We start from the raw sequence: 54,025 nt of genomic DNA on the forward strand, positions 1-54,025 counted from the left end.
TGCTTAAATAGGCGTAAAACAACACTTTAACCAACATTCGTGGGTGGTAACTACTGGTGCCTCCGCCTTTGTATTGCTCAATTAAAGCATCCATATTTAATTGGTTGACTACTTCGTTAACCAATCGAACGGGATGGTTTTGAGGAATTTTATTAAAAATATCTTCAGAAAAAAGACTTGGACTATTGGCTGGTAGCGACTTAAAGCGTATTTTTGACTTGTTTATCATACGAGCTCAAGATACATATTTTGAGTGTATAAACACAAAAAAAATCCCGAAAATTTTCGGGATTTTTGCGTTTTGTGACTTTTTAGACAGCCTCTTTTTCTATACCGATTCTATCACATAATCCTTGTAAAAATCTTCTATTTCATCGAAAATTTTTAATAACTGGTTTGGGTCATCTTCTGTTACCAACCGTTGACGGTGTGCTTTAAAACCGTGAATGCCTTTGAAATAATTGGTATAATGACGACGCATTTCTACAATTCCCAATCGTTCGCCTTTCCATTCCATAGACCAGATCAGGTGGTTTTTAGCTGCTTCTAACCGGTCTTTCATCATAGGTGGAGCTAAGATCTCGCCTGTATTCAGGTAATGCTTAATCTCGTTAAAAATCCAAGGGTAACCAATTGCCGCCCGCCCGATCATCATTCCGTCCAACCCAAAACGTTCTTTGTATTCTTTTGCTTTTTGTGGAGAATCAATATCTCCGTTTCCAAAAATCGGAATCTGAATGCGAGGATTATTCTTAATCCGTTCAATATGTGTCCAATCACTGTGCCCTTTGTACATCTGGGCACGTGTTCTTGCGTGAATTGTTAAAGCCTGTACGCCAACATCCTGTAAACGTTCTGCCACTTCATCAATATTAATCGATTCATCATCCCAACCCAAACGCGTTTTAACAGTAACCGGCAAATTGGTACCGCTGATTACTGCTTTGGTTAAACGAACCATTAAATCAACATCTTTTAAAACTCCCGCTCCGGCTCCTTTACAAACTACTTTTTTTACGGGACAGCCAAAATTAATATCCACCAGATCGGGCTGTACGGTTTCTACAATTTTTGCCGAGAGTTGCATTGCTTCTTCATCACCGCCAAAAATCTGAATACCCACCGGACGTTCGTAATCAAAAATATCCAATTTCATTTTGCTTTTCATGGCATCGCGAATCAACCCTTCTGATGAAATAAATTCAGAATACATCATATCTGCACCGTGCATTTTACACAAACGGCGAAAAGGCGGATCGCTCACGTCTTCCATTGGTGCCAGCAACAGCGGGTGTTTGGGTAATTCTATTTTTCCTATCTTAATCATTCAATGAAATTTTCTGCAAAATTAATCTATTATTTTTAAAGTGAGAAATCTGGTTTTTAAGATTTCAATTTGGGCAAATAGCGTTCTTTAATAATATTTAAATGATGGATGTTATGCCCCACTATAAGTTTCCCGATGGTTTCTACCGATACTTCATTGCCGTTTGCCTTGCCTTTTTGGGTTAATTGTTCAGGGGTAAGTTTACTAAAAAAAACAAGCGACAGTAACCGGTTTAAATGAAACTCCTCAATAAGATCATTTAGCCTTTGTTGATTTGCCGTGCCGTTTTCCGCATACTGATTTTCATCAAATCCTGCAAGTCCCGTCGTGTCTTTCCGGGCAAATCGCAACGCTCTGTAATGAAATATTTTTTCGGTATCGGTTAAATGTTCCAGCAAGGTTTTTAACGACCATTTTCCATCGGCATACGCAAAATTACCTTGTTCTTCGGTCAACGATTGATAGATTTCTAATGTTTGATTAGAAACTATTTTTAGTTCTTCCAGCCAGTTTTCAAAAGGAATCAAATTCAGGTATTCTTGTATGTATTTTTCAAATTCAGTCATAATTGATGATTTTAAACTTAATATAGATTAACCGCTACTATTTTTGTTTTTTATACCTGTTGTGCATTTGGACAAAAATTCGTCAGTTCGAGTAAAAATCTGAAAGATTTTGTATCGGGAACTAAATAAAAAGACTTCTCGATACAAAATTTCTTCCACTTCATTACAGAAATCTCACTCGAAGTGACGTTAGTTGATATTTTTCGTTTCTTAAATGCACAACGAGTTTTTTTATATCTTTAGAAAAACAAATTAATAAACGATATGTCGAATATAGATTTTATTTTTGAAGAAAAAGCAGCCGATATAGGTAATTTTTTAGTAGGCCGGTTATTGCCTTTCAGACAAAAGCGCAACATTGGTCCATTTGTGTTTATCGACCACATGGGACCTGTAGAATTAGGAAGTGGCGAAAACCTTGATGTGGCACCGCATCCGCACATTGGCCTATCCACATTAACCTTTTTATTTGACGGAGCCATAAAGCATAAAGATAGTTTAGGGAACGATATTGTTATTGAACCCGGAGCGGTAAACTGGATGACTGCCGGAAAAGGCGTGGTACATTCTGAACGTACACCTGATTATTTGAGAACTGTTGATAAAAGTCTGCATGGTTTACAAATCTGGATCGCCTTGCCAAAAAATCTGGAAGTTATGGATCCTAATTTTGTTCATATCGATGCAAACGATTTACCTGTCTGGAAAGAAGATAACCTGGGTATGAAGCTCATAGCCGGTGAGTTTGAAGACAAAAAATCGGACGTGCCTGTTTACAGTAAATTGTATATGATTGAAATTAAGGCAAACAAAACACAAACCGTAAACTTAAAAAACCGGTTGTACGGCGAAAGCGGTTTGTATATTTTGGAAGGAAGCATTAAACACCAAAATAATGAATTTGGTGCGAAACAAATTTTAATTACTAAAGATGCCCATTTATGCGAATTTGAAATTACCGAGGGAACAACGGTATATTTGTTTGGTGGAGAACCTTTTCCCGAAGAACGGTTTATTTACTGGAATTTTGTATCGTCGTCAAGAGAAACAATAGAAGAAGCCAAACAAAAATGGGCGGCTCAAGAATTTCCCAAAGTTCCCGGAGAAACCGAGTTTGTTCCTTTGCCGGGAAGTAAGTATTAAAAAGCTGTTTCAAATGAAACAGCTTTTTGTCTTTAAAGTAATGAATTTAAAAAGCTTTGAATCAAAATAATTTCATCAGACTTAAAGTCAATGTTTTTCTGACTAATAAATTTTTTAAGTTCTTTAGAATGATTTGGAAACACCTTTTCTAAATCCTTACTTTTTTCTATTGGTGTAATAGTGTCTTCGAATTCAATAAAATATAAAGGCTTTTTCAATTTATATTCTGGCAATTTTTCCTGCTGATAACTGTTATAAGCTTCCTTATAAGGAATAAATTCAATTCTTTCTAATTTATAAATTGTAGTTTTCGCATCTTTCGTACCAACAACAAGTAAATATTCTTCTTTTTCAGTTTTATGTAGGTTATATTTTTTCAGTAGATATGTTCTTCCATCTTTAAAACTAAATGCTGTATTACTTTCTTTTGATAAACTAACAGTTTCTGTTACAGATTTTTTATATTCAAAAAAGCCTGTATAATTGTTGTACCTTAAATCGAAATATTGAGAACCACCATTTACAGTTGCTTCTCTAAAAGATTCATCTACATATTCAGAACCCTTTGTTTTTATTTTTTCGCGAGTAGTTATATTTACTAATGTTGCAGACATACCTGAAGCTTCTTGAAATGAATTATTGTTCTCTGCAAAACCATAACCACTAACTGGCGACTGAGCGTTTCCGTTTTCAACCATTGATAACAGGAATAATAGAAAGAGAGGTGTTTTTAAATTCATAATATTGTTATTTGTTTGATTGTTAATATAATAAATATACGACTTTTTTTTAAATTAATTGTGTTATTAAATAAAAGGACAATAAAAAATCTACCGAAAAAATAAACTATATTTGCACATTATGGCTTTTGGATTTATTGGAAAGATTTATAAAAGATTTTTTATAAAAAATGAGTAGACAACTTTAAGAGAAAAAGCCCGAATCAATTATTTTTTTAGACATTTTAGAAGGATGAAGAATATTAGAAATTTTTGTATTATCGCCCATATCGACCATGGCAAAAGTACCCTGGCAGATCGCTTGTTAGATGCCACACAAACCGTTACGGCACGCGAGGCACAGGCACAGTTGTTAGATAATATGGATCTGGAGCGCGAACGTGGCATCACGATTAAATCGCACGCCATACAAATGGAATACAACTATAAAGGCGAAACCTATATTTTAAACCTTATTGATACACCCGGGCACGTAGATTTCTCATACGAAGTTTCTCGTTCTATCGCTGCCTGTGAAGGTGCGTTGTTAATTGTTGATGCGGCACAAAGCATTCAGGCACAAACCATTTCTAACCTTTATCTTGCATTGGAAAACGATTTGGAAATTATTCCGGTGTTGAATAAAGTAGATTTACCATCGGCAAATCCTGAAGAAGTAAGCGACGATATTGTAGATTTGTTAGGTTGTAAGTTAGAAGACATTATCCACGCATCAGGAAAAACCGGTTTTGGTGTTGAAAATATCTTATCGGCAATTATCGAACGGGTTCCTGCTCCGAAAGGAAATCCGGAAGAACCCTTACAAGCATTGATTTTTGATTCTGTTTACAATCCGTTTCGTGGCATCGAAGTTATTTTCCGTGTGTTGAACGGAGAAATCAAAAAGAATCAGAAGATTAAATTCATGGCAACCGGCAATGAATATTATGCCGATGAAATTGGGACATTGAAATTAAACCAGGTTCCTAAACAAAAGATTTCAGCCGGTGATGTAGGTTATCTGATTTCAGGAATTAAAGAAGCAAAAGAAGTAAAAGTAGGCGACACCATTACCGATGCTTCAACTCCGACAAAAAATATGATTTCGGGATTTGAAGACGTAAAACCAATGGTCTTTGCTGGTATTTATCCTGTAGATACTGAAGATTACGAAGATTTACGTGCTTCGATGGAAAAATTGCAATTAAACGATGCCTCATTGGTTTTTCAGGCAGAAAGTTCAGCAGCATTAGGATTTGGTTTCCGTTGTGGATTTTTAGGAATGTTGCACATGGAAATTATTCAGGAACGTCTGGAACGTGAGTTTAACATGACCGTTATTACAACAGTTCCAAACGTATCGTACTTGGCATATACCAAAAAAGATCCTGATACACCGTTAATTGTAAACAATCCTTCCGATTTACCGGAGCCATCAAAATTAGACCGTGTAGAAGAACCTTTTATCAAAGCAACAATTATTACCAAGTCTGATTTTGTGGGACAAGTAATGAGTTTGTGTATCGAAAAACGTGGGCAAATCACAAACCAAACGTATTTGACTGAAAGCCGGGTGGAATTAAATTTCGATATGCCGTTAGCTGAAATTGTATTTGATTTTTACGACCGATTAAAAACGGTTTCTAAAGGATATGCTTCGTTTGACTACCACCCTATTGGATTGCGTCAGTCAAAATTAGTGCGCTTAGATGTGTTGTTAAACGGACAAAATGTTGATGCATTATCAGCCTTGATTCACGAAGACAATGCCTACCATATAGGTAAAAAAATGTGCGAAAAGCTAAGAGAATTAATACCACGTCAACAGTTTGACATTCCTATTCAGGCGGCAATCGGAGCTAAAATTATTGCACGTGAAACCATTAAAGCATTGCGTAAAGACGTTACCGCCAAATGTTACGGTGGTGATATTTCGCGTAAACGTAAATTGTTAGAGAAACAAAAAGCCGGTAAAAAACGTATGCGCCAAGTGGGGAATGTTGAAATTCCGCAATCGGCATTTATGGCTGTTTTAAAATTAAATGATTAATTTAGTTATTAGCCAATAGCTTTTAGAATAATAAAAAACGCATCAATTTATTGATGCGTTTTTTGGTTGTTTGTTGTTTATTTATATGAAAAAATTATTTAGCTTTCGTGAATTCTAAATTAACAATGAATTTTACATCTTTAGCAACCCCCATTCCTGTTGGGTCATAATTGATATTAAAAGCCGTTCTGTCAATGGTTGTGGTTGCCTGAAAACCTACTTTTTGGTTTCCTTGCCCGTCGTCTTTTAGTAAGCCACCATAAACCAAATCAAAAGTTACAGGTTTTGTAACGTCTTTAATGGTTAAGTTTCCACTTAATTTATAGTTTTTGCCGTCTTTTTTTATGGAAGTAGAAACAAATTTAATATCGTTATATTTTGCTGTGTCAAAAAAATCTGCCGAGCGTAAATGATCATCTCGCATTTGGACACCTGTATTTACCGAATTTGCATCAATTGTAAAATTAAATTTCGCAGACGTAATATCTTCATTAGTTAGTTCTAATGAACCGGTGTACTTATCCATCCTACCATCTACAAACGAAATCCCTAAATGACCAACTGAAAAGTTTAGAAACGAGTGGTATGAATCTACATTGTATTTTGTTTGAGCGAACGAAGCAACAGAAAACATAGTTGCAATAAATAATAAGGCTATTTTTTTCATGATGTTTTCATTTAATATTTAACTGAAACAAAATTAAAGAAAGCATTTTTCTTGCATATTAACCTACATTAAGAAAATAAAAAAAACAGTGTAAAAACTGTTTTTATTCATGATTATCTAAAATTGCATCGATTACATAATTATAATTCAGCAAATCGCGATCGTCTTCATTATATATTTTCTGCCATTTAAAGTCGGGAATAAAAATACGAGATGTGGCTTTGCCGTTCCATTCAACTTTTAATCCGTGTTTTTCTAAAACCGCAATAATCTTTTTAGCGACTTCTTTACTAACAACATCACTCTCGTTATTGATTTTCTGGAAACTGATATACAGCCCTTCACCCCGAACGGCACGCTCTAAATCCTGTCCGTGATAAAAACAATACCCTTCTGATTTTTCGTCATTGTCAATCAAGGCACGTTCCACTTCAGTAGCCTCGTATTCACCCTCGTCTGTGGTATATCCCGGATAGTGAAGCGCAATAATCTTAGATTCAGCTAATTCGTCAAAGGCTTCAATTAAACGCTGCGTGTGTGTTACAGATTCCCAAGATTTGCTTTCTTCTAAAAGACGATTATTTACATAATTAATCTGCTCCTGTGCCCATTCTTCAGAAATTTCGTCTTCAAAACCATTATCTTCGATTTCTTCGATGATATTGTTCTGAATCTCTTCTAAACTATAAAATCCTGAATGAACTTGTGTGTAAATAGAATCAAAAATAAACTGTTGATCTTCAGACATACCTTGTTTCATACAAATTTGCTTTTAAGCCTTTAACTGTTTTAAATTTTACAATACGAATATATTAATTCCATTTAAATATCAAATACTCGCAATAAAATTTTTACATTTTTTTTCATCTGTAAAACACCACTCGCTTAAAGATCATTCTACAAAGAAGTATTACCTTTGCAAATTCTAATCATTCAACAATGAACAAAGGATTAATTGCCCTGGCTTTTGGTGGCTTGGCTATTGGCATGACCGAATTTACCATGATGGGAATTTTGCAGGATATTGCCAAAGATCAACATATCGAGATTACCCAAGCTGCAAATTTTATCGCCTTATATGCCTTAGGCGTGGTAGTTGGCGCTCCTGTCTTAACCGTTTTTACAGGCAGAAAAGCTCCAAAAAGCGTATTGCTTTTCTTAATGTTATTGTTTGTTGTTTTTAACGGATTATTTGCTTTGGCACCTGAATACAACACCTTAGCAATAAGCCGGTTCATGTCAGGACTACCCCATGGTGCATTTTTTGGTGTGGGATCTGTTGTAGCGGCCCAATTAGCACAAAAGGGAAAAGAGGCACAGGCAATTGCCTTTATGTTTACAGGAATGACGATTGCTAACTTGGCAGGCGTTCCTTTGGGAACTTATATTGGACATCATTATTCCTGGCGAATCACTTATGGCATCATTGCCTTATTGGGTTTGGTTACCATTGCCGCGGTTTACTTCTGGCTTCCAAATTTAAATTCTAAAGCAACCGGCGACTTAAAACAACAATTGTCTTATTTTAAACAAGCAAAAGCGTGGCTTATTGTTTCTATCATTTCCATAGGTACCGGAGGATTGTTTTCATGGATCACTTATATCTCACCAATGGTCACAAAAGTAGGAAGTTTAGCCGAAGACCGTGTACCAATTATCATGGTTTTAGTTGGTTTAGGAATGTTTTTTGGAAATATTTTAGGAGGTAAACTTGCAGACACCTTCTCTCCTACTAAAGCGGTCATTTTTTGTTTCATGACCATGGCACTTACCCTTACTCTTGTTTTCTTTACTGCACACATCAGCTCATTGGCTTACTTAATGGCTTTTATAACAGGAATGGTTGCTTTTACGATTGGTTCTCCTTTACAAATGATTTTGATTAATTCGGCAAAAGGCTCAGAAAATATCGCAGCAGCAGCAGGGCAAGCCAGCTTTAACATTGGAAATACATTAGGAGCTTATTTTGGTGGAATCCCTATTACGCTGGGCTATGCTTATAATTCTCCTGTTTTAATTGGTGTGGGCATGACAACTACGGGTGCGTTACTGGCTTTTATCTACTTAAAACGATACCTTAAAAAGTAATTTTCTACATTTTATGTAGAAAAAATAACCATAATTTATTTTTTTAACATCTTAAACACCACTTTTCACAACATTATGCAATTGGCACAATGCTTGTCTTATAAAACATATAATTTTAAATATTAAAAGCTATGAAAAGTATTTTAAAAATTTTTGGGATTTTATGTTTATCAATTTTTGTTTTCACCTCGTGTAGTGATGATAACGATCCCGCTGACAGTGATTTCTTCATTGGAAGATATAACGGAAAAGTCACTTACACCTCTACCGATGAAAGCAAATCAAACGATAACGGACACGTACAGGTTATAAAAGTTGGAGATAAATACAATTTTTTATTTTCAGACAGTATTCCGGATATCACCGGAATTGAAATTGAAAAACATGAAAACACCGCAGTAATGATTGGATCTACTGAAACTCATTACATTAGAATCAATGCTGACAAGCTTGAAATTCTTTATCTAAAAGACGGTGCCACTTGGACGGCTGATGCCGACAGATAAGTAATAAGTAAAAACCAACCTAAAAAGGTTGGTTTCGTTTTAAATTCAAATTTCTTCCCAAAGCAAAACATGTTATTACAAAAGTGAGAATCGCAGGCAGAACCCATTCTAAATTAAATCGTGCCAATGGTAAAACGTTTAAAATGGCACTAAAGACCTCTTCATTAGGAAACCAGTTTACCAATACTCTGATAAACGAAATCAACATAGTTACGATTAACGTAATAAAATAAGGCTTTTGATTTTGAATTGTTTTTCCAAATAACAAAACCGATAATATGAGTACCAAAGTTACCGGATAAATAAAATTCAATAATGCCGCGGCATATTCAATAATTCCGTCAACACCAACAATTGCTAATAATGTTGATATAAGTGTAACTGTTATTACGCCTTCAATATATCCTAATTTACCATTTGTTAATCGCTCAAAGAAATTTGCCGCGCCTGCTGTTAACGCAATTGCTGTAGTTAAACACGCTAAAATCATTAAAATAGAAATAAGATAAATCCCGTTTACGCCAGAGTATTGTGTTGCAATATGTACTAATAATGACGATCGTGTAATTTCAGTTGGATCAGCCGATACGTGTGCACCCAAATAAAACAAACCGCCATAAACCAGAAGCATACAAACCGCCGAAAAAATAGCCGCTTTAACCACTACCTCTATTTTATCGTTTATATGTGTGTATCCTTTTCTATTGGCACCAGAAATTAATAAAACAGCAAAAATAAGTCCTGCCAAAACATCCATTGTTTGGTATCCTTCGTGAAAACCTACATAAAAACGGTCTTCAATTATTGTTGGAGGCAAATCAACCGTTGCACCTATAAATAATCCGGGAATAATTAATATCGCCAAAAACATCAACAATATCGGACCAAAAATTTTACCTAAAATTCCGGTAATCCAGTTTAATGAGAATGATGCCGTCATAACTGCCCCAAAGAACAATACACAAACCCAAACCGGTTGAGCATCGGGTAAAATGGGTTGTATTGCCACCTCAAAAACCGAAGCTCCCGAGCGAGGCAATGCAATTAACGGCCCAATACACAAAACGTTTACAAATGCCAGTAAATAGGCAAATTTAAGATTTGCACGTGCACCTAAATCAGTGAAATAATTACCTGAAACAGCCACAGCAAAAATAGCCAATACAGGAGCTAAAATGGCTGTTAACGAAAAACCTGTAAAGGTAGAAGTCCAATCAATTTTAGTTTGATATCCCAAATAAGCTGGCAGTAATAAATTACCGGCACCAAAGAACATAGCAAATAACGCCATTCCTAAGAAAAGAATGGTTTTACGTTTTCTCACATCCATTAATTTTTAAATTATGTTGGTTTACTTCAAACATAAACATTTTTTTTAACAAAACATTTACTTTTGTGTAATAAAATTATTTTTTTTCATAAAATGCTTATTCTTTGCTTTTCTTTCATTTTTTTATTCTTGATCATAAACTACCGGTTTTTGAAATAAATAATCATTCATTTTCACTTTTTCCAAACAAATTAGCATAATAAGGTAAGAATATTAGCTCTTTTATTACCATAAACATTTAACTTTGCACAAATTATTTTTTGGAAAAATGTACAGAAGTCATAATTGCGGCGAATTACGCATTGCCGATGTAAATAAAGAAGTTACTCTTGCGGGTTGGGTTCAAAAATCGCGCGATAAAGGTTTTATGATTTGGGTTGATTTACGTGACCGTTACGGAATTACCCAATTAATATTTGACGAATCCCGTACCGAAACATCGGTTATGGATGTGGCAAAATCGTTAGGTCGTGAATTTGTGGTTCAGGTTAAGGGGACGGTGATTGAACGCGAAGCTAAAAACGATAAAATTCCTACAGGTGCAATTGAAGTATTGGTAAAAGAATTAACCATTTTAAACGAATCGCAATTACCTCCGTTTACCATTGAAGACGAAACCGATGGCGGTGAAGATATCCGTATGAAATATCGTTATCTGGATATTCGTCGCAATCCGGTTAAAAACAGTTTATTATTCCGTCATAAAGTAACACAAGAAGTCCGCAATTACTTGTCAAACTTAGATTTTTGTGAAGTAGAGACACCTTATTTAATTAAATCTACTCCAGAAGGAGCACGTGATTTCGTGGTGCCGTCTCGTATGAATCCCGGGCAATTTTATGCCTTGCCGCAATCGCCACAAACATTCAAGCAATTATTGATGGTAGGAGGTATGGATAAATATTTCCAGATTGTGAAATGTTTCCGTGATGAAGATTTACGTGCCGACAGACAACCCGAATTTACACAAATCGACTGCGAAATGTCGTTCATTGAGCAAGAAGATATTTTAAACGTTTTTGAAGGATTAACCCGTCATCTATTACAAAAAATTCACAACATCGAAATTGAAAAATTTCCCCGTATGACTTTTGATGATGCGATGCGTACTTACGGAAACGACAAGCCGGATATTCGTTTTGGAATGAAATTCGGCGAATTAAACGCCGTAGCTCAACACAAAGAATTTGCCGTATTCAACAATGCGGAATTAGTAGTAGGTATAGCCGTTCCGGGTGCTGCAACATATACCCGTAAAGAAATCGATGCTTTGATTGATTGGGTGAAACGTCCACAAGTGGGAGCTTCGGGAATGGTTTATGTGAAATGTGAAGCAAACAATCAATACAAATCATCCGTCGACAAATTTTACGATCAGGAAGATTTGGCAAAATGGGCTGAAATTACCGGAGCTAATGAAGGTGATTTAATTTTAGTATTATCAGGACCGGCAAATAAAACCCGTGCACAGTTATCGGCATTGCGTATGGAATTAGGTAACCGCATGGGCTTGCGCAAACCAAATGAATTTGCACCTTTATGGGTTGTTGATTTCCCGCTATTGGAATGGGACGAAGAATCAGAACGTTTCCACGCCATGCACCACCCGTTTACCTCTCCAAAACCAGAAGATATGCACTTATTAGACACTGATCCGGGAAAAGTACGTGCCAATGCGTATGATTTGGTATTAAACGGTAACGAAATTGGTGGTGGATCAATCCGTATCCACGATAAAGAAACACAGGCATTAATGTTTAAACATTTAGGATTCACGCCAGAGCAAGCACAAGAGCAATTTGGTTTCTTAATGAACGCTTTTGAATATGGTGCACCACCACACGGAGGGTTAGCCTTTGGTTTAGACCGATTGACAGCGATTTTAGGAGGTCAGGAAACCATTCGCGATTTCATTGCTTTCCCTAAAAACAATTCAGGCCGGGATGTAATGATTGATGCTCCTGCGACCATTGACAACGCACAATTAGACGAATTGTCCATTTTATTGAATGTGAAATCATAAAACAAAAAAACTCCGGTAATAACCGGAGTTTTTTGTATCATAAACTTTTACATTTTATCAATTTCTTCCTGGGTTTGTTCCCATTCTTCCATTGTTTTTTCCAGATCGGTTTTCAATTTTTCGTACGCAGTAAACCATTTAGAATCGTTCATTAATTTTTCGTAATTTTCAGCTAATTCCGCATCGGCTTTTGTAATTTTCTTTTCCAGTTCTGTAATGGTGCTTTCTGCTTTGCTTAATTTATTATTCAGCGTTTTCAGGCGCTTTTGATCTTCATAAGAATAGTTTTTTTGTTTTTTTTCAACTTCTTTCTCTTTTGGTTTTCCGGGTTCTTTCTTCTGCTCAAAATCTCGCATATCATTTGCTTTTCGCTCTTCTAAAAAGTAATTGATATCGCCAAGATATTCTTTGATGCTTTGATCTTTAAATTCGTACACTTTATCGGTCATTCCCTGTAAAAAATCACGGTCATGCGAAACTAAAAGCAATGTTCCTTCATAATTCTTCAAAGCGGCTTTTAAAACGTTTTTTGATTTGATATCCAAGTGGTTCGTAGGCTCATCCATCAATAAAACGTTAATAGGTTTTAAAAGCAACATTGCCAGCGCCAAACGGTTGCGTTCACCACCTGAAAGAACTTTTACCTTTTTTTCTACATCGTCACCTCGGAAAAGAAACGCTCCAAGCATATCGCGTACTTTTGGTCGATTCGCATCTGTTGCTGCATCTAACATGGTATCTAACAACGTTTTTTCGCCATCTAAATATTCTGCCTGATTTTGGGCAAAATACCCCAACTGTACGTTGTGTCCAATTTTTATTGTTCCCGAAAAATCAAACTCGTTCATAATGGCTTTAATCAATGTTGATTTTCCCTGACCATTTTGCCCAACAAACGCAATTTTACTGCCACGTTCAATTAACAGATTAATATCTTTAAATATGGTTTTATCGCCGTAAGCTTTAGTAACGTGTTCCATCTCTAAGACCACTTTTCCGGGAGTGATTGAAACAGGAAATGAGATATTCATTACCGAATTATCATCTTCATCAACTTCGATACGCTCTACTTTGTCTAATTTTTTAATTAACGATTGAGCCATGGAAGCCTTGGTGGCTTTGTAACGAAATTTTTCAATCAGCTTTTCTGTTTCTTCAATCTTTTTTGCCTGATTTTTTTGGGCTGCCAATTGCATTTCCCGCATTTCTTCGCGCAGAACCAGATATTGTGAATACGGTTTATTAAAATCATAGATTTTACCTAATGAAATTTCTATGGTTCGATTGGTTACATTATCTAAAAACATTTTATCGTGAGATACCAAAACCACAGCTCCACCAAACGATTTTAAGAAATTCTCTAACCAGATAATGGATTCAATATCCAAGTGGTTGGTGGGCTCGTCTAAAAGCAGAATATCATTGTTTTGCAACAAAAGCTTTGCCAGTTCTATACGCATACGCCAACCGCCCGAAAAGGTATCTGTTTGCTTGTCAAAATCATTGCGTTTAAAACCCAATCCCATTAATATTTTTTCGGTATTTCCCTGGTATTGATAACCTCCTAAAATATCAAAAAGATGTGTCAAATCACTTACTTTATCAATTAAATCGTGATAAGATTCTGATTCGTAATCGGTCCGGGTAACTAATTCTTCATTGGTTTTCTCCAGCTGCTTTTCTACATTTAGAATTTCACCAAATGCCTGATACGCTTCTTGCAAAATGGTTCTTCCCTTCACAAAATCAATATCTTGTTTTAGGAAACCAATCTTAATTTCTTTATCAAATGCAATGGTTCCGGAGTCCGCCTCTGTTTCGCCGGACAAAATTTTAAGCATGGTAGATTTACCTGCTCCGTTTTTCCCAACCAATCCCACACGGTCACCGGCTCCCAGCCGAAACGTTACTTTTTCAAATAAATAATCTCCGTTAAACGATACGGATAAATCGTGTATATTAAGCATAATGCTATTTTATTAATTGCAGTTTTTTATAATATCTCGCCACATTGATATTAGCGTCCAAAGGTACGTTATTTTCGATATTCTGAATCAATTTATCAGCAAGATAAGGTCCTAAAAGCACGCCGCGCGTTCCCAAACCATTTAATATGTAAACATTTTGATGTTTGTAGTGAGATCCAACTAACGGACGACGGTCTTTTACTGTGGGACGTACACCTGCCACGTGATCTATTATTTCGTAATCACAATCAATCAGTGCTTCTAAACCGGCAATTAATTCTGACCTTGCCTCGGTTGTACGATCATCGGTTTTATCCTGCCAATTATACGTTGCTCCTACTTTATAAATATCGTTGCCCACAGGAATGATAAACACGGTTGCCTTTACAATAGATTTTAATTTTAGATCGGGAATTTTCACATACAACAATTCTCCTTTGGTTCCATCTAATGGCAAGTAATTAAAAAACGGATTGTTCTGCATAGAGAATCCTTCGGCAAATACAATCTGCTTTGCCCGAATGTGATTGTAAAGTACTTGTTCTTTTTCAATATGCAACACATTAAAATCAAAATGCTCCTTAATCAATAAATGATTTTGAAACAAATAATTCTGATATGATTGAACAAATTTCTTAACATCTAAATAGCCGGTATTATAAACTTCGCCAAAAAAATATTCGCTTTTTATATGTGGAATTTTTTCTGTTTTAAGTTGCGGATTTAAATAAGCAGTCGTTAAAGGATGATCGCACGCTAAAAACCAATTATTTTGTTCTTCAATACTTGCAAATTTTCGGTAAATCGGCAATCTGTGGTAGAATGTTTCATTTACCAAACGTTCTGTTTCCGGATAAAATACCTCTGCAAAGTCTAATTGTGCCTGCGATTCCCAAATAGATGTAAACCGTTTTAAAACCACCGGATTAAACATACCGCCTGCTACTTTTGACGATGTTCTTTTATCATCATCTAAAAGGACAAAGGTTTTACAATACCTGCGACACAAATGTGCCATACTTAAGCCTGCCAGACCTGCACCAACAATTATATAATCAACTTTCATATGTAGCTATTTTTTTGATCGGACATATGGAATCGCTTTATCCTTATTGGTGTTTGTTTTCAACAAACAATTTATTACAGCGATTTCATAGTAAAAAAAAACTCTTATCTAATTGATAAGAGTTTTATAAATTAAATTACAAAATTAGTAATTCCATAAATCATCTTCCAAATTACGGATTGATTCTTTAATGCGTTCTGCTTCTAAAAGCTGCATCATTGCATTTTCGCGAACATAATCGCTTATCTCTCTATCACCGTAAATGTTATCTGCCTTATAAATTGTAGCAGCAAATCTACGTGCATTTAATAAGTAATCGTAATTAGTTGACATTGCAGGGTTTTTCTCGTTATATGCATCAGCATTATATAAAGTTTCTCTTGCATCCGGGAAAAATATCCAGAACATTGGCACAGCCTGTTCAAAATCCTTCCCTTTAGAATAAATATCCGTAACTATTGGAGCAATTGCCAACAAACGGTATTTTAATTCGCCTGCATTACGGTCTAAATACCACATTCCTTTTATACGGTATTCTTTAACATCCGTAGGTCTTAGTTCAATTCTATCGATATATTGCTCATCAATCGTTCCTTCTAAAATATATTGATCAATTCCCTCTGCCAATGTATCTATACGGTAGAATTTTTCTTCCAATCTACTAACGTTCAATGGGTATTTAAAATCTTCATCATCATAAACTTTAGTTATTTTTCCACCCATTATAGCCTCTTTCAAAATATTGAAAAATGGTTTGCGATTATTAGTTTCTTCTAAAGGAAAATAATAAACCAAATTTTGTTTTTGATCTAAAGGCAACACTTCCCATACCATTTTTTCGAAAATCACATCACGTGGATTAACATACTCATACGGAATCGGCCCATCAGCTTTAGCGTAGATTCTTTCAATTGATTCATCACCAATCTCATCAGGAGACATCGCATTTAGTATATTATTCTGTGCGATCGAAATATTACTTACTGTTAGTGCGATAACCGCAAAACATAATTTTTTAAAATTCTTCATAATAAAACGATTTATAGTATTGTGAATGTTGCAGCAGATGCTTCTTTAATAGGCAAATTAACTCCGTCAATTTTTACTTTCATACTTGTTATAGTCACTTTATCTCCAGGTTTTAGTCTATCAACTTTAGATTGAGCCGATGCAGGCATTTTTCCGCCTCCTGATACACGCTCTGATCCCATACCCGGAAAAAAGATTACATATTCAGTAACTCTAAGTTTAACATCAAAATCAAAATCTTCCATCATTGCACCGATATCAGAATTCTTTAGATTGTTTGCTGAACCTTTTGCTTCTGCTGTTCCACGAATTGTTGCCTGTGGTCGTGGAATAGTTTTTACTCTGAATGTTTGTTTTGATGTTATAGCTTTACCGTCAGGCATTGTACCTGTTGCAGTAATTACAACCTCTTTGCCCCCTGTGGGAGTAAGCATATACTTGCCGTTACCCACTTTCTTCAATGCTCCGTTACTTGAAACAGCACTTACTTTATCAGAAGTAATACCTTCTACAGTAATTGAAATAGGGTTATCTAAACCTGCATAAACCACATTCATTTTATCAGCTGAAATAGTAGCTGAACTTGGGCGGCTTACAACTACATAGTTTGAGTTTTTCACATCTACCTCAAAAGACTCACCATCTTCGGTAAAATAGTATTTACCAGTAAATTTGTGTTCTCCTAAACCTGAAGCAACTGAAGTACCTTGTACCTGACCTCCTACAATTTGCGATTGAGGAATGGTATTTCCATTAACAACTACCTTATTAGGAACTGTTGAAGTATCGTAACGTCCTAAAACTACTGTATAGTTAATAGGCTCTCCCTGATAATACACTGCTTTGTCAGGAATTACCATTGCTTGGTAATTTCTCATTGAAGCTGCTTGTTTTAATGAATTACCTAAAAACAAATTATAAGCTTCATTTTCTAGTGTACGAACATCGTTTTGTAAAGACGATAAATACGCTAAAGAAGAGACAGCAGGATACCCTTTAAAATGGTAGTCCAAATATTCAATGGTTTTATTATCTTTATTTTTTACATCTTCCGTATTGAATTTATCATCTATACTTTGCTGTAAAATTTGAAACTTAGTATCGTCAGCTACGATAGCTTTGAAATCACTACGGTATTTTGCAAATTGATCTTTAATTTCCTTTCCTTTTGCAGATAACCCGTCGCCTTCGAACCAACCATAATCAATCCCTTGCCCTTTGTCCATTTGTTCAAAAGGCCAATCTCCTGTTTCTGGATCAAGTTTAAAACCTTTAGTAGCATCAGCTTTTAAGGATTCTAAATACGCATAAAATTCGTTAGAAAGTTTTTGTACTTCTTTTGCTCGATCAAATGCCTTACCATACTTTTCTGGTTCATCTCCAGCTTTTAATGCCAAACCATCAAACAATACTTGATTTGTACTTTCAGCCATTACCTTATTAGCTGCCTCAAACTTTTTGTTCATTAACCCAAAAGCGGTTAACACTTCTTTTGACATATTTAGTGCCATCATTGCAATGAACACTAAATACATCAGGTTAATCATCTTTTGTCTAGGACTTAATTTTCCTCCTGCCATGTCTAATTAGATTGTTTTAAAAGTTAATACTAATTAGCTGTTTTACCCATAGCAGATAACATTCCGCCATAAACTGCATTTAAAGTTGATAAATTTGATGTTAAAGACATCATCTGTTCTTTCAATTTTAAATTGTTCTCAGCTACTTCTCTGTTAATATCTGCATTTTTAGTAGCACTTTCTAACTGCACTTTATACATAGAATTTAAAGATTCTAATTGTTGAGCTGCCTGTGCCATTTCTTCTGCATATCTGTTTGAAGACGCAACTGTTTCAACAGTAGGAGCAATTCCTTTTGCGGCTGCTTCAAAGTTTTTAATGCTATCACGCAAACTCTCCATTAAGTTACCGTCGATTTTTGCTTCTTTTAAAATATTATCTAATTTTTCAGACAATAAACCTCTTTCCATCGTAGGTTGTTGCACTGCAACTGCGCTTTGTGTTGAAGCTGCCGCATAAACAGGGGCTGAAGAAGTTTGTATTTGAACCGGTTGTGATCCGCCAACAGCTGTTGTAGCTACCGTACCGGTTACGCCAACATTACCTGCTACTTGCATAGCTCTGGGAGCTCCACCTTTTAATTCAGGGTAAACTCTTGCCCAATCTAAATCTTCTTCGTGTTCAAAAGCTGAAATCGCGAATATAATTGCTTCTACTAATAACCCAACGGTTAGCATATTGTTACCATTTAAAGGTCCAAACTCCATGTGCGTAATTTTAAATAATGCACCAATGATTACTACCGATGCTCCCATTCCGTAGCAGAATGTCATTACTTTTTTAGGTATAGCCATCTTATCTTAATATTTAATTTTTAGTTAGTTTATGTAATTATGTAATTTTATTTGTTTTATTATTTTGCATTTCTACCACTTTGTGGTGCTTTTGCTTCGTTTAACAATCCCGGTCCTGGTGCTGAAACCACTGTTCTGAATCCGATGTAACAACGAGCTGAGTCTGCTACTTCTTTATCTCGTGTTGCCACTTGCAAGAAGTAATGTGGATCTCTCCAAGAACCTCCACGAACAACTCTTAACGGATTTGATGCTGTGGTTCTGTCTTTAGGTTTTAAACCAGCCTGCATAATGTACGTTGATTCATCATAAGGTGTATCCGTCCATTCTGCAACGTTACCAGCCATGTTATATAAGTTGTAACCGTTTGGTTTGTAAGAACGTGCTTCTGCTGTATATAAAGCTCCATCTATTGCATAGTCCCCTCTGTCTGGTTTAAAGTTTGCCAGGAAACAAGCTTTTTCATCTGTAGTATAAGGTCCACCCCAAGGATACATTGCGTTTTTAAGACCGCCACGAGCTGCATATTCCCATTCTGATTCACTCGGAACGCGGTATTCATATAAGCTATGGTTCATCTTGCGGTCAGCGTGGTATGCTTTTTTATATAATGTTCTCCAAGCGGCGAAAGCTTTAGCCTGGTGCTGTGTTACTCCTACCACCGGATATTCGCCATAGGCTTCGTGCCAGAAATATTCTTTAAACATGGGTTCGTTATAAGAATAATTGAAATTTTTAACCCAGGTGGTTGTATCAGGATAAACATTTACAATTTCTGTTTTTAAATATTTTGCCTGACGGTTTCTAACATCGTTAGAATCATCATTTACATATGCTCTTTCGTCCCACCATGAATATTTAAAGTTCAATTTATTAACATCGAAACTTACCATACCGTTAATGTTTTGGTTTGCCGGAATGTATAATGAATCCATAACCTCTACATAATATTCATCCGGGTAACGACGCGGATCGGTAATTAATCGTACTTTTTTATTTAAACGACGACCGGCATATTCGTCATCATCCATTGCCATACTGTAATAGTTATCGTACATATAACGGTCATAAGCACTTTGATTTTGATTTAAAGAAGGATCTTCAACTTCTTGAAATGCAAACGCTCCAATTCCTCCTGCTGTTTGATCCATTCCCATATCATCTGCCATAATCGCTAAACGGGTTCTTATGATAGAATCCTTGACAAACTCAACAAACTTGCGGTACTGGTTGTTTGTAACTTCCGTTTCATCCATATACATAGAACCAATAGTAACTTCGCGCGTTGGTGCATCTTGTGCTCCAAGTAAATCTTCGTGAGTTTTACCCATTGTAAAAGATCCACCCGGAATAAAAGCCATTCCCTGTGGCTTTTCGGTAATCCAGCGTTTCCCTTGTACTCCATCTAGTAGCTCTCCTCTGTCTCCAGAACCACAACTGAACAATAACGAGACAACCGCAGAAAGTGTAATGAACTTCTTCATATATTAATTGGGGTTTTATTTTAAAAATTATTCAAAGCGTAAACCTATTTAATTATTTTTAAATATACAACGAAATCTTAAAAAAAAATTTAATTTATATTTAACAATTATATTTATTTGCGTTATCAACCTAACAATTTTTTATTTGCACGCCACCATCTGTCGGGCACAATATTTTCTAAAGACTGCTTGTAATCATCATAACTACAAGGAAATAACATTTTACGGTTACTGTCTTCCAGACTGTTTATTTCGATCCACCAGCGTTCAGAAACATCGCTTTTAAAGAAAACAAGTTCCTGTTCTTCTAATGGAACAATATATTTTAAATAGGTTGATTTGCTAATATAAGGATATTCATTCATTCGAAAATTATATCCTTCAACAAAATACCATAAAATTTGAGTAATTAGCAAACTTTTTTGCGATATATTATCGATATTAAAAATACCAAAACTACTTACCCGATCGCTTAATCCGGCGTAACGAGCTAATACACAGATTTCTCGACCATCAAAACCATTGGGATTAAAATGTGAAAAATATCCCAAATCAGACGATTTTACAGCATTAATATCTAAACTTACAATATCTGCATCACGTAAAACAGGCTCCGATATTTTAACATTTGAAATGATTTCGCCCAAACGATAGGCCTCAAAATACATTTTATCTATCAAATCGATTTCTTCCTGTGAATTGAAATAGGTTTGGTAACCTAACGTACTAAAATTATGCAAATTATTGGGTGCTTCCATAATTATCCGGGTCATAAAATTTTCTGACGGATTTTCTACATCGGCAATCACATCTATTTTATTATCGATACACACCAAATTTACGTTTTGTTCCAGGGTATCGTATCCGCGATACATTCCGTACGTAATATCCTGCGAACCGCCTATGATTATTGGCAATATGTTCTGCTTGACCAAATCGGCAACCAGCATTTTTACGGCAACATACGTATCTTCGATAGATTCTCCGGCTTCGATTGTACCTAAATCGACTAATTTTTTGGTCCAGTTACCCGGAAAAAGTTGGTAAAAATTTGTTCTAAATTCATCAAAAGCAACTTTTTCTGTAATGTTTGACGAACCTCTGTTTTCTTTTACAGTGATTAGAGCCAGATCTACTTTATCCATGTGGGGAAACGAGCCTACAGTATGCACACCAATAGTCCTGCCTAACGAATGTTTTGGCAAGGTACTGATGAATTGTTCTAATTCTGCCGATACGGGTTTTAAAATCTCGTACATCATCTCTAATTATTTTTTTGTTGTACGTTTTGTCGTTGTGGTTTTCTTTGTGGTTTTAGACGCAGTTTTTTTTGCCGTTGTTTTTTTTGCAGGAGCTTTCTTTTCGATTAATTCTTTTATTTCATCTAATGTTAAAGCTGCGGCATCTACGTCTTTACTTAATTCGATTTTTACTTTTCCCTGTAAAATAACCGAACGCCCCCAACGTGCCTTTTCTACCCGGATACCTTCTTCTTTAAAATCGTGAATAACCTTATCCTTTTCTTTTTGAAGTTTATCTTCAATCAATTCAATAATATCATCATTAGAAAGATGATCAAAATCGTATTTTTTATTTACGTTGATAAACATATTATTCCATTTAATAAACGGACCAAAACGCCCCACGCCTTTTTGAACCGGCAACCCTTGATATTCTGCAATTGGTGCATCGGCTTTTTGTTTTTGCTGAATTAATTCTATGGCACGCTCTAAAGTTACATCTAACGGATCTTCGCCTTTTGCCAACGACACGAACATTTCTGCATAACGTACATACGGACCAAAACGACCGTTGTTTACTTCGACCGTTTCACCCTGATACTCACCTAATGTTTTAGGCAGCAGGAACAATGATAAGGCTTCATCCAGCGAAATGGTTCCTATATTTTGCGTAGGATTTAAACTTGCGAATTGCTTTTCTTCGTCTTCGGCACCGCCAATTTGTGCCATGGGTCCAAATTTACCTAAACGAACCGATACCGGCTTTCCCGTTTTGGGATCTGTCCCCAATATACGCTCGCCCGATTCGCGTTCGGCATTTTTCTCTACGTCAACCACATTTGGATGGAAATGACTGTAAAATTCATTCATCATTTTTGTCCAGTCTAAATTTCCTTCGGCAATTTCGTCAAAACTTTCTTCTACTCTTGCCGTAAAATTGTAATCTAAAATGGTAGCGAAATTCTTCACCAAGAAATCGGTGACAATGTTTCCAATGTCTGTTGGAATTAATTTTCCTTTATCGGCACCTACTTTTTCTATTTGTGTAGCTGTAGAAATTTTATCGTTTACCAAATTCAACACCTGATAATTGCGTTCGGTTCCTTCGGCGGTACCTTTTTCTACATAGTTTCTTGCAATAATGGTAGAAATAGTTGGTGCATACGTTGAAGGGCGACCAATACCTAACTCTTCTAACTTTTTAACCAAAGCAGCTTCGGTATATCGGGCAGGCGGACGTGAAAAACGCTGTGTTGCCGTAATGCTGTTATTCAGTAATTGTTCATTTACTTTCATTGCAGGCAACAATCCTTCTTGTTCTTCTTCCTCGTCATCGTGCCCTTCTAAATATATTTTTAAAAATCCTTCAAACAACAACACCTCACCGGTTGCCATAAAATGCTCGTTGTGTTTATCGGCAACAATGGTAACATTGGTGCGTTCTAATTGCGCTTCGCTCATTTGTGAGGCAATGGTACGTTTCCAGATCAATTCATATAAACGTGCCTGATCACGGTCTATATTTACCGTGTGACGTGACATATCTGTGGGACGGATCGCTTCGTGGGCTTCCTGTGCTCCTTTTGCTTTTGTAGAAAAATTGCGGGGCTTACTGAATTCTTTTCCGTAATAGTTTACAATCTCGGTTTCAGCCGCCTTAATGGCATCTTGCGACAAGTTTACACTATCGGTTCTCATATACGTAATCAATCCGTTTTCGTATAAACGCTGTGCCAACATCATGGTTTGTGAAACCGAATAATACAGTTTACGCGATGCTTCTTGTTGCAAAGTTGATGTGGTGAACGGCGCTGCCGGAGATTTTTTTGCAGGTTTGGTTTCTAAATCGGAAACTTTAAATTGTGCACCGATATTTTTTTCGAGAAACGATTGTGCTTCTTCCTGTGTCTTGAAATTTTTTGGCAATCTGGCTTTAAACGATTTGTCGTTGGCTGCAACAAATTCAGCAGAAATACTAAATGATGATTCGGTTTTAAAATTATCGATCTCTCGTTCGCGTTCTACAATTAAACGGACAGAAACCGACTGCACACGTCCGGCAGAAAGACCTGCCCGAACTTTTTTCCACAACACCGGCGACAGTTCGTAACCAACTAAACGGTCTAAAACACGGCGTGCCTGTTGTGCGTTTACTAAATTATAATCGATTCCCCTTGGGTTTTCAATTGCTTTTTGAATGGCTGTTTTCGTAATTTCGTGAAAAACAATACGTTTGGTATTATCTTGTTTTAATTTTAATTCTTCTGCCAAATGCCATGCAATAGCTTCTCCTTCACGGTCTTCATCGGAAGCCAGCCAAACCATTTCGGCTTTCTTTGCTAAGTCTTTAAGCTTTTTTACTACGGCTTTTTTATCGGCAGAAACCTCATATTTAGGTTTAAAATTATTTGCTACATCCACGCCTATTTCCTTGGCGGGAATATCGGCAATATGTCCAAAACTTGATTCTACCTGATATTCTTTTCCTAAAAACTTTTCTATTGTTTTTGCCTTTGCTGGCGACTCTACGATCACTAAATTCTTTGCCATTATGTTTTAATTTGATAGCAAAAGTATAGGATTTTTTTAAAAAAAGCTTTTTTTGATTTTTTTTAATTGTATTGTTTTACATTTTTAGACAGAATTTGTTTCACTGTTTGCACCATTTTTTCGGGTTCGATAATTTTAATTTGATGGTTATGAGCTAAAAGTTCAGATACCAGCTCCATGGTCGGAATTACCTGCAAACTAATAATTGTTTTACCATTTTCTATTTCGGTTTTTTGCGATGGATGAATAGGCAATGTGCTGAAATATTTACCGTATTCGACAGATGTTTCAATTTTAACAGTTGTTTTTTCTGAAAAACCCTCAAGCGGTTTGGTGGTTATACCTATATAATCGTTAAAATGTTTTTGAACATCAACAACGTCTTTCAAAACAAACTCCGTTGTTGCCTCGCAATGATTGATTCTGTCTAATGCAAAGGTTTTCAATACGTTTATTTTGGCGCCGTTCTTAATCTCAAACCCAACCACATACCAGCGATTTTTACTTTCTTTCAAGGCTAAAGGCATCAGTTTGCGGTAATCAGCCTTATATTGGTCAAATTTCTGATAATTAAATTCTAAATGCTTTTTTAGGCAGATAGCTTCTTTTATAGTATTGTAATTATCTAATCCGGTGCCTTTTCTTTTGTCGATAAAAATAAAATCCTGATTTGAAACATCCTGCGCAATGTTCAGCATCTTTAAACTTTCCATGGTAAACAAATGACTGTTTTTTGATTCTTCGGCCAAGGATTCGTTATGCAAAAGGTATTTTTTTCTTTTTTTATCGAAGATGATTTTTATCTTCAACGAGGACTGAATATCCTTAATATCTCTTTGAAAAGTCCGCAAAGAAATACTGTGATTTTCGTCGACAAATGTACTTTTTAGTTTGCTGTTCAACTCGTTAAAAGTTAATCCGGTTTCACCCATTGTTTGAAAAAGTTCCACAATGCGCGTTAACCTGCTGATTAAATTGTGTTTTGTTGCCATAAAATTTATCCAAAAGTGTTTTTAAATAATTGTTCAATGGCATCCATTCCAAAAAAATTGATGTTTCTGGTGCCAATTCCGGTAAAGTTTAAAGATGTAATTTTTGGTGGTGTTTTTAAAATGCAGAAATCGCCAAAATAATAATCGTAATAAAACCATTGCAATTGTTCCTGATCATATACAAAAACATTTTTTTGTGCATCAACCGCCATTTGAATTGCCCAGGCAGTTCCGCCTTTTACTACCAATTTTTCATTTTGCTTTTTTAAGGTGGAAACCGCAAAAACCTCATCGGCATATTTTACCTGAAACCAGTTGCGTGCCAACAATTTTAAATACGAATGAATACGTGAACGCTTCAGAACTTCATTGGCTTTGTAAACATTTTTAATGCCTTCGTTAAATTCATTTTCGTTGAGTTCATATTTATTTTCAGATTGGTGAAAACGCGTTTTATAAGAATACGCCACCACATTGATATGGTATCGCTTTGAAAAAAATTCAAAACAAGCATCGGCACCTTCGGCACCACCAGAATGACACGTATATTTGTTTATTGGTTTCATACCGTAAAGATACAATTAAGCAGCGACATTATACGTCGTATTAAAATTATCTAAAAATCATCTGCCATCTTGTCATAAAATTAATATAAATCATATCTTTGCATATTGATTAGTACACGATTGTGATTTTATGGAAAAGGTAATAGAAGAACAAAAACAAGGCACAAGCCTGGTTTTAGATCAGCGAAAAGATAATACCAAAAAATTATTTATAGAAAGCTATGGTTGTCAGATGAATTTTTCAGACAGCGAAATTGTAGCGTCTATTTTAGCCAACGAAGGTTATAATACAACCCAAAATTTAGAAGAAGCCGATTTGGTTTTAGTGAACACCTGTTCGATCCGCGACAAAGCCGAACAAACCGTTCGCAAACGCTTAGAACAATACAATGCCGTAAAAAAGATTAATCCGGTAATGAAAGTAGGGGTTTTAGGCTGTATGGCAGAACGTTTAAAAAGCAAATTTCTGGAAGAAGAAAAAATTGTGGATATGGTTGTAGGTCCTGATGCTTACAAAGACATTCCCAATTTGTTGAAAGACGTAAACGACGGACGTGATGCGATTAATGTAATTCTTTCAAAAGAAGAAACCTATGGCGATATTTCCCCGGTACGTTTAAACAGTAATGGTGTTACCGCTTTTGTGTCAATTACCCGTGGATGCGACAACATGTGTACGTTCTGTGTGGTTCCTTTCACACGTGGTCGTGAGCGTTCGCGTGAGCCGCAAAGTATCATGGAAGAAATAAAGGACCTGTACAAACGTGGCTTTAAAGAAATTACGCTTTTGGGTCAAAATGTAGATTCGTATTTGTGGTACGGTGGCGGATTGAAAAAGGATTACGATAAAGCAACCGATATGCAGAAAGCAACCGCAGTGGATTTTGCCCAATTATTAGATATGTGTGCAACGGCTTATCCAAAAATGCGTTTCCGATTTTCAACGTCAAACCCACAGGATATGCACGAAGAGGTAATTCACGTAATGGCAAAACATCACAACATCTGCAAATACATTCACTTACCGGTACAGTCAGGTTCAACCCGTATTTTAAAGGAGATGAACCGTCAGCACACACGCGAAGAATACATCGCTTTGGTAGATACTATTTATAGAATCATTCCGGAAATTTCGCTATCGCAGGATATGATTGCAGGTTTCCCAACCGAAACAGAAGAAGACCATCAGGATACCCTATCGTTAATGGAACATGTTCGTTACGATTTTGGTTATATGTTTGCCTATTCTGAACGTCCGGGAACGTTAGCTGCCCGAAAAATGGAAGATGATGTACCGGAACCAGTAAAAAAACGACGTTTACAGGAAATTGTTGACTTACAACAACGCATTGCAATGGAACGTACCAAACGTTTTGTTGGCGATACCGTTGAAGTATTGATCGAAAAAACATCAAAACGATCTGATGAACACTGGTCGGGAAGGAACTCGCAAAACACCACTGTAGTTTTTCCTAAAGAAACGTATAAAGTAGGTGATTTTGTATTGGTTAAAGTAACCGATTGTACGTCGGCAACATTAATTGGCGAAGCTGTGGGATATAGCGAAATGCAGTAATTTTAAAGCCACGGCTTACAGAATTCAGAAGAAATCCTTCTACTCCTGTAATCCGTGACTAAAAAAATTGAAACAGACCAAATGGAAAACGTTCAAAATATAAAACAACGATTTGAGATCATCGGAAACGATCCGAAATTAAACCGTGCATTAGAGAAAGCCATTCAGGTAGCTCCAACCGATATTTCTGTTTTGGTTACCGGTGAAAGCGGTGTGGGTAAAGAAAATATTCCAAAAATAATTCACGCATTATCGCATCGCAAACACGGAAAATATATTGCGGTAAACTGTGGTGCCATCCCAGAAGGTACAATAGATTCTGAATTGTTCGGACACGAAAAAGGTGCTTTTACCGGTGCTGTTGGTAGTCGCGAAGGTTATTTTGAAGTCGCAAACGGCGGAACTATTTTTTTAGACGAAGTGGGTGAACTACCTTTAACCACACAAGTTCGGTTATTACGTGTATTAGAAAACGGCGAATTTATCAAAGTAGGTTCATCAAAAGTTCAAAAAACCGATGTACGCATTGTAGCTGCCACCAACGTAAAAATGTTTGAAGCGATTGACAAAGGAAAATTCCGCGAAGATCTGTATTATCGTTTAAGTACCGTAGAAATCAACCTGCCGCCTTTACGAGAGCGTGGTGACGATATTCATTTGCTGTTCCGAAAATTTTCATCGGATTTTGCTCATAAATACAAGATGCCTCCCATTAAATTATCGCCCGAAGCAGCAGAATATTTAATACATTACCGATGGAGCGGTAACATTCGCCAATTAAGGAATATTGCCGAACAAATTTCTGTTATTGAAACCAACCGTGAAATCAATTTAAAAACCATTCAGTCTTATTTGCCTGAACGCAATGCTCAATTACCATCACTTATCGAAACAAAAAAGGCGGAAAGTGATTTTAGCAACGAACGTGAAATTTTGTATAAGGTTTTATTTGACATGAAAGCCGACTTAACTGATTTAAAAAAACTAACACTTGAACTAATGAATAATTCTAATTCTTCTCAGGTTCAGGAAACAAACAAATCGTTGATTCAGCGTATTTACGGACAAAACGACGAACAAAACAAACCTGCGAATCGTTCCATTCCTTTAAGTGAGCACGCAGCTTCATCAAATAACAATCATCAGACTGAAGTAATCAATGAAGAAGACGAAGACGATTATTTAATTGCTGAAACCGTTGACGAAGAAGAAACACTGAAATTAGAAGAAAAAGAAATTCAATTGATTAAAAAAGCATTAGAACGCAACAGTGGAAAACGCAAAGCGGCAGCCGATGAATTGGGTATTTCAGAACGAACATTGTACAGGAAAATTAAACAGTACGATTTGTAATATTAAGTATGAAAGCCATAAGTCTTTCCTTGCGAACGAAGTGATGCAATCTAAACAAGTCAACAATTAAACAAATGAAAAAACAACACACATTATACAAATTTACAGCATTACTTTTCTGTTTGATTTTATCGGGCTGCGGAGCCTATAACTTTACAGGAACAGGAAAAATTGATGCAGAAACCTTTCAGGTAAATTACTTTTTAAACAATGCCGAACTGGTTGAACCGGGTATTGAACGTACCTTTACCAATGCGTTGCAAGATTTGTTGGTAAACCAAACCAGTTTAAGCATGACCAACACTAATGCCGATTTGGTGTACGAAGGCGAAATCACACAATACCGCATTTCGCCAATGACGGCTACTGCAGATCAAACTGCTGCACAAAACCGCTTGTATATTGCCATAAACGTTCGTTTTACCAACAGAAAAAATCCGGAAGATGATTTTGAAAAAACATTTTCACATTTTAAGGATTATCCGGCAAATGAATTGTTAACCGGCAGCAATTTATCGGGGTATTTAGAAGAAATTTACGAACGTATTACACAAGATGTTTTCAATGCGTCGTTAGCAAAATGGTAAGTTTTATGAATGCACAACAATACACCCAATGGCTTAACAACCCTTATCAATTAACTGAAGAAAATACCGAAACGCTAAAACAGTTAACCAATCAGTATCCTTATTTGCAATCGGCTCGGGCATTGTATTTAAAAACCCTGCACCAGCAACGCAGTTTTTTGTATAACAGCGAATTAAAAAAAACCGCTGCATATACCACCGACCGCGATGTACTGTTTGACTATATTATTTCGGAAGATTTTATTTCTTACAAACCTTTACAAATTGAAGAAGTTAATGTCATTGATGAAAATTATATCGAATTTAAAAAGCCGGAGCCTACTTTAGACGAAACTATTGAAAAACGTGTTTTAGATACTTTGGTTTATATTGAAAATCAGGATAAAGAAACCGAATTGATCCAAAAAATAGATCAGATTTCTAAATCGAAAATTGATGCTAAAACGGAAAAAGAAGCAAATAGCAATCAAAATCTCCCGGAGATTCCTGAAGAAATCCATCAGATTGAAGAGCACTTAGAAGTAGGCAAACCTTTAGATTTTTCTGAAAACGATAAATTTTCTTTTACCGAATGGCTAAAACTAACAACCGCACAACCCATTCAGCGCGAAAATACAGAATTGCCCGATGAAGAACATTTTTTTCCGGACGAAAAAAAATCAGCAGGAGAAAGCATTCCGGACAAACAAAAAAAGATGGAAATCATCAATCGGTTTATAGAGGCAAATCCTAAAATAACTCCGAGTAAATCAGCTGTTGCACCGTCAATAAATACCGATAGATTTGGTGAAGAAGAACCTTTCTACATGACCGAAACTTTAGCCCGGATTTACCTGGAACAGAAAAAATATCAAAAAGCAATACAAGCTTATGAAATTTTAATTTTGAAATATCCGGAAAAAAGTAGTTTATTTGCAAATCGAATTTCCGATATAAAAAAATTACAGGAGTTTAATAATATATAAAACAAACTAATATGTTTACATTATTTTTAGTGTTGATCACTATCGTTTCATTACTTTTAATTATCGTTATTATGATCCAAAACCCTAAAGGTGGCGGTTTAGATTCATCGTTAGGCGGTTCTACATCGGTTGGTGGGGTTCAAAATACCAATAAATTTTTAGATAAAAGTACATGGACTCTGGCAGCTGCTTTAGTAATTTTGGTTTTAGTTTCAAGTTTAAGTTTTACTTCAGATTACTCAGCAGATTCTAAAATTTTAGATCCAAACACAGTAATTACGCAACCAACCTTGCCCAATGCGGCTCCACAAAGTACACCAAGTCAGGAAACACCTGTCACGCAGGAACAACAACCGGCTAACTAATAAAATTTCAAATGCCAGCTTTATGACAAGCTGGCATTTTTTTTCTGTCAAAAAATCATCTTTTTTTATTGGCACGCTTTTGGTCAAATCAAAAGCAAATTTATATTATCAAATACAAATCAAAAAATTATGGCATTAAACATTAAACCATTGGCAGATCGCGTGATTATTGAACCGGCTGCCGCAGAGACTCAAACTGCTTCAGGAATTATTATTCCGGACACGGCAAAAGAAAAACCTCAAAAAGGAACTGTTGTTGCCGTTGGTAATGGTAAAAAAGATGAACCATTAACCGTACAAGTAGGCGATACCGTTTTATACGGAAAATACGCCGGAACCGAATTAAAATTTGAAGGTAAAGATTACCTGATTATGCGTGAAGACGATATTCTGGCAATTATATAAGTTCAAAGTTTCAGGTTTAAAGTTCCAGGTTTTTGGAAAAACAACTTTAAACAATACTAAACATTAAACAATTTAAACAAAAATAAAAATGGCAAAAGATATAAAATTCGATATTGAAGCACGCGACGGATTAAAACGCGGTGTGGACGCATTGGCAAATGCAGTAAAAGTAACTTTAGGTCCAAAAGGACGCAACGTAATTATTTCCAAATCATTTGGTGCGCCACACGTAACCAAAGATGGTGTTTCGGTTGCAAAAGAAATCGAACTGGAAGATACTCTGGAAAATATGGGTGCACAAATGGTTAAAGAAGTGGCATCAAAAACTAATGATTTGGCTGGTGACGGAACAACAACTGCAACTGTTTTGGCTCAGGCTATCGTTAAAGAAGGCTTGAAAAACGTGGCTGCCGGAGCCAATCCAATGGATTTAAAACGCGGAATCGACAAAGCGGTTGAGGCTATTGTTGCCGATTTAGCAAAACAAACACAGGAAGTTGGTTCAACTACCGAAAAAATAAAACAAGTGGCTTCTATTTCTGCCAACAACGATGAAGTTATTGGTGAATTGATTTCTGAAGCTTTTGGAAAAGTAGGTAAAGAAGGTGTAATCACTGTTGAAGAAGCAAAAGGAACAGATACGTATGTTGATGTGGTAGAAGGAATGCAATTTGACAGAGGTTATCTTTCTCCTTATTTCGTGACCAATCCGGAAAAAATGGAAACGGAATTTGAAAATCCATACATTTTATTATACGATAAAAAGATTTCTTCATTAAAAGAATTATTACCAGTTTTAGAACCGGTAGCTCAATCAGGAAAAGCTTTATTAATCATCGCAGAAGATGTGGATGGCGAAGCGTTATCAACTTTGGTTGTAAACAAATTACGCGGTGCATTGAAAATTGCTGCGGTAAAAGCACCAGGCTTTGGCGACAGAAGAAAAGCCATGTTGGAAGACATCGCTATCTTAACTGGCGGAACTGTAATTGCTGAAGAAAGCGGATATACATTGGAAAATGCTACTTTGGAAATGTTGGGAACCGCAGAACGCGTTTCTATCGACAAAGACAACACAACCATTGTAAACGGTGCCGGAGATTCTGAATTGATTAAAAACAGAGTGAACCAGATTAAAGCACAAATGGAAACGACAACTTCTGATTATGATCGTGAAAAATTGCAGGAGCGTTTGGCTAAATTAGCCGGAGGTGTTGCTGTTCTTTACGTGGGTGCTGCTTCAGAAGTGGAAATGAAAGAGAAAAAAGACCGTGTGGACGATGCTTTGCACGCAACACGCGCTGCGGTAGAAGAAGGAATCGTTGCCGGTGGTGGCGTTGCTTTGTTGAGAGCCAAAGCTGCTTTAAGTTCTATCGAGGCATTAAATGCAGACGAAAAAACAGGTATTCAGATTGTTTCACGCGCGATAGAATCTCCATTGCGTACTATTGTTGAAAATGCAGGTTTAGAAGGATCTGTAATTGTTGCAAAAGTTGCTGAAGGAACCGGAAACTATGGTTATAACGCTAAAACAGATGAATATGTAGATATGCTTTCTGCAGGAATCATCGACCCTAAAAAAGTAACTCGTGTAGCTTTAGAAAACGCAGCTTCGGTTGCCGGTATGATTTTAACTACCGAATGTGCTTTGGTGGATATTAAAGAAGAAGGCGGAAGCGGAATGCCTCCAATGGGTGGCGGAATGCCGGGAATGATGTAAGACATTCTAAATATAATCAATAAAAAACCGCTCATAATTGAGCGGTTTTTTATTGATTTAAAATTTTAAGATTCTCTATCATATTGGCAACAACCGTGTAAATTTTCATACGATTCTTTTGTTGCTTTTATATTTTTGGTATCGTGACCGGCTTTAGCAACCGCCTCTTCAATTTGTTTGGAATTGGTTTTATTTTCATCGATAATTAAATGAAGCATTTGATCATCACTGTGCCAATCTGCAGATTTTACTCCTTTCACACCAAAAGCGGCTTTTTCAATACGTTTTTTACACATATCGCAATTGCCTTTTACTTCGATATCTACTTTTGCATTTTTACTTTTCTTTTCCTGTGCTTGTGATGTAAATGCAACGCCTAAAACGGCTAACATCAATACTACATATTTTTTCATCTTTCTTTATTTTTAAATTGTTAGTTATTTCTATTGAAATAATTTGTTAGTTTATCGTGTCTCAACTACACTCAAATTGACAATTCTTTTGACTTTATGACTTTCGACTTAATTACTGTTTAATTTTAAATCGCAATCCGGCATAATACATCTGTCCGAAAATCGGCCCATATACAATAGTACTATCAAATTCATTGCCAAACGGATCATCGGCACCTAAAATAACATGATGCTGACGGTAATTTCCAATATTCTCTCCGCCAATATAGACTTCAAAATTATCAGAAAATACTTTGGTAACCTGTGCATTAATCGTAGAAAACGAACTGGTATATGTCGGCAATTGATTTTCTTGCGAATTATCTCCGGTATATGGCAAACGTTGTTTTCCTAACCAATTCCACGTGGCATCAAATTTCCAGTAACTGCCGTTATGCTCGTGTGTCATAAACTCAAGATTTGCAAACAAACGGTGTTTTGCCTGTAACGGACGTTCTAAATCTTTGCCGTTATATGTTGTTTTAATATCGTAATATTTATAAGCCGCTCTTAGGTTTAAGTGCTTGATGATATTGTAATTTAATTCTGCCTGAAAAGAATTAGCATACGATTTTCCGTCTAAATTATAAAAATTCACCGTACGTGCCGATTGATCTAAATCTACCACAATCTGGTTTTGAAAATCGGTGCGGTAAAAATCTAACGTAACACTGGTATTTTTGTTCAAAAACTGAAAATCCTGAGTGATGCTCACACCGTAATTCCAAGCAATTTCAGGATCCATTCCATAAGCTTTTCCGCCTTCATCTAAAATATTGAACTGACGCGAACTTGCAAACAAATATTGATTTTCGGCAAAAATATTCGCTAAACGTTTTCCGCGACCTGCCGAAGCACGAAGGGTTGTTTTTTCCCACGGATTATAACGCAAATGCAAACGAGGGGTCACAAAAGTTCCCAATCGGTTAGAATTATCAATCCGTCCGCCTAAAATCAAAGCCAAATTATCGGTATTATCGTACGTATATTCAAAAAATGCTCCGTAGCTTGTATCGGTTCGGTCGTAATTCTGAGCGGTGTAATTATATACAAATTCAGAATAATCATCGTACATAAAACTTACTCCGGTTGAGAATTTATGCAGTGTATTGCTGATGATGGAACTATACAGCAAGTTTGAGTAAATGCTTCGTTGTGTAATGTTGAACTGATTCAACCCAAAATAAGAATTTTGTTTGTGATAGCTGAACGAGTTTTGCCAGCCAAAGCTTTTATAAGGTTGATCGGGAAAAACATAACCAACTTTTGAACTGGCGTCAAACTTATCGGTATTTAATTCAGAGCCCCATTTATCTGTGGTTAATTTATGGATGTTTTTATCAAAATCGATCTCGCCGGTTTGTTTTTCGTCTTTCATATAACGTGCCGTTAAAAAAGCAATCCAGCCTTTTTCCAGATTTTGATACTGCCAACGGTTCATTATATTGATCTGACTTCCCAACGGATTGTCTAAAAATCCGTCGTGATTCATATCGTTCTTTTTAACCCGGGTATTTCCATGAAGAAATAAAGAAGAGCTCCATTTATCAGAAATCTTTTCATTAAAATGCGCATTCATTTCAAAACGAGCATCGGTAGATCCATATAAATTCAGATAAAACGGAATATCGTTTGCAGGTTTGATCAGTTCGGTATTAATCTGGCCGGAAATACTTTCAAAACCATTTACAACGCTTCCGGCACCTTTTGTAACCTGAATACTTTCTACCCATGTTCCTGGTGTAAACGACAATCCATAAGCTTGTGATGCTCCGCGAACGCTGGGAATATTTTCTTCGGCAATTAAAATATACGGACTGGTTAACCCCAACATTTTAATTTGTTTTGATCCGGAAATAGCATCTGAAAAATTCACATCAATAGATGGATTGGTTTCAAACGATTCTGCCAAATTACAACAAGCTGCTTTTAACAACTCACCACTGTTCATTGTTTGCGAGTTAGTTATACCTTTATTGCGTTCGGTATTTTTCTTGTTTACATTTACAACCAATTCACCTAAATTAGCTTCGGGTTGAATATTAAACGTGTAAAATTGGTCTTTATCTGTTAATTCGGCTTCTAAAACTTCGTATCCTTCGGCATACACATAAACCACATTTGGTTCGTTTAAAGTAACTTCAAACATTCCGAATTTATCTGTAGTACCAACAACGCTGTCGTTAACCGTAATATTTGCGTTTTCTATTGATTGATTGTAAGTATTTAAAATTTTACCCTTATAAGTATCTTGGGCATAAAGGGTGTGCATAGCTAAAGTGCACACTACTAATAATGTATATTTCATAAAATTGCATAACTAATTAAACATTCTTTTTAATAAAAAAATGTTTGTTATGCATAGAGCAGGTACTGGCTGTATAGTTTGTATAAAGGTGGTGCGTTACTTTCACAACAAAAAGCAACATCTATCTTTTTTGGAAGATTAATTTCTGTAAGAACAACCGGCTGAAATTTATATACTGCAGGTGCCAAAAAATCGGTAAACTGTTGCGATTGAAATACTTTTACAACAACCTCGTCTGTTTTTTGTTTGATTGTTTGATCTTTACAACAATCTTTTTTACTGGTTTCGTTTTTTTCTTTACAGCAAGATTTTTCGTGTGTTTCTGCTGCACAGTTTATAGAAGACGCATAACCCAATTCTATTTTTTCAATAACATTACCACAATAATGAATATTGACAGCCAAGCCTAAGTTTGAAAAAAGCAAGGCGGCTGTTAACATTAAATTGTAAAAATAACGTGGCAACATATTAAATTTTGATGCGTTTTAATTTTTTGTAAATTTACTAAAAAAAGATGATGGAAAAAGAACAATTAAAGAATACTTTAACACAGCTGTTATCTTCACATAAAACAAATAATGAAAAATTGCAGGAGATCTGCCTGTTTCTAAAGGAAAATATCCCCCATTACGATTGGGTTGGATTTTATTTTACCGATGCCAATAAAAGAGAATTACACCTGGGACCATTTGCCGGATTACCCACCGACCACACAACCATTCCGTTTGGTAAAGGTATTTGCGGACAGGTTGCCGAAAGCAACCAAACTTTTCTGGTAAGCGATATTACAGCTCAGGACAATTATATTTCGTGCAATATCAACGTAAAATCGGAAATTGTTGTCCCTATTATTGTTAATGATATAAATATCGGACAAATAGACATTGATTCAAATACCTTAAATGCATTTACCAGTGAAGACAAACAACTCTTAGAATGGTTAACGAAAGAAATTAGCAAGATGTATCAAAAACTAAAAACATCTACATAAAATTGCGAATTAAAAAAAAAGATGTACATTTGCACAGAATTTTTTAATTCAAAACATTACATAATAATCATTTAAAGAATATTGGCATGTATTTAACTAAAGAAGTTAAAGAAGAAATCTTCGCTAAACACGGAGGTTCTGCAACAAACACAGGTTCTGCAGAAGGACAAATTGCATTATTTACTTACAGAATTTCACACTTAACTGAACACTTAAAGAAAAATCGTCACGATTATAACACTGAGCGTTCATTGGTTTTATTAGTAGGTAAAAGAAGAAGTCTTTTAGACTACTTAAAGAAAAAAGATATCAACAGATATCGTGAAATTATTAAAGAATTGGGTATTAGAAAATAATCCATTTACAAAGAGGTGTGCGCATGTGCACCTCTTTTTCATTTATATTTAAGCATAAAAGCTTGGTTTTTCATTGGGGCACTAAACAACAACACAACAACACAACCCTTTGTTTAATTAAGAATTAAAAAATTTATGATTCCTAAAGTAACCCAAGAAATTATCGATTTGGGCGATGGTAGAACCATCTCAATCGAAACAGGTAAATTAGCCAAACAAGCAGACGGTTCTGTTGTAGTTCGTTCAGGAAACTGTATGATTTTAGCTACGGCAGTTTCTGCAAAAACTGCAAATCCGGGTATCGATTTTTTACCATTAACAGTAGATTATCGCGAAAAATTCTCGGCAGCAGGTCGTTTCCCGGGTGGATTCTTTAAAAGAGAAGCTCGTCCAAGCGATCAGGAAATCTTAACCATGCGTTTGGTTGACCGTTGTTTGCGTCCGTTATTTCCTGATGACTATCATGCCGAGACTCAAATTATGCTTCAGTTAATGTCATTCGACGAAAATGTAATGCCTGATGCAATGGCTGGTTTAGCTGCATCTGCTGCATTGGCTGTTTCTGACATTCCTTTTTACAATTTGATTTCAGAAGTACGCGTTGGTCGTGTAAACGGACAATTGATCATCAACCCTACCAAAAAACAATTGGAAGAATCAGACATCGATATGATGATTGGAGCTTCTAAAGATTCGGTTTGTATGGTAGAAGGTGAGATGAAAGAAATTTCAGAAGCCGAAATGGTAGAAGCTATTAAATTTGCACACGAAGCAATTATCGTTCAAATTGAAGCTCAGGAAAAAATGCGTGCCGCATTATCTTTAGATTACAGAACATACGAACCTGAAGAAAATGACGATACGTTAAAAGCAGAAATACATACTTTTGCTTACGATAAATTTTACGCTATTGCTGCTGAAGCAAGTGCAAAACACGAACGCACCGAAAAATTTGCAGCACTGAAAGAAGAATTACTAGCTAATTTTTCTGAAGAAACCATAGAAGAGAAAAAAGAATTAATTTCTAAATATTTTTCTAAAACACAAAAAGAAGCTGTTCGTAACCTGGTTTTAGATCAAGGTTTACGTTTAGACGGACGTAAAACTACAGAAATCCGAAACATTTGGAGTGAAGTCGATTATTTACCGTCAGCACACGGTTCATCAGTGTTTACACGTGGTGAAACCCAGGCATTGGCAACAGTAACCTTAGGAACATCTCGCGAAGCAAACGTAATTGATTTACCAAGCGAACAAGGCGAAGAGCGTTTTTATTTACATTACAATTTTCCCCCGTTCTCTACCGGTGAAGCAAAACCATTACGTGGCGTTTCTCGTCGCGAAGTTGGTCACGGAAACCTGGCACAACGCGCATTGAAAAACATGATTCCTGCCGATTGTCCTTACACCATTCGTTTAGTTTCTGACGTATTAGAATCGAACGGATCATCATCTATGGCAACTGTTTGTGCAGGCACATTAGCTTTGATGGATGCAGGTATTCAAATTGAAAAACCGGTATCGGGTATCGCTATGGGATTGATTACCGATGGCAGCCGTTTTGCTGTATTGTCTGATATTTTAGGTGACGAAGATCACCTGGGAGATATGGACTTTAAAGTAACAGGTACAAAAGACGGTATCACTGCTTGCCAAATGGATATTAAAATTGACGGGTTGCGTTACGACATCATGGAACAAGCTTTGAAACAAGCACATGAAGGACGTATGCACATTTTAGGAAAAATCACTGAAACCATTGCTGCTCCAAAAGCAACTGTTAAAGCACATGCCCCTAAAATCATTAAATTTGAAATTCCTAAAGATTTTATCGGTGCAGTTATTGGACCAGGCGGTAAAAACATTCAGGCATTACAGGCTGAAACCCAAACCACTATTGTTATTACAGAAGAAGGTGATTATGGAATCATTGAAATCTTAGGTGTTTCACAAGAAGGCATAGATAAAGCAATTTCATCTATACAAAATCAAATATTCACACCGGTTGAAGGTGAAGTTTACAAAGTTAAAGTAACAAAAATGTTAGATTTTGGTGCAGTGGTAGAATTTGTTCCCGGAAAAGATTCGTTATTACACGTATCTGAGTTTGACTGGAAACGCATTGAAAATCCGTCAGATGTTTTAAAAGAAGGTGATGTTTTAGACGTGAAATATTTAGGTTTGGATCCAAAAACCAAAAAACCAAAAGTATCTCGTAAAGCATTATTGCCACGTCCGCCAAAACCGGAAGGTAAACCAGAAAACAAAGAAGGTAGACCAGAAAACAGGAACAATGGTAACAGACCTTCTAACGATAGAAAAGAAGAAAATAAATAGTTAATTGTTAATTATACTTTAAACCGGTGAGTAACGCTCATCGGTTTTTTTATTTTTGATAAAATCTATTTTTATGAAAAGCTCTATACTATTTTTCTTTGTAGCGTTTTCAAGCATTACGCAAGCACAGGTTACCCTTCAGGTTTCTGACCAAGAGTCAAAAGAAAACATTGAATTCGCAAGCATTTTGCTGCCCGATTACCAAAAGAGTTTTGTTGCCGATGAAAAAGGAAAATTTGTTGTCGATACCGAACAATACAAACTGCCATTAAAAGTAATTGCCGAACAATTTGGGTTTCAACAAAAGGAAATTACGCTGCAAAATACGACTAAAATTTACAATATCAGTCTTACTCCTTCTTCTGAAATATTGCGAGAAATTATTATTCCGCCTGCAAATGCGAAAATCAAAGAGCGTACTTTTGGAATAACGAATGAAAGTACCGGAAAATTCAAAGGAGAAGATTCTACCCATAATTATAACCAAAATAGTATGGATACTGATTATGAATTTGGAATGATCATCAACACAAAAGAGAAATTCATAAAAGTAAAAAAAGTACATTGGCACATAAATGGTTTCACTTATAAAAGAGCCTTCTTCTCTGTTTATTTTTATGAAGTAGCGAATGGAAAACCAACCAAAAGAATACCGCACGAGAACATCAATTTTATTTTGACTAATAAAAATATCGGTTGGAATAAGATTAATGTAGAAAATCTGGATATCTACATAAGTAGCCATAAAAAGATTGCAGTGGTTCTCAAGCAACAGAAAGTGGAATTTGAAAAAGGTAAAAGTGAAGGAGCCTTTTTTCAAAACATAGGTTTAACTATGGGAAATACTTTCGTCACAAGAACTTCCTATTATAACGAATGGCTTACATTGCCCGCAAGTTTCCCTTTTTACATCACTGTAGATTCGTATGAATAAAAATTTTGAAACTTTTGTGTAACCTTTTACCACTTTGTGCGTATAACTAAGACTAACAACAAAGAAAGGGGTTATTTAAATGAGACAGCTTAAAATTACCAAACAGGTAACTAATCGTGAAACAGCATCATTAGACAAATATTTACAGGAAATTGGTAAGGTAGATTTGATTACTGCCGATGAAGAAGTAGAATTGGCACAACGCATTAAAGCAGGTGATCAGCGTGCTTTAGAAAAATTAACCAAAGCCAATTTACGTTTCGTGGTATCGGTTGCAAAACAATACCAAAATCAAGGGTTAACATTACCCGATTTAATTAACGAAGGGAATTTAGGTTTGATTAAAGCCGCACAACGTTTTGATGAAACCCGTGGTTTTAAATTTATTTCGTACGCTGTTTGGTGGATCCGTCAATCTATTTTATCGGCATTGGCAGAACAATCGCGTATTGTTCGTTTACCATTGAATAAAATTGGGTCGATCAACAAAATCAATAAAATGTACGCGTTGTTAGAGCAGTCTAACGAACGTCCGCCATCGGCAGAAGAAATCGCTAAAGAATTAGACATGACGGTAAACGACGTTAAAGAATCGATGAAAAATTCGGGACGTCACTTATCAATGGATGCGCCTTTGGTTGAAGGAGAAGATTCAAACCTTTACGACGTATTGCGTTCTGGCGAATCTCCAAACCCTGATCGTACCTTAATTCACGAATCATTGCGTACAGAAATTGAACGTGCTTTAGAAACATTAACGCCACGCGAGGCTGATGTGGTTCGTTTATACTTTGGTTTAGGCGATCAGCACCCAATGACGCTGGAAGAAATCGGAGAAACATTTGACTTAACCCGCGAACGTGTTCGTCAAATCAAAGAAAAAGCTATTCGCAGATTAAAACACACTTCAAGAAGCAAAATCTTAAAAACATATTTGGGATAACCGCTTTTTGCCAGGTTGATCGAAGTTGAGACCTCATCAAAATACAGTAGTAGAAACTTCTTAGCTTGAACTTGCCGAAAGGTCTGAAGTGAGGTTGAGAAATAATTTTATAAAAACCCGTTAAATAATTTTAACGGGTTTTCTATTTTTGTGTAACAAATCGTATTCTTTCATACTAACCTTATAAGAAAACCGCACGCGTTGAAGGCAACTGAAAAAGAGTTTTTAAATCTGATGCAAAAACACAAGGGAATTTTATATAAAATTTCCAGGATGTATTTTGACCATTTAGAAGATCAGGAAGATTTGATTCAGGAAATGACTTACCAATTATGGAAATCGTACGATAACTTTAAAGGTGGCAGCCAGTTTTCTACATGGATGTATCGTGTTTGCTTAAATACCGCTTTAACTTTCTTTAAAAAAGAAGATAAAAAGCAAGACAAATACGAGCTGCACGAAAACTTTGACCGTATTGACGACGACAGCAACTACCAGAAAGAAGAGCAACTCAAATATTTTTACGATGCCGTACAAGAGTTAAACAAAGTAGAAAAAGCACTTATTTTTTTGTTTTTAGAAGGAATGAACCATAAAGAAATTTCTGAAAACCTTGGTATCAGCGAAGTCAATGCACGTGTGAAGTTAAACAGAACAAAAGAAAAATTACAAACCATCATAAAAAAGAACGGATATGAATTTTGATGAGTTAAAAAAACAGTGGGACAAACAACCGGAACAAGACATAAAGATAAAACCTGAATATTTGACCAAAACCAAATCGCTTGCAGAAAAAATGATTAAAAGTTTCCGCAGAGAAGCAATTATGTGGTTGTCAAGCATTATTTTTATTTTGATTGTTCCTTTTATTGATCTGTATCAGATCAATGGGGTTATTAGCTTTATTTATTATTTTTTGGTATTTCAGTTTATTATTTTCGGATTGTATTATTACCGGAGATTTTACACCATTAGTAAAATGATTAAACAGCCCAATACGTTTACCAGTCGCGAAAGTATTATTCGTTTGTATTATGAATTTCACTTTGCTATTGAAACCTACCGTTCGTCTATCTATGTGCTTTTACCCACAGCAATTGCACTGTTTGTCATTATGTCGGGCAAAGATAAAACCGCCGAAATCGTCGATAAATTTTACCATTTCAGCCACACGTTAGCAAACGAACCGGGGTTTATTTACACCGTACTTATTGTAGGTATTATTTCAGTAGTACTCCTTATTCTTTTTTCAGAATGGATGATTAAGAAATTTTATGGCAGATACCTGAAACAACTTAAAGAACTGATGGATGAGTTTGAAGAGTAAAGATAGATTTACCACACATTTATGATATTTAATTTCTAAAAGATGAACAACTTATTAAATACACTTATATTTTTTTGTTTGGGAATTATAGCAAACGCTCAATCTTTTCGAGGCGTTATTAAAAATATCGAAACTGGCGAACCAATCGGTCAGATTACAATTATAAGTGAAGATCAATCTTTTTTTGTTACAAGTAACGAGAAAGGCGAAGTTGTTTTGCCTGAATCTATTTTAAACAAAAAATTGTTTATTGATGATTACGAATATGTTTACAGCGAAAAAACGTTTACCTCACCACAATCTTTTGTTTGGGAATTAAAACCAAATTCTGAAACATTAGAAGAGATTGTAATTTATGAAGATGCTGCTAAAACGTTAGACGAAATCATAGCAAATTCTATCAAATCATTTAGTAATAACATTAAATTAGAAGCGTATTACCGCGAAAACTATATTAAAAACAATCAAACCGCAAGTTTTGCCGAGGGAATTGTTGATTTTTATATCAATCACAATCTGAAAGATGTACAAATGGTCGTAAAAGAATCCAGAATTAAAGATTTTACCCAAACAGATGATATTGTAAAAACAACAGGTGCTAAGCCGCAAGAAATTGTTGAAGGTTCTATGAGATTTAAAACGCTCCGAGAAATTATAAAAGATAAGAAAAAGTATGAGTTTTATGTAACTGCCAAACAAGTTGGCGACAAAACGATACACACTTGTTATTTCGGTCCAACAGAAAAAAGTAAAAAACGTTTTTTGCTAAAAGGTTATTTTGTGTTTGACGAAACAAAAAAACTAATATTGGAAACCAACTACGCATTTGACCCTGAAAAGAAAAAACACAACAAACCTATAAATATAGTTTTAGCAAAAATGGATATATTAGATGTTGATTTTTCTGCTAAATATATAGCAACAGAACGACTTTATTATCCGAGTTATGCTAAAATGACCTTTGACCTTATCGCTAACTCAAAAGTAGCAAAACTAAATAATGTACGAGTAAACAATCAAGCGTATTTCTATGTTCTAAAAACAGAGAAAACTACTCAAAAACCTGCTGAAAGTGATGTTTATAGCGCTGGAAATTTATACAGTAGAGGAAGTATATATAAGACCGAATTTTGGAAAAATCCTGAAATCAGTACTTTATCAGAATAAAAAAGCAACTCGAAATGAGTTGCTTTTAATTTTATGAGATAACTATTAATATCTGTAATATTCCGGTTTAAAAGGTCCTGTAACGGCAACACCAATGTAATTTGCTTGTTCGGTTGATAACGTTTCCAACTCAACACCTAATTTAGCTAAGTGTAAAGCGGCCACTTTTTCATCTAAATGCTTAGGCAGCATATAAACGTTGTTCTCGTATTTATCAGAATGGTTCCATAATTCAATCTGAGCCAGTGTTTGGTTTGTAAACGAGTTGCTCATTACAAATGATGGATGACCAGTGGCACAACCCAAGTTTACCAAACGACCTTCGGCTAAAATGATGATGTCTTTTCCATTGATTGTATATTTATCAACCTGAGGTTTTATTTCAATTTTTGAAGCACCGTGGTTTTTGTTCAACCAAGTCATATCGATTTCATTATCAAAGTGACCAATGTTACAAACTACAGTTTTGTCTTTCATTTGTTCGAAATGACTACTTACAACAATGTCTTTATTTCCTGTTGTCGTGATGATAATATCTGCGTTACCAACCACAGTGTCTAATTTCTTCACTTCGTAACCGTCCATTGCTGCTTGCAACGCACAAATCGGGTCGATTTCTGTTACTGTAACGATAGATCCTGCTCCACGGAATGAAGCTGCCGTTCCTTTACCAACATCGCCGTAACCACAAACTACCACACGTTTACCAGCCAGCATTAAATCGGTAGCACGACGAATGGCATCAACTGCCGATTCTTTACATCCGTATTTATTATCAAATTTTGATTTGGTAACCGAGTCGTTTACGTTGATTGCCGGCATTGGCAATGTTCCTGCCTTAACACGCTCGTACAAACGGTGTACACCTGTTGTTGTTTCTTCAGACAATCCTTTGATTCCTGCAACCAACTCCGGATAACGATCAATAACCATATTGGTTAAATCGCCACCATCGTCTAAAATCATGTTTAACGGTTGACGGTCTTCCCCAAAGAACAATGTTTGTTCAATACACCAATCAAACTCTTCTTCGTTTAAACCTTTCCAAGCATACACTTGAATACCGGTTTCTGCAATTGCCGCAGCCGCCTGATCTTGTGTAGAGAAAATGTTACAAGACGACCAAGTAACCTCAGCACCTAAAGCTTTTAATGTTTCAATCAACACAGCCGTTTGAATGGTCATGTGCAAACACCCTGCAATACGTGCACCTTTTAAAGGTTGTTCGTCTTTATATTCTTCGCGAAGTGCCATTAATCCGGGCATTTCAGCTTCTGCTAATTCTATTTCTTTTCTTCCCCATGCTGCTAAAGAAATATCTTTAACTTTATAAGGTACGTAAGGAATCGTTTTTGTACTCATCTATCAGTATATTTGTATATCTAATTTTTGGCAAAGTTAAACAATTCATTTTAAAACATTGCAAACGAAATCATAAAGCACCCATTTATGGCACTATATAAAATCATTTCTTACAACACTGACACTCAGATTTTTGTCTGGAAAATTACCGAAACAGAGAGAGAACTCAGAGAAAGTATCGTTTTACAGGAAAAACATCAGATAAGATTAAACGGAATGCTTTCAGAGCAACACAGAAAAGGTTTTTTAAGTGTTCGAAAGCTGCTTCAACAGGCAGGCTATGAAGATAAAGATTTGACGTATGATGAAAACGGTAAACCTCATTTAAGCGATGGCAAGAACATTTCTATTACGCATTCGTATGAGTTTTCGGCAATTATTGTAAGTACCAGGAATGTGGGTATTGATTTAGAAATGAAACGTGAAAAAATTGTTCGTATTGCCAATAAATTTATAGGATCAGAATGTGATTACTTAGACAAAAACAATCAGTATATAGAGCAATTAGGAGTTATTTGGGGGGCAAAAGAAGCATTATACAAAATGTGCAACTCACGCAGTTTAAGTTTTAAACAGGATATTCATATTCACGATTTCACACAAAATAAAGACAAAGGAACTGCTTTAGTTGATTGCAAAGGGTTAGATTTTTCAAAGAAATTTACGTTTCATTTCGAGAATTTTGAAAATTACACCTTAGTTTACGCATTAGAAGATGAATAATTTTTTAGCCACAGATGCACAGATTTCATTTTGATTAATCGCCAATAATGTCATGCTGAACTTGATTCAGCATCTCATAACAACTATTAAATAATCTGTTTATCTATTGAAATAACACAAAACTATGAATAAAGAAATTATAAAAACCGAAATACAATACAAAGCTGTTCGCAGTTCGGGTGCCGGCGGACAAAATGTGAACAAAGTTGCTACCAAAGTGCAGATTCAGTTTTTTGTAGAACAAAGCAATGGTTTAACTGCTGATGAAAAAGCAACATTGACCACAAAATTAGCCAACCGCATTACCAAAGACGGTTTTATTATGGTTGAGTGTAGTGAAACCCGCAGTCAGCTTAAAAATAAAGAACTGTGTACCCAACGCTTGTTTCTGTTGTTAGAAAATGCGTTGAAGAAAGACAAAAAACGTATTGCTACTAAAATACCAAAAGCGGTAATTAAAAAACGTTTGGAAGACAAACAGAAAAACGCAGAGAAAAAAGAAAATAGAAAATTTAGGTTTTAAATCATATTTATTTAAAAAGTGAAACAATTATATTTATTTGTCATATTCTGTTTGTTTATTCATAACATCCAGGCACAAGAATTAAAAGCTACTATGATTTCACAAGATGAAGTAGAATTAGAAATAAGTAATCCTGAACAATTATTGTTCTTTATTCCTTACACAGAAAAAATTTATTATTCAATAGGAAATTATGGGTTAATGTTTAGTATATATGAAGGAGACAAAATATCAGAAGAATGCAGTGGTATAATAGAATGCATTTACTATGGCCCTTTTTGGATTAGAGAAAAAATTGAAAGATTTGGAAGCGGTTATTTTTCGCGTGAAAAAATCATAAAACGAAAATATAAGTTGGATTTTAATTCATGTGAATTTGAAGTTTTAAAAAAGAAAAATATTTCTATTCAATTCACTTTAAATCAATATGATCTACACAAAATACGTTTATTTAAAAAGGAACTTAAATCATATTATAAACAAGGTGTAATATTTGACGGAGAATTAACCAGTAATAAAATTACGATAGGCACATCTGATTAATTCTTGACAAAACAGTGTCTTTAGAATTTTTTGCTAAAACAATCGGGCAATTGCCCGACTGTTTATTCTCTTCTCCCCATGTAAATCATAAGGTAATAAAATAAGGTTCCGATAGACGATAAAGCAGCAACCAAATACGTACGGGCGGCCCATTTTAAAGAATCTTTCGCTCCGTATAATTCTTCTTGGGTTACCATATTTTTTACCCGCAACCATTTTAAAGCACGGTTACTTGCATCGTACTCAACCGGCAATGTAATAACCGAAAACAGTGTGGTTACAGCAAACAATACGATTCCTATCAATAATAATTGCGGAAAAGTATTAAGTAATAAAATTCCGCCTATTAAAGCAATTGAGATAAAACGTGAGGCAATGTTTACCACCGGCACCAATTTAGAACGCATGGTCAGCCAGCTGTAAGCCGTAGCATGTTGTACGGCGTGACCCACCTCGTGAGCAGCAACGGCAGCTGCAGCAGCATTACGTTGGTTATAAACAGCCTCGCTTAAATTTACTGTTTTATCGGCGGGGTTGTAATGATCGGTTAATCTGCCAGGCGTAGAAATTACTTTTACATCGTAAATACCGTGATCGTGTAACATTTTTGTAGCTATTTCAGCCCCACTCATTCCGTTTCTTAAATGAACCTTAGAGTATTTTTCAAACTTATTTTTTAATTGCAGCCCTACCAACCAACTGGCTAGGGCAATGATTCCCATTAATAATAATCCCATAATTTTATAGTGTATGTGTTTTTATAGTTCAATCAAAATCTAAGCCAAATCTGATTGTGGGAGAAAATATGCCAAAATGACAAAGGAGCCCATTTAGGACTCCTTTAATCTATCTGTATAAAAAACTATTTCAATGTTTTCTTCACTTCAACTTCCTGGAATGCCTCAATAAGGTCGTATTCCTTAATATCGTTGTAGTTTTTAATCTGGATACCGCAATCGTAACCTTTTGACACTTCTTTTACATCATCTTTAAAACGTTTTAAAGCATCTAATACACCGGTATAAATCACCACTCCTTCGCGGATTAAGCGGATTCTTGAGTTACGGTAGATTTTACCATCGGTAACCATACATCCGGCAATGGTACCCACTTTTGATATTTTAAATGTTTGACGGATTTCAGCCGTACCGGTAATTTCTTCTTTCAGTTCCGGAGACAACATTCCTTCCATCGCATCTTTAATATCATCGATCGCATCATAGATGATGGAGTATGTTTTGATGTCGATTTCTTCTTTATCAGCAATCGATTTCGCGTTACCCATAGGTCTAACGTTGAATCCAATAATGATCGCATCTGAAGCCGACGCCAACAATACATCTGATTCGGTAATTGCTCCTACTCCTTTATGGATGATATTGATTTGAATTTCATCTGTTGATAATTTAGAGAACGAGTCAGACAATGCCTCTACAGAACCGTCTACGTCTCCTTTTAAAATGATGTTCAACTCTTTAAATTCACCCAAAGCAATACGGCGGCCAATTTCTGCCAATGTAATATGACGCTGTGCACGAACAGATTGCTCACGGATTAACTGGGTACGTTTTGCTGCAATGGCTTTTGCTTCGCGCTCATCTTCAAACACGCTGAACTTATCACCTGCTGTTGGTGCACCATCTAATCCCAGGATAGAGATTGGACGTGACGGACCAGCTTCTTTAACTGATTTACCACGTTCATCATGCATTGCTTTAACTTTTCCGTGGTTTTTACCTGCTAAAACATAATCTCCGATTTTCAATGTACCGCTTTGAACTAAAATGGTAGATACATATCCGCGACCTTTATCTAAAAAGGCTTCTACAACTGTTCCTGTTGCCAGTTTGTTAGGATTTGCTTTTAATTCTAACATTTCTGCTTCAAGCAATACTTTTTCTAATAATTCTGGTACGCCCTGACCAAATTTTGCAGAAATATCTTGTGACTGATAAGCCCCTCCCCATTCTTCAACAAGGAAATTCATTGCCGCTAATTTCTCTTTAATTTTTTCAGGATTCGCTGTTGGCTTATCAACTTTGTTAATGGCAAAGATGATTGGAACCCCGGCTGCCTGTGCGTGCGAAATTGCTTCTTTTGTTTGCGGCATAATATCGTCATCGGCAGCTACTACAATAATGGCAATATCGGTAACTTGTGCCCCGCGAGCACGCATTGCCGTAAACGCCTCGTGCCCCGGTGTATCTAAAAACGTAATTTTTTGTCCGTTTTCCAGTGTTACTCCGTATGCCCCGATATGCTGCGTAATACCTCCTGATTCACCTGCAATTACGTTTGCTTTACGAATGTAATCTAATAACGATGTTTTACCGTGGTCAACGTGCCCCATAACAGTAACAATTGGTGCACGGTTTTGTAAATCTTCAGGAGCGTCAACTTCTTCTACAATAGCTTCTTCAATGTCTGCTGTGGTAAATTGTACTTCATAACCAAATTCATCTGCAACAATGGTTAATGTTTCAGCATCTAAACGCTGGTTCATGGTAACCATAATTCCCAATGACATACATGTTCCGATTACTTGTGTAATTGGCACATTCATCATGGTAGCTACTTCGCCAACTGTTACGAATTCGGTAACTTTTAATATTTTTAAATCATCGTCTGCACGTGCTTCTTCTTCTTTTTTACGGTGTAATTCACGTTTATCTTTACGATATTTAGCAGCTTTTGATTTGTTTTGTTTTCCTTGTAAACGCTCTAAGGTTTCTTTGATTTGGTTTTTTACTTCCTCATCAGTTGGCTCAACTTTTACAACCGGTTGCTTTTTGTTTCCAAATTTATTACCCGCATTACGGTTTCCAAAATTGGAATTTCCACCACGATTTCCTCCTTGTCCCTGACGGTTTTGTCCGTTTCCTTGTTGAGGCTTATTTGCAGCACCCCCTTGTTGGTTTTGCCCTGCCGGATTTGGCTTCTCTATGCGTTTACGCTTATTTTTATTATTTGCAGCGTTGTTACCCGGTTTGTTATTATCTTTTTTAGGATCTTCTTTTTTCTTTTTAGGTTTGTTGAATTGAGACAAATCAATTTTTTGCCCTGTAAAAGTAGCTCCTGAAAGTTTTTGATATTGGGTTTTGATGACCTCAGGTTCTGCATTTGCATCTGTTGAAGGATCGTTGTTTTTTGTTGTTTCTTCTGATTTTTCATCAGATTTCTTAGCAACATTTTTTTCTTCAACCGCTTCTTTCGGTGTTTCCTTTGGTGCTTCTTTGACTTCAGGCTTTGGTTTCTTTTCTGTTTTTTCTGCTTTTACAGCAGTCTTTTCAGTTTCCTCTGCCTTGTTTTTGGCTGTGTTTACAGGTGTCTTTTTGTCTTCTGAAGTAGTTTTAGAATCAACAACAGTTTCTTTTTTGGATGGACTTTCCAAATCTATTTTTCCAACTGTTTTTATAGATGTTACATTAGCCGCTTTAGCTTTTATAACTTCACGTTCGCGTTTTTCTTCCTCTTCTTTTTTGCGTTTTTCCTCTTCACGCTTACGTTTCTCTTCTTCTTCTTTTCTACGCTTTTCTTCCTGTTCGCGTTCTATGCGTAACTCTTCTTTTTCTTTTTTCTTCTCTTCACTCACTTCTTTCGAAGCTTCTTTCTTCCCTTTATCAGCCGAAAACTGCTTGTCCAAAGCAGCATACTCGTCGTCGGAAATTTTTGCGTTTGGAGAGGCTTCTATTTCAAACCCCTTCGTTTTCAAAAATTCCACGGCTCTATCGAGAGAAATATTTAATTCTCTTAAAACTTTGTTTATTCTTATTACTCTTTTATCAGACATACGATCCTTTTAGTATATTTTTTGTGCGTTGTGTTGTTTGTTGTGTTTAGTTAGTCTTCAAATTCTGCATTTAAAATGTTTAAAACATTTTCAACTGTTTCTTCTTCTAAATCGGTTCTTCGTACCAATTCTTCTACACCGTGTTTTAATACGCTTTTTGCGGTATCTAAACCAATTTTTATGAATTCATCGATTACCCAGGCATCAATTTCATCAGAAAACTCGCGTAATTCTACATCGTCTTCTTCTAAAACCTGTGTTCCTTCTCTAATAACATCAATTTCGTAACCTGTTAACAAGCTTGCCAATTTAATGTTTTGTCCGCCTTTACCAATTGCTTTTGAAACTTCGTTGATGTCTAACAACACGTTTGCACATTTAGCTTCTTCGTTGATTGATATATTGTTAATTCGCGCCGGACTTAGAGCACGCTGAATGTATAATTCTGCATTGTTTGTGTAGCTGATTACATCGATGTTTTCATTTCCTAATTCGCGTACAATTCCGTGAATTCTTGACCCTTTAACACCAACACATGCTCCTACCGCATCAATATTTTCGTTGTAACTGTCAACAGCTACTTTTGCTTTTTCGCCCGGTATGCGCACCACTTTGTGAATGGTAATGATACCGTCTGCAATTTCGGGAATCTCTTGCTCAAATAATCTTTCAAGGAACAATTCTGAGGTTCTGCTCATAATAATCTGAGGCTTGTTTCCTTTTAATTCAACGCTTTCGATAATTCCTTTAACTGTTTCGCCTTTTTTGAAATAATCTGATGGGATTTGTTTTTCTTTAGGCAAAATGATTTCTTTGTTGTTTTCGTCAATCAAAATTACAGCTTTTGGACGTACGTGGCTAACTTCTGCTGCATAAACTTCGTTTACCATATCTTTAAACTGTTTGTAAAGATTGGTACTGTCGTGTTCCTGTATTTTTGTGATCAGGTTTTGACGCAATGCCAAAATAGCACGGCGACCTAACTGAAACAATTTTACTTCTTCAGAAACTTCTTCACCTACTTCAAAATCAGGTTCTATTTTCTGTGCGTCTTTTAAGGATATTTCTGAATTTTCATCTTCCACTTCTCCGTCGTTTACAACGATTCTGTTTCTCCATATCTCCATATCTCCTTTATCAGGATTGATGATGATGTCGAAATTATCGTCTGACCCAAATCTTTTTTTCAGTGCATTTCTAAAAACATCTTCCAGAATTGCCATAAGGGTAACTCTGTCTATATGCTTAAAATCTTTAAATTCAGAGAACGAATCAATTAATGCAATATTATCCATGAAATTATCTGTATTATTTAAAATGATATAACTACAACTGCTTTTTTGATGCTAATGTACGGAATTTCAACAGTTTTAACAACTGTTTCTTTGCCTTTGCCAATCTTTTTAGGTTCGCGGGCTTTCCATTCTAATTTTATTGCCTCATCGTCAGCATCGGTCAACTTGGCTTCTATTTTTTCGTTTTCGGTTGTTACTTCTAAGGTTCTACCGATATTTTTTTTATACTGACGTGGAAATTTTAAAGGTGCTGTAGCTCCTGCTGATGCTACTTCTAAAGAAAAGTCTTGTTCTTCGCGGTCTAAATTGTGCTCAATACTTCTGCTTACATCAATACAATCCTGCAAATTCACACCGTTATCTCCGTCAATCACCACAGAAATTTTATAATCGGGCGAGATAGAGAAATCGATTAAAAAAAGTTCAGGATGTTCTGCTAATCCCTGCTCTAATAAATTTTTAACTTTAGTTTTAAAATCCATCTTTTGTATAAAAAGAGGGGACAATTACGTCCCCTCATTATTTAGTTTAACATTAAATAACTTTGCAAATATACAAATTTTATTTTAGTAATTGTTTTTTTTGGTTATTATTCGATAATATGATATATTTATACATTTAACATAAACATTTACTAACCTAATAAATTTGAACAATATGAAAAAAATTTTAGTCCCAACCGATTTTTCTGAACAGGCTTCTGTTGCTTTGAAAGCTGCAGCCGGTATTGCACGAAAATCGAACGCTGAAATTATTTTGTTACATATAATTGACATGCCCCAGGAAACCATGGATATGATTAAACCTGGTTATGATATTCCCGAAATAATGCTTTTTAAAGAAGGTGCTGAAGCCAAATTGACTCAAACTTCGATGTCTGAAGAATTAAGCGGTTTAAACGTTTCACAAATATTGATTTTAGGACGTACATTTCACGAAGTTATCAACGTTGCCAAAGCAAACAATATTGATTTAATTGTTATGGGATCACATGGAGCTAGTGGTTTTAAAGAGTTTTTTATTGGTTCAAATACCGAAAAGGTTATCCGCACATCAGACATTCCTGTGTTGGCAATAAAAGGAAACAACAGCGAAATAAGCTTTAATAAAGTTGTTTTTGCAAATGATTTTACGGAAGAATCGGCAAAAGGATTTGAAAAAATTATCAATTTCTTAAAGTTGAACGGTGCTAATCCACATTTTTTAATGATTAACACACCTAATAATTTTAAACCTACGCACGTTGCCGAACAAATGGCACACGATTTTTTAAAGCAGTTTAATTTGGATGCGTACGAATTTTCTATCTATAACGACTTAGACATTGAAAAGGGTATTTTAAATTTTGCCGACCGTATCAATGCCGATTTAATTGCTATGGGCACGCACGGCAGAAAAGGCTTTGCCCGACTGTTAAACGGCAGCATCAGTGAAGATTTAATGAACCATTCACCAAAATCTATTATTACGTTTAAGTTGTAATATAAAAAAAATCGCCTTTAAGGCGATTTTTTGTTTTAATTTGTTTTACTTCTTCACCAGCTTTTTTACTGCTGTGCCTTCGTTGGTTTGTAAATGCAATAAATACGTACCGCTTGCCAAGTTTTCTACGTTTAACTGTATTTCTGCTTGTTCATTAAAGTTTTGGGTATTGATTAACTTACCTGTAACATCATAAACCGCTGCCTGGTTTACCAACCTGTTTTCATTATTAGTAATGTTTACTACATTGGTAGCCTGGTTGGGGTATAAATTAAATTTTGCAGCCAACTGCTCATTGGTGCTTAATATATACGAAGGCAACGTTTGCAATGCAGATAGCTTTATGTTATCAAGGTTAACAACAGATGATGAAGCAAGGTTAGCCATCATAAAATCTATGTTGTCAGGTATTCTGTTATGTGAAATTTTAGCTGTTACCTGAAGGTTTAATGTGGGTATGTAAAAATAAACATCATTGGTATTGTAATCTATAAACATTTCTGCTTTAATCCATGTATTGTATGGAAAAGGAGTTGTGTTATAATTTTTTAAAACAATATTTTTAATAGATGTGGAGTCCCAATAATTAGCTCCTATACGATTTAAGTTTGATTGAAAAGTAATATTTATTAAATTGGGACCCAGGCTTGTAATACTACCATGTACATTAAAAACATCCGTTCCATAAAATTCATATTCAAACTTTAAAATATTATTACCTGCTATTCGGTTATTCCATAAAACATCTATAATACCATTATCTTGCCGGAAACTAACTCCATTAATAGAAGTTACATTGGATATGGTTGCAACATTACCTTTACCTGTTTCAG

At 35.7% G+C, this 54,025-nt stretch carries 49 protein-coding genes and 1 pseudogene; 24 read left to right on the forward strand and 26 right to left on the reverse strand.

Annotation, left to right across the window (positions count from 1 at the left end):
- From BLW20_RS14965 to BLW20_RS06985, 3 genes and pseudogenes are all read right to left on the reverse strand, one after another.
- Window positions 1-229: pseudogene (locus tag BLW20_RS14965) on the reverse strand (IS5/IS1182 family transposase); the annotation flags it as partial.
- A gap of 99 nt (window positions 230-328) precedes the next feature.
- A complete protein-coding gene (dusB, locus tag BLW20_RS06980; RefSeq protein ID WP_091098092.1) occupies window positions 329-1,327 on the reverse strand; it encodes a tRNA dihydrouridine synthase DusB in 999 nt (332 codons plus the stop codon).
- 56 nt (window positions 1,328-1,383) lie between these two features.
- Entirely contained in the window at window positions 1,384-1,893 is a 510-nt protein-coding gene (locus BLW20_RS06985; RefSeq protein WP_091098094.1) for a DinB family protein, read from the reverse strand.
- A gap of 264 nt (window positions 1,894-2,157) precedes the next feature.
- Here BLW20_RS06985 and BLW20_RS06990 point away from each other — a divergent pair, with 264 nt between their 5' ends.
- Entirely contained in the window at window positions 2,158-3,036 is an 879-nt protein-coding gene (locus BLW20_RS06990) for a pirin family protein (protein ID WP_091098096.1), read from the forward strand.
- Window positions 3,037-3,068: 32 nt separating this feature from the next.
- Here the strand turns inward: BLW20_RS06990 and BLW20_RS06995 are convergent, their stop codons facing one another.
- Window positions 3,069-3,776 (reverse strand): hypothetical protein, encoded by a 708-nt coding sequence (locus BLW20_RS06995; RefSeq protein ID WP_143037749.1) that lies wholly within the window; start codon window positions 3,774-3,776, stop codon window positions 3,069-3,071.
- Between the two features lie 232 nt (window positions 3,777-4,008).
- Here BLW20_RS06995 and lepA point away from each other — a divergent pair, with 232 nt between their 5' ends.
- A complete protein-coding gene (gene lepA / locus BLW20_RS07000) occupies window positions 4,009-5,805 on the forward strand; it encodes a translation elongation factor 4 (RefSeq protein ID WP_091098102.1) in 1,797 nt (598 codons plus the stop codon).
- 94 nt (window positions 5,806-5,899) lie between these two features.
- Here lepA and BLW20_RS07005 read toward each other — a convergent pair whose 3' ends face one another.
- Both BLW20_RS07005 and BLW20_RS07010 read right to left on the reverse strand, forming a co-directional pair.
- Window positions 5,900-6,472, reverse strand: coding sequence for a YceI family protein (locus tag BLW20_RS07005; protein WP_091098106.1), 573 nt, complete (start codon window positions 6,470-6,472; stop codon window positions 5,900-5,902).
- Between the two features lie 103 nt (window positions 6,473-6,575).
- Entirely contained in the window at window positions 6,576-7,232 is a 657-nt protein-coding gene (locus BLW20_RS07010; protein WP_245725289.1) for a DUF6891 domain-containing protein, read from the reverse strand.
- A 179-nt stretch (window positions 7,233-7,411) separates the two neighbouring features.
- Here BLW20_RS07010 and BLW20_RS07015 point away from each other — a divergent pair, with 179 nt between their 5' ends.
- On the forward strand, window positions 7,412-8,560 hold the full coding sequence (locus BLW20_RS07015) for an MFS transporter (RefSeq protein ID WP_091098113.1): 1,149 nt from the start codon (window positions 7,412-7,414) through the stop codon (window positions 8,558-8,560).
- 131 nt (window positions 8,561-8,691) lie between these two features.
- Window positions 8,692-9,066: a hypothetical protein gene (locus tag BLW20_RS07020; RefSeq protein WP_091098117.1), complete on the forward strand. Its 375-nt coding sequence runs from the start codon at window positions 8,692-8,694 to the stop codon at window positions 9,064-9,066.
- A 19-nt stretch (window positions 9,067-9,085) separates the two neighbouring features.
- Here BLW20_RS07020 and BLW20_RS07025 read toward each other — a convergent pair whose 3' ends face one another.
- A complete protein-coding gene (locus tag BLW20_RS07025) occupies window positions 9,086-10,390 on the reverse strand; it encodes a branched-chain amino acid transport system II carrier protein (RefSeq protein WP_177165049.1) in 1,305 nt (434 codons plus the stop codon).
- 274 nt (window positions 10,391-10,664) lie between these two features.
- On the opposite strand from BLW20_RS07025, the gene aspS reads away from it, so the two are divergent.
- Window positions 10,665-12,419 (forward strand): aspartate--tRNA ligase, encoded by a 1,755-nt coding sequence (aspS, locus tag BLW20_RS07030; RefSeq protein ID WP_091098124.1) that lies wholly within the window; start codon window positions 10,665-10,667, stop codon window positions 12,417-12,419.
- A 47-nt stretch (window positions 12,420-12,466) separates the two neighbouring features.
- On the opposite strand, the gene BLW20_RS07035 is transcribed toward aspS, so the two are convergent.
- The 10 genes from BLW20_RS07035 to BLW20_RS07080 form a co-directional block, all read right to left on the reverse strand.
- A complete protein-coding gene (locus tag BLW20_RS07035; RefSeq protein WP_091098127.1) occupies window positions 12,467-14,386 on the reverse strand; it encodes an ABC-F family ATP-binding cassette domain-containing protein in 1,920 nt (639 codons plus the stop codon).
- Window positions 14,387-14,390: 4 nt separating this feature from the next.
- Entirely contained in the window at window positions 14,391-15,452 is a 1,062-nt protein-coding gene (locus BLW20_RS07040; protein WP_091098130.1) for an NAD(P)/FAD-dependent oxidoreductase, read from the reverse strand.
- A 144-nt stretch (window positions 15,453-15,596) separates the two neighbouring features.
- A complete protein-coding gene (gene porN, locus BLW20_RS07045) occupies window positions 15,597-16,481 on the reverse strand; it encodes a type IX secretion system ring subunit PorN/GldN (RefSeq protein ID WP_091098134.1) in 885 nt (294 codons plus the stop codon).
- Between the two features lie 11 nt (window positions 16,482-16,492).
- Entirely contained in the window at window positions 16,493-18,061 is a 1,569-nt protein-coding gene (gene porM / locus BLW20_RS07050; RefSeq protein ID WP_091098138.1) for a type IX secretion system motor protein PorM/GldM, read from the reverse strand.
- Window positions 18,062-18,090: 29 nt separating this feature from the next.
- A complete protein-coding gene (porL, locus tag BLW20_RS07055; RefSeq protein WP_091098141.1) occupies window positions 18,091-18,855 on the reverse strand; it encodes a type IX secretion system motor protein PorL/GldL in 765 nt (254 codons plus the stop codon).
- Window positions 18,856-18,914: 59 nt separating this feature from the next.
- A complete protein-coding gene (gene porK, locus BLW20_RS07060; RefSeq protein WP_091098144.1) occupies window positions 18,915-20,339 on the reverse strand; it encodes a T9SS ring complex lipoprotein PorK/GldK in 1,425 nt (474 codons plus the stop codon).
- Between the two features lie 125 nt (window positions 20,340-20,464).
- Window positions 20,465-21,601, reverse strand: coding sequence for a formimidoylglutamase (locus BLW20_RS07065; RefSeq protein ID WP_091098146.1), 1,137 nt, complete (start codon window positions 21,599-21,601; stop codon window positions 20,465-20,467).
- A gap of 6 nt (window positions 21,602-21,607) precedes the next feature.
- Window positions 21,608-24,130 carry a type I DNA topoisomerase gene (gene topA / locus BLW20_RS07070; protein WP_091098149.1) on the reverse strand — a complete coding sequence of 841 codons (2,523 nt, stop codon included), beginning with the start codon at window positions 24,128-24,130 and terminating at the stop codon, window positions 21,608-21,610.
- Window positions 24,131-24,192: 62 nt separating this feature from the next.
- A complete protein-coding gene (locus tag BLW20_RS07075) occupies window positions 24,193-25,122 on the reverse strand; it encodes a helix-turn-helix transcriptional regulator (RefSeq protein WP_091098152.1) in 930 nt (309 codons plus the stop codon).
- 5 nt (window positions 25,123-25,127) lie between these two features.
- Window positions 25,128-25,688: a hypothetical protein gene (locus tag BLW20_RS07080; protein WP_091098155.1), complete on the reverse strand. Its 561-nt coding sequence runs from the start codon at window positions 25,686-25,688 to the stop codon at window positions 25,128-25,130.
- A gap of 130 nt (window positions 25,689-25,818) precedes the next feature.
- Here BLW20_RS07080 and miaB point away from each other — a divergent pair, with 130 nt between their 5' ends.
- The 7 genes from miaB (at window position 25,819) to groL (ending at window position 32,659) form a co-directional block, all read left to right on the forward strand.
- Window positions 25,819-27,264, forward strand: a complete 1,446-nt coding sequence (gene miaB / locus BLW20_RS07085) for a tRNA (N6-isopentenyl adenosine(37)-C2)-methylthiotransferase MiaB (protein ID WP_091098159.1) — start codon at window positions 25,819-25,821, stop codon at window positions 27,262-27,264.
- Window positions 27,265-27,345: 81 nt separating this feature from the next.
- Window positions 27,346-28,617, forward strand: a complete 1,272-nt coding sequence (locus BLW20_RS07090) for a sigma-54 interaction domain-containing protein (protein ID WP_091098257.1) — start codon at window positions 27,346-27,348, stop codon at window positions 28,615-28,617.
- Window positions 28,618-28,691: 74 nt separating this feature from the next.
- The gene (locus BLW20_RS07095) at window positions 28,692-29,204 is read left to right on the forward strand and encodes an LptE family protein (protein ID WP_091098162.1); all 513 of its coding nucleotides are present in this window, start codon (window positions 28,692-28,694) and stop codon (window positions 29,202-29,204) included.
- A 5-nt stretch (window positions 29,205-29,209) separates the two neighbouring features.
- On the forward strand, window positions 29,210-30,169 hold the full coding sequence (locus BLW20_RS07100) for a tetratricopeptide repeat protein (protein WP_091098261.1): 960 nt from the start codon (window positions 29,210-29,212) through the stop codon (window positions 30,167-30,169).
- 11 nt (window positions 30,170-30,180) lie between these two features.
- Window positions 30,181-30,534, forward strand: a complete 354-nt coding sequence (gene secG, locus BLW20_RS07105; protein ID WP_091098166.1) for a preprotein translocase subunit SecG — start codon at window positions 30,181-30,183, stop codon at window positions 30,532-30,534.
- A gap of 129 nt (window positions 30,535-30,663) precedes the next feature.
- Window positions 30,664-30,939 (forward strand): co-chaperone GroES, encoded by a 276-nt coding sequence (locus tag BLW20_RS07110; protein WP_091098170.1) that lies wholly within the window; start codon window positions 30,664-30,666, stop codon window positions 30,937-30,939.
- 88 nt (window positions 30,940-31,027) lie between these two features.
- Window positions 31,028-32,659: a chaperonin GroEL gene (gene groL, locus BLW20_RS07115; protein WP_091098173.1), complete on the forward strand. Its 1,632-nt coding sequence runs from the start codon at window positions 31,028-31,030 to the stop codon at window positions 32,657-32,659.
- Window positions 32,660-32,724: 65 nt separating this feature from the next.
- On the opposite strand, the gene BLW20_RS07120 is transcribed toward groL, so the two are convergent.
- From BLW20_RS07120 to BLW20_RS07130, 3 genes are all read right to left on the reverse strand, one after another.
- Window positions 32,725-33,072, reverse strand: a complete 348-nt coding sequence (locus BLW20_RS07120) for a heavy-metal-associated domain-containing protein (protein WP_091098177.1) — start codon at window positions 33,070-33,072, stop codon at window positions 32,725-32,727.
- A gap of 112 nt (window positions 33,073-33,184) precedes the next feature.
- Window positions 33,185-35,419 (reverse strand): TonB-dependent receptor plug domain-containing protein, encoded by a 2,235-nt coding sequence (locus BLW20_RS07125; RefSeq protein WP_091098181.1) that lies wholly within the window; start codon window positions 35,417-35,419, stop codon window positions 33,185-33,187.
- A gap of 47 nt (window positions 35,420-35,466) precedes the next feature.
- A complete protein-coding gene (locus BLW20_RS07130) occupies window positions 35,467-35,859 on the reverse strand; it encodes an HYC_CC_PP family protein (RefSeq protein WP_143037750.1) in 393 nt (130 codons plus the stop codon).
- Between the two features lie 77 nt (window positions 35,860-35,936).
- Between BLW20_RS07130 and BLW20_RS07135 the strand changes: the two genes are divergently transcribed.
- The 8 genes from BLW20_RS07135 (at window position 35,937) to BLW20_RS07170 (ending at window position 43,474) form a co-directional block, all read left to right on the forward strand.
- On the forward strand, window positions 35,937-36,410 hold the full coding sequence (locus BLW20_RS07135) for a GAF domain-containing protein (protein ID WP_091098187.1): 474 nt from the start codon (window positions 35,937-35,939) through the stop codon (window positions 36,408-36,410).
- 86 nt (window positions 36,411-36,496) lie between these two features.
- Window positions 36,497-36,766, forward strand: a complete 270-nt coding sequence (rpsO, locus tag BLW20_RS07140; RefSeq protein WP_091098189.1) for a 30S ribosomal protein S15 — start codon at window positions 36,497-36,499, stop codon at window positions 36,764-36,766.
- A gap of 135 nt (window positions 36,767-36,901) precedes the next feature.
- On the forward strand, window positions 36,902-39,103 hold the full coding sequence (locus BLW20_RS07145; protein ID WP_091098194.1) for a polyribonucleotide nucleotidyltransferase: 2,202 nt from the start codon (window positions 36,902-36,904) through the stop codon (window positions 39,101-39,103).
- Between the two features lie 73 nt (window positions 39,104-39,176).
- Entirely contained in the window at window positions 39,177-40,037 is an 861-nt protein-coding gene (locus BLW20_RS07150) for a carboxypeptidase-like regulatory domain-containing protein (protein ID WP_091098198.1), read from the forward strand.
- A 79-nt stretch (window positions 40,038-40,116) separates the two neighbouring features.
- Window positions 40,117-40,980: a sigma-70 family RNA polymerase sigma factor gene (locus BLW20_RS07155; RefSeq protein WP_091098202.1), complete on the forward strand. Its 864-nt coding sequence runs from the start codon at window positions 40,117-40,119 to the stop codon at window positions 40,978-40,980.
- A gap of 234 nt (window positions 40,981-41,214) precedes the next feature.
- A complete protein-coding gene (locus tag BLW20_RS07160) occupies window positions 41,215-41,685 on the forward strand; it encodes an RNA polymerase sigma factor (RefSeq protein WP_245725290.1) in 471 nt (156 codons plus the stop codon).
- Window positions 41,675-42,307 carry a hypothetical protein gene (locus BLW20_RS07165; RefSeq protein ID WP_091098208.1) on the forward strand — a complete coding sequence of 211 codons (633 nt, stop codon included), beginning with the start codon at window positions 41,675-41,677 and terminating at the stop codon, window positions 42,305-42,307. Before BLW20_RS07160 ends, BLW20_RS07165 begins: the two co-directional genes overlap by 11 nt.
- Before the next feature lie 42 nt (window positions 42,308-42,349).
- The gene (locus BLW20_RS07170) at window positions 42,350-43,474 is read left to right on the forward strand and encodes a hypothetical protein (protein ID WP_091098212.1); all 1,125 of its coding nucleotides are present in this window, start codon (window positions 42,350-42,352) and stop codon (window positions 43,472-43,474) included.
- Between the two features lie 45 nt (window positions 43,475-43,519).
- Here the strand turns inward: BLW20_RS07170 and ahcY are convergent, their stop codons facing one another.
- Entirely contained in the window at window positions 43,520-44,836 is a 1,317-nt protein-coding gene (gene ahcY, locus BLW20_RS07175) for an adenosylhomocysteinase (RefSeq protein WP_091098217.1), read from the reverse strand.
- A gap of 87 nt (window positions 44,837-44,923) precedes the next feature.
- On the opposite strand from ahcY, the gene BLW20_RS07180 reads away from it, so the two are divergent.
- The 3 genes from BLW20_RS07180 (at window position 44,924) to BLW20_RS07190 (ending at window position 46,625) form a co-directional block, all read left to right on the forward strand.
- Window positions 44,924-45,559 (forward strand): 4'-phosphopantetheinyl transferase family protein, encoded by a 636-nt coding sequence (locus BLW20_RS07180; RefSeq protein ID WP_091098220.1) that lies wholly within the window; start codon window positions 44,924-44,926, stop codon window positions 45,557-45,559.
- A 124-nt stretch (window positions 45,560-45,683) separates the two neighbouring features.
- The gene (gene arfB / locus BLW20_RS07185) at window positions 45,684-46,082 is read left to right on the forward strand and encodes an alternative ribosome rescue aminoacyl-tRNA hydrolase ArfB (RefSeq protein ID WP_091098223.1); all 399 of its coding nucleotides are present in this window, start codon (window positions 45,684-45,686) and stop codon (window positions 46,080-46,082) included.
- 18 nt (window positions 46,083-46,100) lie between these two features.
- The gene (locus BLW20_RS07190; protein WP_143037751.1) at window positions 46,101-46,625 is read left to right on the forward strand and encodes a hypothetical protein; all 525 of its coding nucleotides are present in this window, start codon (window positions 46,101-46,103) and stop codon (window positions 46,623-46,625) included.
- Between the two features lie 62 nt (window positions 46,626-46,687).
- On the opposite strand, the gene BLW20_RS07195 is transcribed toward BLW20_RS07190, so the two are convergent.
- From BLW20_RS07195 to rimP, 4 genes are all read right to left on the reverse strand, one after another.
- Window positions 46,688-47,362, reverse strand: coding sequence for a zinc metallopeptidase (locus BLW20_RS07195; protein ID WP_091098230.1), 675 nt, complete (start codon window positions 47,360-47,362; stop codon window positions 46,688-46,690).
- Between the two features lie 125 nt (window positions 47,363-47,487).
- Complete coding sequence (gene infB / locus BLW20_RS07200) at window positions 47,488-50,415, reverse strand: translation initiation factor IF-2 (protein WP_091098233.1); 2,928 nt, start codon at window positions 50,413-50,415, stop codon at window positions 47,488-47,490.
- Between the two features lie 50 nt (window positions 50,416-50,465).
- On the reverse strand, window positions 50,466-51,710 hold the full coding sequence (nusA, locus tag BLW20_RS07205) for a transcription termination factor NusA (RefSeq protein WP_091098236.1): 1,245 nt from the start codon (window positions 51,708-51,710) through the stop codon (window positions 50,466-50,468).
- Between the two features lie 17 nt (window positions 51,711-51,727).
- Window positions 51,728-52,192, reverse strand: coding sequence for a ribosome assembly cofactor RimP (rimP, locus tag BLW20_RS07210; RefSeq protein ID WP_091098240.1), 465 nt, complete (start codon window positions 52,190-52,192; stop codon window positions 51,728-51,730).
- Between the two features lie 175 nt (window positions 52,193-52,367).
- Between rimP and BLW20_RS07215 the strand changes: the two genes are divergently transcribed.
- Complete coding sequence (locus tag BLW20_RS07215; protein ID WP_091098244.1) at window positions 52,368-53,192, forward strand: universal stress protein; 825 nt, start codon at window positions 52,368-52,370, stop codon at window positions 53,190-53,192.
- A gap of 45 nt (window positions 53,193-53,237) precedes the next feature.
- On the opposite strand, the gene BLW20_RS14675 is transcribed toward BLW20_RS07215, so the two are convergent.
- Window positions 53,238-54,025 (reverse strand): T9SS type A sorting domain-containing protein (locus BLW20_RS14675; protein ID WP_177165050.1); only part of this gene is annotated, 788 nt, incomplete at its 5' end.

Source organism: Paenimyroides marinum, assembly GCF_900108395.1.
Taxonomy (GTDB): Bacteria; Bacteroidota; Bacteroidia; order Flavobacteriales; family Flavobacteriaceae; genus Flavobacterium; species Flavobacterium marinum.

What these genes read in the sequence shown, in the direction of transcription:
- BLW20_RS07090 (WP_091098257.1), top strand. Translation starts at nt 27,346, where the DNA reads ATGGAAAACGTTCAAAATATAAAACAACGATTTGAGATCATCGGAAAC.
- BLW20_RS07180 (WP_091098220.1), top strand. Translation starts at nt 44,924, where the DNA reads ATGGCACTATATAAAATCATTTCTTACAACACTGACACTCAGATTTTT.
- miaB (WP_091098159.1), top strand. Translation starts at nt 25,819, where the DNA reads ATGGAAAAGGTAATAGAAGAACAAAAACAAGGCACAAGCCTGGTTTTA.
- BLW20_RS07160 (WP_245725290.1), top strand. Translation starts at nt 41,215, where the DNA reads ATGCAAAAACACAAGGGAATTTTATATAAAATTTCCAGGATGTATTTT.
- aspS (WP_091098124.1), top strand. Translation starts at nt 10,665, where the DNA reads ATGTACAGAAGTCATAATTGCGGCGAATTACGCATTGCCGATGTAAAT.
- BLW20_RS06985 (WP_091098094.1), bottom strand. Translation starts at nt 1,893, where the DNA reads ATGACTGAATTTGAAAAATACATACAAGAATACCTGAATTTGATTCCT.
- BLW20_RS07130 (WP_143037750.1), bottom strand. Translation starts at nt 35,859, where the DNA reads ATGTTAACAGCCGCCTTGCTTTTTTCAAACTTAGGCTTGGCTGTCAAT.
- BLW20_RS07145 (WP_091098194.1), top strand. Translation starts at nt 36,902, where the DNA reads ATGATTCCTAAAGTAACCCAAGAAATTATCGATTTGGGCGATGGTAGA.
- BLW20_RS07015 (WP_091098113.1), top strand. Translation starts at nt 7,412, where the DNA reads ATGAACAAAGGATTAATTGCCCTGGCTTTTGGTGGCTTGGCTATTGGC.
- dusB (WP_091098092.1), bottom strand. Translation starts at nt 1,327, where the DNA reads ATGATTAAGATAGGAAAAATAGAATTACCCAAACACCCGCTGTTGCTG.
- BLW20_RS07170 (WP_091098212.1), top strand. Translation starts at nt 42,350, where the DNA reads ATGAACAACTTATTAAATACACTTATATTTTTTTGTTTGGGAATTATA.
- rpsO (WP_091098189.1), top strand. Translation starts at nt 36,497, where the DNA reads ATGTATTTAACTAAAGAAGTTAAAGAAGAAATCTTCGCTAAACACGGA.
- porN (WP_091098134.1), bottom strand. Translation starts at nt 16,481, where the DNA reads ATGAAGAATTTTAAAAAATTATGTTTTGCGGTTATCGCACTAACAGTA.
- secG (WP_091098166.1), top strand. Translation starts at nt 30,181, where the DNA reads ATGTTTACATTATTTTTAGTGTTGATCACTATCGTTTCATTACTTTTA.
- BLW20_RS07080 (WP_091098155.1), bottom strand. Translation starts at nt 25,688, where the DNA reads ATGAAACCAATAAACAAATATACGTGTCATTCTGGTGGTGCCGAAGGT.
- BLW20_RS07035 (WP_091098127.1), bottom strand. Translation starts at nt 14,386, where the DNA reads ATGCTTAATATACACGATTTATCCGTATCGTTTAACGGAGATTATTTA.
- BLW20_RS07065 (WP_091098146.1), bottom strand. Translation starts at nt 21,601, where the DNA reads ATGATGTACGAGATTTTAAAACCCGTATCGGCAGAATTAGAACAATTC.
- BLW20_RS06990 (WP_091098096.1), top strand. Translation starts at nt 2,158, where the DNA reads ATGTCGAATATAGATTTTATTTTTGAAGAAAAAGCAGCCGATATAGGT.
- BLW20_RS07020 (WP_091098117.1), top strand. Translation starts at nt 8,692, where the DNA reads ATGAAAAGTATTTTAAAAATTTTTGGGATTTTATGTTTATCAATTTTT.
- porK (WP_091098144.1), bottom strand. Translation starts at nt 20,339, where the DNA reads ATGAAGAAGTTCATTACACTTTCTGCGGTTGTCTCGTTATTGTTCAGT.
- nusA (WP_091098236.1), bottom strand. Translation starts at nt 51,710, where the DNA reads ATGGATAATATTGCATTAATTGATTCGTTCTCTGAATTTAAAGATTTT.
- arfB (WP_091098223.1), top strand. Translation starts at nt 45,684, where the DNA reads ATGAATAAAGAAATTATAAAAACCGAAATACAATACAAAGCTGTTCGC.
- infB (WP_091098233.1), bottom strand. Translation starts at nt 50,415, where the DNA reads ATGTCTGATAAAAGAGTAATAAGAATAAACAAAGTTTTAAGAGAATTA.
- BLW20_RS07125 (WP_091098181.1), bottom strand. Translation starts at nt 35,419, where the DNA reads ATGAAATATACATTATTAGTAGTGTGCACTTTAGCTATGCACACCCTT.
- porL (WP_091098141.1), bottom strand. Translation starts at nt 18,855, where the DNA reads ATGGCTATACCTAAAAAAGTAATGACATTCTGCTACGGAATGGGAGCA.
- BLW20_RS07010 (WP_245725289.1), bottom strand. Translation starts at nt 7,232, where the DNA reads ATGAAACAAGGTATGTCTGAAGATCAACAGTTTATTTTTGATTCTATT.
- BLW20_RS07100 (WP_091098261.1), top strand. Translation starts at nt 29,210, where the DNA reads ATGAATGCACAACAATACACCCAATGGCTTAACAACCCTTATCAATTA.
- BLW20_RS07195 (WP_091098230.1), bottom strand. Translation starts at nt 47,362, where the DNA reads ATGGGATTATTATTAATGGGAATCATTGCCCTAGCCAGTTGGTTGGTA.
- BLW20_RS06995 (WP_143037749.1), bottom strand. Translation starts at nt 3,776, where the DNA reads ATGAATTTAAAAACACCTCTCTTTCTATTATTCCTGTTATCAATGGTT.
- BLW20_RS07120 (WP_091098177.1), bottom strand. Translation starts at nt 33,072, where the DNA reads ATGAAAAAATATGTAGTATTGATGTTAGCCGTTTTAGGCGTTGCATTT.
- groL (WP_091098173.1), top strand. Translation starts at nt 31,028, where the DNA reads ATGGCAAAAGATATAAAATTCGATATTGAAGCACGCGACGGATTAAAA.
- rimP (WP_091098240.1), bottom strand. Translation starts at nt 52,192, where the DNA reads ATGGATTTTAAAACTAAAGTTAAAAATTTATTAGAGCAGGGATTAGCA.
- BLW20_RS07005 (WP_091098106.1), bottom strand. Translation starts at nt 6,472, where the DNA reads ATGAAAAAAATAGCCTTATTATTTATTGCAACTATGTTTTCTGTTGCT.
- BLW20_RS07155 (WP_091098202.1), top strand. Translation starts at nt 40,117, where the DNA reads ATGAGACAGCTTAAAATTACCAAACAGGTAACTAATCGTGAAACAGCA.
- BLW20_RS07165 (WP_091098208.1), top strand. Translation starts at nt 41,675, where the DNA reads ATGAATTTTGATGAGTTAAAAAAACAGTGGGACAAACAACCGGAACAA.
- BLW20_RS07135 (WP_091098187.1), top strand. Translation starts at nt 35,937, where the DNA reads ATGGAAAAAGAACAATTAAAGAATACTTTAACACAGCTGTTATCTTCA.
- ahcY (WP_091098217.1), bottom strand. Translation starts at nt 44,836, where the DNA reads ATGAGTACAAAAACGATTCCTTACGTACCTTATAAAGTTAAAGATATT.
- porM (WP_091098138.1), bottom strand. Translation starts at nt 18,061, where the DNA reads ATGGCAGGAGGAAAATTAAGTCCTAGACAAAAGATGATTAACCTGATG.
- BLW20_RS07040 (WP_091098130.1), bottom strand. Translation starts at nt 15,452, where the DNA reads ATGAAAGTTGATTATATAATTGTTGGTGCAGGTCTGGCAGGCTTAAGT.
- BLW20_RS07095 (WP_091098162.1), top strand. Translation starts at nt 28,692, where the DNA reads ATGAAAAAACAACACACATTATACAAATTTACAGCATTACTTTTCTGT.
- lepA (WP_091098102.1), top strand. Translation starts at nt 4,009, where the DNA reads ATGAAGAATATTAGAAATTTTTGTATTATCGCCCATATCGACCATGGC.
- BLW20_RS07075 (WP_091098152.1), bottom strand. Translation starts at nt 25,122, where the DNA reads ATGGCAACAAAACACAATTTAATCAGCAGGTTAACGCGCATTGTGGAA.
- topA (WP_091098149.1), bottom strand. Translation starts at nt 24,130, where the DNA reads ATGGCAAAGAATTTAGTGATCGTAGAGTCGCCAGCAAAGGCAAAAACA.
- BLW20_RS07215 (WP_091098244.1), top strand. Translation starts at nt 52,368, where the DNA reads ATGAAAAAAATTTTAGTCCCAACCGATTTTTCTGAACAGGCTTCTGTT.
- BLW20_RS07150 (WP_091098198.1), top strand. Translation starts at nt 39,177, where the DNA reads ATGAAAAGCTCTATACTATTTTTCTTTGTAGCGTTTTCAAGCATTACG.
- BLW20_RS07110 (WP_091098170.1), top strand. Translation starts at nt 30,664, where the DNA reads ATGGCATTAAACATTAAACCATTGGCAGATCGCGTGATTATTGAACCG.